The following is a 56,738-nucleotide window of genomic DNA, read 5'->3' as shown; positions in this document are numbered from 1 at the left end:
AATTTATTGATGTGGTCACACTATGCTGATCAGCATAAAGGTGTTGTTGTTGAGTTTGATTATAGGAAGCTGGAGGCATATTTTAATAATCGTTTCTCAATGGAGAGCTCCATTGCACGAGTCTTATATAATAGAGAACGTTGTTCCTCATTACTCGAGGATGTTTGTTTAAAGGATTTTCTTTTGACGAAAAGTGATGACTGGCTTTATGAGAAAGAGCATAGGGTGTTAGCGCACCTTATCCATGCGGACAAGCTGGTTGTCAATGCAATGCTATATAAATCTCTGCATGAGTTTTATTCTGGTGATTATAAGAGGTTATTTACGAAGGAATGTGCTTGCGTTGAAAAAGGGACGGTCACTATCAGGTTAAATGCAAAATATATCAAATTACTTGATGATTGTTTTGCTGATGGCTCGTCCACTGATGATTGTGAAGAGAAGGAATTAACTGAAAGCCAGGCTGTTATTTATGACTTTTATTATGGCTTTTTAAAAGACCCATCGACAATGCTTTTGTTTAAGATGCCAGAGGATTCTGTAACGGCTGTTTATTTGGGCTGCCGATTCATTGAGCAGGATGTAACATCATTAATGACAAAAATAAACAACAAGAACATTAAAGTGTTTCGTGCAAAACCAAGTGAGACACTCTTTAGTCTTGATTTTTGTAAAATATAGCGAGCAGGTTGGGCTTCATGTTGTTCATTCCAACCTAGGTGCTATTAGGGAGACAATATGGAATTGGTGGTGCCATCACTGGCGTATGCGGCGGCATTTGCGCGTTTTTATGCCGATTTTGCCCAGCACGATGCCGAGAATGCTGAATATTATCGGCCGGGGATAATGGATTTTCCGGCCTATGTGCAGCAGTTAAATGATGAGGCGTTGGGAATAAACTTACCCGCAGGTTATGTGCCCTGTTCGCATTTCTGGTTGCGGGATACTGAACAGTCTCTAATTGGTGCAATTCGCGTGCGGCACCATATTGATAATCCGTTTCTGGCGCGCGAGGCGGGGCACATTGGCTATGACATTGCGCCTGCATGGCGGCGGCTTGGTTACGGCACAGTCATGCTGCGTCTGGTTCTGCCGCTGGCGGCAGAATTGGGCATCGCCCGAGCCTTGCTGGTGGCGGATGAGGATAATGTCGCGTCACGGCGCGTCATTGAAGCCAACGGCGGCGAGTTTGAATCCATTGTCATCGGCCAGGTCTATCCCAATCCGTTGGCGCGCTATTGGATTGACTGCCGCCCGTAGCTGGGCCGCCAAGCTCGGCAAATCGTATTTCTGCAGCGTCAGGGTGGTGTGTGATGCACAAAAAGAGGAGGGCGCACGGATGACCAGCGCTGTAACCCCAAGCCGAGGGCGTCGGCCGATGAGGGCGCAAGGGTATTGTGCCGCAGTGGCGGCGTGGCTGCTGGCGGGCTGTACCAGCAATTACTATCTGGTGGACGAGATGGCCGACCGACCGCCGCAGGCGTATCCGGAGACGGTGCAGCTGGTGCCGTCGGCAGATGCCAAGGCGAGCGCGCTGTTGCAACAGACAACACTGTATCGCACCGCGCCGCAGGCGGCGGTCACGCTGCGCGATGCGAACCTGCAGTTTTCCGGCGGCTGTGGCAATCCGCTGCTGGCGTCGGGGTTGACGCTGGGGCTGCTGCCGGTGTCGATCCCGGAAGGCGTGCGGCTGGTGTACCGGCTGCAGCGCGACGGCCAGAGCGTCATCTATGCCCATGATATTTGGGTCGAGCGCCGTACCTCGGTGTGGGAGTGGTTGTTCACGCCGTTTGCCGACAGCGAGCACGAGGTCTGGCAGCAGGGGCTGCAGCGGGCGCCGCGCCATGTCGTCAACTGTATCGATGGCCGCTGCGTGGATCCCGAGCCGACAGCGGTCAACCAAGCGCAGACGGGGCCATGAGGTTGGCTGGTGTATGGGCGCCGCCGCGTCTGGCCGGTGCCGGTTGCCGCCGCCGTGCAGCGTGTGACGGTGGCTGGCCTGCCGGCGCAGAGATAACGAGGTAAAAAGAGACCGCCATGCTGGCGGTCTCGTGTTTTGGGGTCGGCGGGGCACCGCCAGCGGGCGCCCGGAGCGGAGCGGGTTATTGCTCGTTTTCGCCGCCGAGTGCGGCAATCAGATCGGGGATGAAGCGCGCCAGTTCACCGGTCATCAGTGCGAAGTCGGCATCCAGGCGCGCGTTGCGCTCCTCGGAGACGATGTCGTCGTTCTGCTCGCGCAGCTCTTCACTGAATTTCAGCCGCTTGATGGCCATGTCGTCGCCGAGCACGAAGCTGACGGTCTCGGCCCACTCCAGCGCCAGCTTGGTCACCAGCTTGTCGGCCAGCAGGTGCGCCTTCATCTCTTCGCTCAGCAGATCCTGCTCCTTGGCGCGGATGATGCCGCCGTGCTCCAGCGCACTGCGCAGCTCCACCTCATCACCGAGGGTGAAACCGGCCGGCGGCGTGGTGCCGTTGAGCCATTCGGTCATGGTGATCTCCGGCGGGTTCTTCAGCGCCAGCGGCACCACCGGCAGCGAGCCGATGCTCTTGCGCAGCAGCGCCAGCACATCGTCGGCCTTCTTCACCGAGCCGGCATCCACCGCGACATAGCCATCGGCCGGGTTGATCCACAAAAAGGTCTGGCTGTGGCGGGTGAAGGCGCGCGGCAGCAGGGTGACCAGGATCTCCTCCTTCAGCGCCTCCTTCTCTTTCTTCTTCAACGCCCGGCCCTGTTCGGCCTCCAGCGCCTCGACCTTCTCGTCGAGCATGTCCTTGACCACGCTGCTCGGCAGCATCTTTTCTTCCTTGCGCGCGCACAGCAGCAGCTGGCCGGCGGCTTCATGCACCAGGGCCTGGGTGCCGCGACCCAGCGGTGCAACCCATCCGAATTTGCTGATGTCCTGGCTGCCACACGGCGTGAACGCCATGCCGTCGAGCAGCTTTTCCAGCGCGTCGGCATCTTGTTCAAACGGGCGGGTGAATCGGTAGATTTGCAGGTTCTTAAACCACATGCTGTCCTCGGCAACCGGAGAAAAAGTCGCGCTAGTCTACCAGAGATGTGATGCTGACGGCATTTCGGTGGAAAAAAACGGAGATGGCTCACAGGCTCCCCGCGGTGTCACTTTGTGGCGATATGCGCCTCTTACACTCGAAACAAGAAGAGGAGAGAGGCCATGCTGATCCGTCGCTGTGTTGCCGAAGACATGCCCCAACTGCTGGAGATCTGGCTGCAGGCCACGCTGCATGCCCATGATTTTCTGCCGGCGGCAGCCTGGTGGCCGCGCCAGGAGGCGATGCGCCTGCAACTGCAACAGTGTCAGGATATCTGGGTGGTGGAGTCGCAGAACGAGGCCGTGCTGGCCTGCACACTCAAGGGGGCTGCCAGCCAGCCACAGCAGGTGGTGGGCTTCATGGCTATCGACGGCGACGAGCTGCTGGCGCTGTATGTGCACCCGGAGTGGCAGCAGCAGGGGCTCGGCGCCACGCTGATCGGACTGGCCCAGCAATACCATGCCCATCTGACGCTGCGGGTCTGCGCCTTGAATACCGAGGCGGTGCAGTTTTATCGCCGGCATGGCTTTCGGGTCAGCCGTGAGTTCCGGCAGGCGGATTCGCCGTGTGACGAGTATCTGATGGAATACCACCAACCTTGAAAAATCCGTTATAAACCGCCATCTTGGCTGCTGGATGAGGCAATGCCGCCCCTCCTGTCGATGCGGAATCCCTATGAGACTGTTACATACCGCCGACTGGCATCTGGGCCATCAGTTGCATGGTCATGATCGCAGTTATGAGCATCACTGTTTCCTCGACTGGCTGAGCCAGCTGATTCGTGAACGCGAGATCGATGGCCTGCTGATTGCCGGCGATCTGTTTGATACCGCCAACCCCTCCGCGGCCAGCTGGCAGCGCTTCTATTCGTTCCTGGCACAACTGCTGCGGGCATTTCCGCACCTGAATGTGGTGGCCATCGGTGGCAACCACGATTCGCCATCGCGGCTGGATGCGCCGCACGAGCTGCTCAAGGCGTTCGAGCTGCACCTGGTGGGGGCTGTCAGCCGGGATGCCGACGGGGCGCTGGAGGTGGAACGGTTGATCGTGCCGCTGACTGACCGGCAGGGACAAGTGGCGGCCTGGTGCGCCGCCGTGCCCTATCTGCGCAGCGCCGATCTGCGTCTGGATGAGTGTGCAGAGGGCGACGAGGACCGGCTGGTGGCCGGGGTGCGCGCCATCTACCGTCAGGTGCTGGCCGCCATCGAAGCGCGACGCCAGCCGTCGCAGCCGATCATCGCCCTCGGCCATGCCTATCTGGCGCGCGGCGAGCTGTCGGCGCTGTCGGAGCGCAAGATCCTCGGCGGCAACCAGCATGCGCTACCGGCGGATCTGTTTGCCGGGGCCGATTACGTGGCGCTGGGGCACCTGCACCTGGCGCAGAGCCTGGGCGAGCAGATTCATTACAGCGGTTCGCCATTGCCGTTGTCGCTGGCCGAGGCCCACTACCGGCATCAGGTACTGGAGCTGGAGGTGGATGGCGACGGTGTGCGCATCAGCCAGCGGCATAAGGTGCCAAGGGCGGTGGAGATGTTGCGTCTGCCGAGTCAGGCACAGCCGTTGCCCGAGGTGGAGCGGCTGCTGCGCGAGCTGGAGCTGCCGGCGTGCGATCCGCAGGCGCGGCCGTTTGTCGAGGTGCGGGTGGCGCTGGAGCAACCGGAGCCGCGGTTGCGCGAACGCATCATCGCCGCCCTGGCGGGTAAACCGGTGCGGCTGGCGCGTATCAGCACCGAATACCCGGGGCGTGGCGAGAGCCTCGCCGAGCAGGCCCGCGGACGGCAGCTGGAAGAGCTGACACCGGAACAGGTCTTCACCCTCTGTTATCAACGCCAGTTTGCGGCCGAGCCCCCGGTGCCGCTGCAACAGGCGTTCGATGCACTGTTACACCAGATTCAGGAAGCCGAACAATGAGAATTCTGGCCCTGCGTGGCGAAAACCTTGCCAGCCTGACCCAGGCGTTCGAGATTGATTTTTCCTCTGGCCGGCTCGGCCAGAGCGGGCTGTTTGCCATTACCGGCAACACAGGAGCGGGCAAGAGCACCTTGCTGGATGCCATCTGCCTGGCCTTGTATGACCAGATGGCGCGCTTTACGCCGAACCGCAAATTCCAGCCGGAGATCGGCCGCGCCGAGGACGCCGACCGCCTGAAGGCCAACGATGTGCGCCACATTCTCAGCCGCGGTCAGGCTGCCGGTTATGCCGAGGTGGATTTTCGTGCCAGCGATGGCCAGTTGTGGCGGGCGCGCTGGCAGTTGCGTCGTGCCCGCAACCGCACCGATGGTCGTTACCAGAAACAGGAGCGCAGTCTGGAGTGCCTGTCGGCGCCCGAGCTGCACGCCGGTAACAAACGCGATCTGCAAGAGCGCATCGACCAGCTGGTGGGGCTGAACTGGGAACAGTTCCGGCGCGCCGTGATCCTGCCGCAGGGCGACTTTGCCGCCTTCTTGAAGGCCGGCAGCGATGAGCGCTCGGCGTTGTTGGAACGCATGACCGGCACGGCACTCTACTCCGAGCTGTCGGTGGCGGCGTTCGAACGCGCCCGTGACGAGAAGCAGGCGTTGGCCCAGCTGGCGGCCCAGTTGGCGGAGTTGCAGCCCGAAGGCGAAGCCGGCCAGAGCGTGCTGGAGCAACAACTGCAGCAGCTGACCAGCCAGTTGAGCGAGTTCAAGGGCTGGCAGCAGGCGATCACCCAGTGGCAGCACTGGCAACAACAGGGGCATGAGCTGGCGCGCCATCTGCACGATGCGCGAGCGGCCTTCGAGGCCGAGGAGGCACGCTATCAGGCGGCGGCGCCGGATCGGCTGCAACTGCAACAGATTGAACGTGCCCAGGTGGCCAGGCCGGTGTTTGATGAACTGGCGCGCACCCAGCTGGAGCTGCAGGAGCTGGAGCAGTCCAGCGGTGCTGCGTTACAGCGCCTGGAGACGGCACAGGGCTCGGAGCAACAGAGCCAGCAGCAATTGACGCTGCTGGAGCAGCAGTCGCGCCAGCTGGAAGGCGAGATGCGGACCTTGCAGCCCGAACTCAATGAGGCGCGTGAGCTGGATGCCTTGCTGCAGGCGTGGGAGCGTCAGTGGCGGGAACAGCTGCCACGGCAACAGGAGCTGGAGGCACAGCGGCAGCGCCTCGGCAGCCAGGTGCAGGCCGGGCAGCAACAGCAACAACAACGCCAACGCGAGGCCACCGAGCTCGGCCAATGGCTGGAGCGCCATCAGCAGGGCGCCGCGGCAGCCAGACAATGGCAACCGCTGCTGGCCAGCCTGCGTGAAGCCTGGCAGGGGCAGGCGCGGCTCCGTACCTGGCGCCGGCAGCAACATGAATTGCAGACGCTGCTGCAGGACAAGCAACTGCTGCAGCAGCAGATGAATGCCGGTCATGTCGCGGCACGGGAAGAGTGGCAGCAACTGCAACAATTGCAGGTGCAACTGGAGCAGGAGTGCCCGCCCGAGCGTCTGGATGAGGCCCAGCAGCAGCTGGCGCACTGCCAGCGACGCGCAGAGCGGGGGCAGATGCTGCGCGATCTGGCCGAGCAGGCCAGCCTGCTGGAGCGGCAGAGTCAGGAGCTGAGGCTGCGTCACGAGGGGTTGGCGTTGCGCGAGCATGAGCTCGACAGCCAGCTGCAGCAGTTAGCGCCTGAGCTGGAGACGCTGCGCGCCCAGCTGGTGGCCTCCACCGAGGCATGGCAGCAGGCCCATGTGCGCCAGAGCCTGCAGCAGCACCGGGCCCAGCTCAAACCCGAGCACCCCTGTCCGCTGTGCGGTTCACTGGACCATCCGTGGCAGGAACAGGGGCCTGAAGTGATCGAGCTGCTGGCGCGGCTCGGTGAACAGCACCGCTTCTTGCAGCAGCACCTGCAACAGCGCGAACAGACTTGGGGTCAACTGCAGGCACACCGTCAGCAACTGGCGGACAACGCTGTGCAGTTGCAGCACCAGCTGGTGCAGTGCCATCAACAACGGGCGCAGCTGACAGCGCGCTGGCAGCAGCTGAGTGACGGTGACAGCCACTGGCCGGCATGGCCGGAGCAGCCGGATGGCTGGCTGGCGGTGATGGCCGAGCTGACGCTGGCGTTGCAGCAGACGCAACAGGCCTGGGCGCTGGCGGCAGAGGCGTGGGATCGAGCGCGTGCCGCTCAGGTCCGGTTACAGCAACTGCGGCAGCAGGTGGCGGCCGCCCAGCAACAGGCCTTGACGCTGGAGCGGCACCTGCAGGAGTTGCTGCGCCAGCTGACCGAGTTGCAGACCCAGGAGCAGTCGCTGCAGCAGCAGATGGGCCATTTGCAGGAGCGACTGCAGATGACGGCACAACTGCTGGATGAACGCCTCGGCGACAGCCAATGGCGTGTCTGGCTGGAGCGGGCGGACGGCGAACAGGCGATCACGCTGTGGCAGCAGGAGTGCGAGTTCTTCTTGCAGCAGGAGGAGCAGTGGCAGCGCTTGCGCCAGCAGATCCTGCAGGCCGAGCCGGAGCTGGCGGCGCAACAGGCGCAACTGCAGCAGCTGGAGCGCGAGTGGCAGCAACTGACGGTCCTGCGCCAGAATTTGCAGACGCAAAAAGCCGATCTGCAACACCGGCGCGAGTCCTGCCTTGGCGGGCGCCAGGTCGCCGATGTCGAACGTGACTGGCGGCTGCGCCAGGAGCAGTTGCGCGATCTGCTGGCCCAGCAGCAGCGCCAGCTGCAGACCCTGGCCGAGCAGAAGGCCGCCGCGCAGGCGGCGCTGGAGGGGCTGCGCCAGCGGCAGCAACAGGTGCAGCAGCAGCGGCGCGAGGCGCTGCGCAGCTGGTTGCGGCATGAGCAGCAGCTGGAGATCCCCGAGTACGAACTCCACCGTCTGTTGAGCTACAGCAGCGACTGGATTCAGCAGGAGCGTCAACGCCTGCACGCCCTGGCGGCGGAGCGCGAACAGGCGCGCGTCCGTCTGGCCGAGCGGCAACAGGCGCTGGCGCTGCATGAGAGTCAGGGACAGCAGCAACTGGCGCGGCTGCCGGCCGAGGCGCACACCGCAGATGGGCTGGTCAGCAGCTGGGTAGAGCAGGTGCAGGCCCAGTCACAGCAGCTGGAAAGCCAACTGTTCGAGACTCGACACCGTCTAAAGCAGGGCGAGGAGCGGCAGGCGCAGTATCAGAGCCTGCAGCAGCGCTATCTCGAACAGCAGCAGAGCAGTGAGCGCTGGGAGCAGCTTGGTGAGCTGATTGGCTCGGCCAGCGGGGCCAAGTTCCGCAGCTTCGCCCAGGGGCTGACACTCGAGCGCCTGTTGCTGGAGGCCAACGCGCACCTGCGCGAGCTGGCGCCGCGTTACCAGCTGCTGCGGGTACCAGGCAGCGATCTGGCGCTGCAGGTGCTGGATCGTGACATGGGCGATGAGATCCGTGCCGTTGAATCCCTCTCCGGGGGCGAGAGTTTTCTGGTCTCGCTGGCGCTGGCGTTGGGGTTGGCCTCGCTGTCGGGGCGCGAGACCCGTATCGAATCGCTGTTTATCGACGAAGGGTTCGGCACCCTGGATCCGGAGAGCCTGGATGTGGCCATTGCCTGCCTGGACTCGCTGCAAGCCGAGGGGCGGCAGATCGGGATCATCTCCCACGTGCCGGCGCTGGTGGAGCGCATCGGCGTGCAGGTTCAGGTTGAGGCGCGGGGGGGCGGCGAGTCACGGATTCGGTTACCCGATTAAGGTGTGCCGTCATTGATGGAGCGATTATCATAAAAGTGTCATAAAAAGTTCTAATAATGACGCTAGCGAAAACAAGGAGCGTCTTTTAGAAGGCTTTTACCATGTCAAGAAGAGTGTTGGTTGTAGAAGATGAAACCCCGATCCGCGAAATGTTGTGTTTCGTGCTGGAGCAGAAGGGGTTCGAGCCTGTCGAGGCGGCCGATTTCGAACAGGGACTGGCCAAGGTGGCCGAGCCGTTTCCGGATCTGATCCTGCTGGACTGGATGTTGCCCGGGGGCACCGGCATTCAGTTCATCAAGCAGCTCAAGCAGGATGAGATGACGCGGCAGATCCCGGTGATCATGCTGACGGCGCGGGGCGAGGAGGAGGACAAGGTCCGCGGCCTGGAGGCCGGTGCCGATGACTACATCACAAAGCCGTTCTCGCCCAAGGAGCTGACGGCGCGGTTGAAGGCGGTGATCCGTCGTGCCGTGCCGACCTCTACCGAGGAGATGATCGAGGTGCAGGGCTTGCGTCTGGATCCGGTGTCACACCGGGTTACGGCCAACGAGCAGGCACTGGATATGGGACCCACCGAGTTCCGCTTGCTACATTTCTTCATGACGCACCCGGAACGGGTTTACAGCCGCGAACAGCTGCTGAACAATGTCTGGGGTACAAACGTCTATGTCGAAGACAGAACGGTGGATGTGCACATCCGGCGCCTGCGCAAGGCTATCGCCGAGTCGGGCCATGATGCGCTGATCCAGACGGTGCGTGGCTCAGGCTACCGCTTCTCGACCCGACTCTAAAGGAGCGTCATGCTGGAACCCTACTCCTGGGGGAAGATGATCAGACGTAGTCTGTATCTGATTTATTCCCCTGCACTGCTGGTTGGTCTGCTGACCGGTTTCTGGGCCGAGGCGCTGCTGGCGTCGGCGGTTTTCCATCTGTTGTGGCTCTATTACTACCAGAAAAAACTGGCCGACTGGTTGTGGAAGGATCGCAGCCTGGTGCCGCCGCAAGGGCCGGGCACCTGGGAGCTGATCTTCAATGGCATCTACCGCCTGCAGCAACGGCACCGCGCCCGGCGCCGCGAGCTGGCGGGTGTGATCCGGCGTTTCCGCGAAGGGGCCGAGGCACTGCCGGACGCCGCCGTTGTCTGCCGTAATGACGGCAGCATCGTCTGGTGTAACCGGCTCGCCGGGCAACTGCTCGGTTTTCGTTGGCCGGAGGATGCCGGGCAGAACATCAGTAACCTGATCCGGAATCCGGCGTTTGTCGGTTATCTCAAGCAGGCGGACTTCAGCCAGCCGCTGGAGATTGTCTCGCCGGTCAACGAAGAGCGGATCCTCGAGTTTCGCATCATGCCCTACACCGAGGATCAGACCATGATAGTGGTGCGCGATGTGACCCATCTGCGCAGCCTGGATGCGATGCGCAAAAACTTCGTGGCGAATGTCTCTCACGAGTTGCGCACGCCGCTGACGGTGCTCAAGGGCTATCTGGAGATGGCCGAAGATCTGCCGCCGGCGCCGATGTGGCACAAGATGCACGGGGTCATGCTCGAACAGACGCTGCGCATGGATACCTTGGTCAATCAGTTGCTGACGCTGTCGCGCATCGAGGCGGCGACCGACATCGATCGCAATCAGGTGGTGGATGTGCCGGCGATGCTGAACCTGCTGGAGCACGAGGCGCGGGCACTCAGTGGCAGTGCGGCGCACCGCATCGAGTTCAGTGTCGATACCGGGCTGCGGATCTACGGTGACCGCGAGCAGTTACGCAGCGCCTTGACCAATCTGGTGAACAACGCCATCAAGTACACACCACCTGGCAAACGGATTCAGGTGCGGTGGCAGCGCGAGGGGGCCAGGGCCCGCTTCTCGGTGCAGGATGAGGGCGAGGGGATTGCCAAGGAGCATCTGGACAAGCTGACCGAGCGCTTCTACCGCGTTGACAAGGCGCGCTCACGGCAGACGGGCGGTGCCGGTCTTGGCCTGGCCATCGTCAAGCATGCCCTGAGCCACCATGATTGTCAGCTGGAGGTCGAGAGCCAGCCCGGCAAGGGCAGTTGCTTCAGCTTCACCATTCCGGCATCCCTGTTGGTGCGTGAGGCCGTGGCAGCCGGCTAGCTAGCTTGTGGTGATTCGTCCGCTGAGCACCGACGTGCTCCCGCGGCATGCGAGCGCAACGACAAGGTTGCACGCCGGATCCAGCGTCAACAGAAGAGGGGGCCAACGCGCCCTCTTCTGTTTTTATTCTGCTTACTTCGCTTACTTCGCTTACTTCGCTTACTTCGCTTACTTCGCTTACTTCGCTTACTTCGCTTACTTCGCTTATTCCACTTATTCCACTTATTCCGCTTATTCCGCTTATTCCGCTTATTCCGCTTATTCCACTTACTTCGTTTATTCCGCTCACCTTATCTCGCTTGCGTCGTGAAACAGCGAGCGCTAGCGCTGGGTGGCGGCCTCGGCGCAGATCGTCTGTGTGTCAGAACAGGCTCTCAGAACAGGATGTGGCAGGGCCGGACACGGGGTCCCGAACCAGGTGGTAAACAAATCAAAGTGATGCCCTTGCTGTCACATAACTGTCATCTAAGTTTATTAAATTCGTCATGTCAGCCGGCAATACTGGCTCCCGTCTGAGAGACACAATCCGTTCTAAGTGGAGAAAGTGGATGAAATTCAACAAGCTGGTAAGCGTAATGGGTCTGGCCGCGGCCGTCCTGTCAGCTAATACCTGGGCAGCAGTGGATGCTGACCTGCACGAGTACGAAAAAGTCGCCGGCATCTCCGGCAACCTGTCTTCTGTTGGTTCCGACACCCTGGCCAACATGATGACCCTGTGGGCCGAAGAGTTCAAACGTGTCTACCCGAACGTCAACATCCAGATCCAGGCTGCCGGCTCCTCAACTGCGCCACCCGCTCTGACCGAAGGCACTGCCCAACTCGGCCCGATGAGCCGCAAGATGAAGGAAGGTGAAATCGAAGCGTTCGAGAAGCGCTACGGTTACAAGCCGACCGCTATTCCGGTGGCTATCGATGCCCTGGCTGTCTTCGTGCACAAGGACAACCCGATCAAGGGTCTGACCATGCTGCAACTGGATACCGTTTTCTCCAGCACCATGAAGTGCGGTGGCACCATCAACGTCAGCACCTGGGGTGATCTGGGCCTGACCGGTGATTGGGAGTCCAAGGACATCCAGCTGTTTGGCCGTAACTCCGTCTCCGGCACCTACGGTTACTTCAAGGAGCATGCCCTGTGTAAGGGTGACTTCAAGAACACCGTCAACGAACAACCGGGTTCTGCCTCTGTAGTGCAGTCGGTTTCTGCCTCCCTGAACGGCATCGGCTACTCCGGTATCGGCTATGTGACCTCTGGCGTCAAGGCGCTGCCGCTGTCCAAGGATGGTGGTAAGACCTTCGTCGAGCCGACCCATGACAACGCCATCAAGGGCACGTATCCGCTGTCACGTTACCTGTACATCTACGTCAACAAGCAGCCGAACAAGCCGCTGGACCCGATGACCATGGAATTCGTCAAGCTGGTTCTGTCCAAGTCTGGTCAGGAAATTGCCGAGAAGGATGGCTACATTCCGTTGCCGTCTGCCGTGGTGAAGAAGGATCTGGAGCTGCTGGCCAAGTAATCAGGCGCAGCTGAACAGCATAAAAAGCCAGTCGTCAGGACTGGCTTTTTGCTTTGCACATCGCGGTGACTGCGGCGCGTCAGGCGCCAAAAGCCTGCTGCCAGTCGAGGCGGAACTTCGCCAGGGCTGCATCGACGGCCGGGGAGTGGATCAACTGATCGGTCACGTCCACCGGCAGGGTAATGGCACTGGCGCCGGTCAGCAGGCAGTCGAGCGCCTGACGCGGCGTCTTGAAGCTGGCGGCCAGCACCTGGCAGTGGGGCGCATGCAGTGTCAACAGTTGCTGCAGCTCGCGGACGGCAACGAGGCCACTGCCTCCTTGCGCATCGATGCGATTGACATACGGGGCGACATAGGACGCCCCGGCCAGTGCCGCCAGCAAGCCCTGCATCGGGGTATAGACAGCGGTGCCGAGGCTCGGGATCTCCAGCAGGCTCAGGCGCTTGATCGCCGCCAGCCCTTCACCACAGACCGGCACTTTGATGACCAGATCCGGGTCCAGCTGACGTAGTGCCTGGGCCTCGGCCACCATCTCGTCGGCACGTTCGGCCAGCACTTGTGCAAACAGACGGGCGCGGGGGCCGACCAGCTCGCGGATCGCCGGCAGTAATTGCGCCAGCGGTTTGCCTGCCGCCGCGACTATGCTTGGGTTGGTGGTCACCCCTTGCAGCGGGAATTGTCGGGACAAGCGCTCGATCGCAGTCAGGTTGGCGGTGTCCAGATAGAGTTCCATTATGCATTCCTCGTCATGTGGCTGATATCCCCACTATAGCGCGCTCAAATTTGCATCAGGTTGATTTAGATCAATGATGCTTTCGCATGAAAGTTTCATTATCAAATTCGAAGCCCGTATTACCGATAGCAGGTGCGATGATGCAGACAGGTATGACGTTCAATCTGCAACGTTACTCCACCCATGATGGCCCCGGGATACGCACTGTGGTGTTCCTCAAGGGGTGCAGCCTGGCGTGCCGTTGGTGTCAAAACCCCGAAAGCCGGCGCCGCCAGCCGGATCTGCTGTTTGACTCCCGCTTGTGTCTGACTGGATGCCAGCTCTGCCAGCAGGCCGGTTTGTGTCTGGTTAGCGATGCCGCCGGGCAACGCTGTCTATCTCGTTGCGAGCAGGACCGCCCGGCACTGGAGACGCTGCGCTCCCTGTGTCCCAGCGGCGCGCTCAGTGTCGTCGGCGAAACGCAGAGCCTCGCGACGGTGCTGGCGCAGGTCAAGCGCGATCTGCCGTTTTACCAGCGCTCCGGTGGTGGCCTGACACTCTCCGGCGGTGAGCCGTTCATGCAGCCGGAGTTTACCGCTGCCCTGCTGCAGGCGGCGCAGGCAGAGTCGATTTCAACCGCGGTCGAGAGTTGCCTGCATGTGCCCTGGCACTATATCGCCCCGGCATTGCCGCATCTCGACCTGTTGCTGGCCGACTTGAAGCATCTGGATGCCGAGCCGTTCCTGCACTGGACCGGCGGCCGGGTGGAACAGGTACTGGATAACTTTCGTCGCCTGAAGCACTGCGCCGTACCGCTGATCATCCGCATCCCGCTGATTCCGGGCTTCAATGCCGATCTGGCCACCCTGTGCCGGCTGTTTGATTTCATCGTCGAACAGACCTCGGCCCGCGAGGTGCACCTGCTGCCGTATCACACCTTGGGACAGCACAAGTACCAGCTGCTGGGCGAGGAGTACCGGGCACCGGGGCAGCCGCTGGACGATGAGGCACTGCTGAGCCAGGCCCAACTGCAGGCGCGCGCGCGCGGCTTGCACGCCGTATTAAGAGGACAAGCATGATGACGACACTCGATCTGACCACGTTGACCCCCCGCATCCGCGCCCATAAGGAGGCGTTGATCCACCTGACCAAACCCCCGGTCTGTACCGAACGTGCCCGTGCCTATACCGACATCTACCGTCAGCATGCGGACAAACCCGTGGTGGTGCGCCGTGCGCTGGCGCTGGCCCATCACTTGCGCAGCAAACAGATCTGGATCAAGCACGATGAGCTGCTGGTGGGCAACCTGGCCTCGGCAGTACGGGCGGCACCGATCTTCCCCGAATACACGGTCGGCTGGATTGAGAAGGAGCTGCATGAGCTGGGCGAGCGGCCCGGTGCCGGCTTTGAGGTCAGCGAGCAGGACAAGCAGGTGATCGCCGAGATCTGCCCGTTCTGGCATGGACAGACGGTGCAGGAGCACTGTTACGGCCTGTTCACCGCTGAACAGCAGGCTCTGCTGGCCTCCGGCATCATCAAGGCCGAGGGCAACATGACCTCGGGCGATGGTCATCTGGCGGTGGATTTTCACACTGTCCTGACCTTGGGGCTGGATGGTCTGCGCGACAAGGTTGCCGCCCGCCGTGCACGTCTGGATCTGGCTGACTGGGCCGACCTGAAGCGGGAGCAGTTCCTCAAGGGCGTGGCGCTGGTGCTGGAAGCCACCTCGGACTACATACTGCGCTATGCCCGGCTGGCCGAGCAGATGGCGGCACAGGAGGCGCGCCCCTGGCGGGCTGACGAGCTGCGGCAGATCGCCAGCAACTGCCGCTGTATCGCCAGTCAGCCACCCCATAGTTTCTGGCAGGCGCTGCAACTGTGTTACTTCATCCAGCTGATTTTGCAGATAGAGTCGAACGGCCATTCGGTGTCATTCGGACGCCTGGATCAGTATCTCTACCCCTGGTATCAACGTGATGTCGAGCAGGGTGCGCTGCCGCGTGAACAGGCGCTGGAGCTGCTGCAGTGCTGCTGGTTAAAGTTGCTGGAGGTGAGCAAGATCCGCTCTGGCAGCCACTCCAAGGCCTCGGCCGGCAGTCCGCTGTATCAGAATGTGACCATTGGCGGCCAGAGGCTGGAGGCGGGCAGAGCGGTGGATGCTACCAATGGCCTGTCCTATGCCATTCTCGAGTCCTGTGGCCGGCTCAAATCGACCCAGCCCAATTTGTCGGTGCGTTACCATGCCGGCCTCAGCGAGGCGTTCCTCGATGCTTGTGTACAGGTGATTCGCTGTGGTTTTGGCATGCCGGCCTTCAACAATGACGAGATTGTGATCCCCGAGTTTATTCGCCTCGGGGTCAAGACCGAGGACGCTTACGACTATGCGGCCATCGGTTGTATCGAGACCGCAGTGCCGGGGAAATGGGGCTACCGTTGTACCGGCATGAGCTTCATCAACTTCGCCCGCATCTTGCTGGCCGCACTGGAGCAGGGACGGGATGCCAGCACAGGCCAGGTCTTTCTGCCGCAGGCGCAAGGGTTGTCGCTGGGGAACTTTGCCTCGTTTGATGAAGTGCTGGCGGCGTGGGATCGGCAGGTGCGCTATTTCACGCGTAAATCCATCGAGATCGACTGCGTGGTGGATTCAGTGCTTGAAGAGCGGGCCCAGGATCTGCTGTGTTCGGCGTTGGTGGATGACTGTATCGAACGCGGCAAGACGGTGAAGGAGGGGGGTGCCGTTTACGATTGGGTCTCCGGGTTGCAGGTGGGCATCGCCAATCTGGGGAATAGCCTGGCCGCGGTACGTGAGCTGGTGTTTGCGCAGTCGCGGGTCAGCCAGCCTGAGCTGGCAGCGGCACTGGCCAATGACTTTGCCGGTATCGAGGGCGAGCAGTTACGTCAGCGTCTGCTGAATGCGGTCCCCAAATACGGCAATGATGATGATGAGGTGGATGCCCTGCTGGTGCGGGCGTATCAGAGTTATATCGATGAGCTGGCACACTTTCACAATACACGTTTTGGCCGCGGCCCGATCGGCGGAGGCTATTACGCGGGCACGTCGTCCATCTCGGCGAATGTACCGTTTGGCGCCGCTACCATGGCCACGCCGGATGGTCGCAGGGCCACGACCCCGCTGGCCGAAGGGGCCAGTCCCGCTTCTGGTACCGACGCCCTCGGGCCCACTGCAGTGTTTAACTCCCTCGGCAAGTTGCCGACGGCGCAGATCCTCGGTGGCGTGCTGTTGAATCAGAAGCTCAACCCGGCGGCACTGGAGAATAGCGCCGATCGTGGCAAGCTGATGCTGCTGTTGCGCACCTTCTTCGAGGTTCATCGGGGCTGGCACGTACAGTACAACATCGTCTCGCGGCAGACGTTGCTGGCAGCCAAGGCCCATCCGGAGCAGTATCGCGATCTGGTGGTGCGGGTGGCGGGCTATTCGGCCTTCTTCACCGCGCTGTCGCCCGAGGCGCAGGATGACATCATCAACCGCACCGAGCATCAGTTGTGATGGGCTAGCGTACGCGGTTCAAGGTCGCCGTCAGGGGAAAGCTCGGGCATAATAGCGCCCCTGACGGAGGAGATATGCAGCCAGAAACAGCCGATTTGCAACACCCGGCACAGCCAGAGGACGAGCGTTGGATGCGTCACGCCCTGGCGTTGGCCGCCCGAGCCGAAGCTGCCGGCGAAGTCCCGGTAGGTGCCGTGCTGGTGGCGGACGGCGAGGTCCTGGCCGAAGGCTGGAACCTGTCGATCTGTCAGCATGATGCCACGGCTCATGCCGAAGTCATGGCGTTACGTCAGGCTGGTATTCGCCGCCAGAATTACCGCCTGCTGGAGACCACCCTGTATGTGACGCTGGAGCCCTGCGTCATGTGTGCCGGTGCCCTGGTGCATGCCCGTATTGGCCGGCTGGTGTACGGAGCCTCCGATCTGAAGACGGGGGCCGTGCGCTCTGTGTTCGCGTTGCTCAACGATCCGCGCCACAACCATCAGGTCGCCGTAACAGCGGGTGTGCTGGCCGATGCATGCAGCCAACAGCTCAGTGCCTTTTTTGCCCGGCGTCGGGCCGAAAAAAAGGCTGCCAGATTGGCAGCCCGTAGTCAGTCGGCGTCGGAATGAGCCGTCTGTAGCAGCAGTTGCCAGCCCATATTCTGTCCATAGCCCTGTTCACGTTCCAGGTTCTGCATCAACAGCCGATTCTGTTCGCACCAGGCTGCGGGTAACGTCAGGGTGAGGGTCTCGTCACTGGCCTGCAGTGACAGTTCGGGCAACAGGTGGTCAAGGCGACGGTGATGCAGGGCCACGGCCAGGCGCAGGATGCGGATCAGTCTCCACAGTTGCCAGTCCGGATAGTTCAGCACACTGTTGAACTCGCCTTTCTTGATTGCCTTGCGATGAAAGCGCACCAGGGTCGCCAGCACCTGCTGCTCTTCCTGGTTGAAGCCGGGCAGATCCGAGTTTTCCAGAATGTAGGCCGAATGGCGTTGTACCGAGGTGTAGTTAATGGCCAGTCCGGTCTCATGCAGCATGGCTGCCCAGCACAACAGTGGCCGGTATCCCTCTTCCAGCAATTGCCAGTCTGCGGCGACCTGATCAAACAGCTGGCCGGCCGTTGCCTCGACCCGCGCGGCCTGCGCCTTGTCGATGTGGTACAGCTCGGCGACGCCAAAGGCGGTGCGGGCGCGGATATCCTGCCCGGAGTCCCGTTGTTCAAACGAGTAGAGCAGCCCTTCGCGCAGTGCGCCGTCCGAGTACTCCATGCGTTCGATACCGAGCCCCTGGAACAGCGCCAGCAGCACCGCCAGCCCGGATGCGATCAATGGACGCCGGTCGTCGGTGAGCCCCGGCAGCGCCAGCGCGTCAATCCGTTTTTGTGCGATCATCTGCTGTTTGAGCTGCTCCAGGCGGGGCAGGGTGAGTTCACCGTCCAGCCCCTGCGCCAGCAGCAGTTCGCGCATCGACTTGATGGTGCCGGAGCTGCCGAGGCAGGTATCCCAACCCAGCGACTGATACTGGGTCAGAATCGGTTCCAGCTGGTGCAAGCCTTCGAGCACGGCGGCGGCGAAGTTTTTCTCGTTCAGCTTGCCATTGGCAAAGAATTGCTTATTGAAGGTGACACAGCCCATCTTGCGGCTGGTCAGTACCTGGGGCGTAAATTGCTCGCCGATGATCAGCTCAGTGCTGCCACCGCCGATGTCGATCACCAGTATGCGCCCTTCAGTGTGTTGGGTATGGGCCACGCCCTGATAGATCAGGCGAGCCTCTTCCTGTCCGGAGATGATCTCGATCGGATGGTGCAGAATCTCGCGGGCACGGCGCAGGAACTCCGGTGCATTGCTGGCAACGCGCAACGTATAGGTACCACTGATGCGGATCGCATCCGGCTGCAGGCCACTGAGGCGCTCGGCAAACAGCGACAGGCAGTCCAGGCCGCGTCGCATTGCCTCTTCACTCAGGCAGCGGTTGTCATCCATGCCTTCGGCCAGACGTACCCGATCCTTGAGTCGATCAACAATCTGCAAGCGCCCGTCGAGGATACGGGCGATGACCAGATGGAAACTGTTGGAGCCAAGGTCGATGGCGGCCAGCAGATTATTCGGCATGGTTTTTCTGTTCCAGTTGCTTGAGATAGTCGTGAATGGCGATCTGCGAGCGCAGCTTGCGGCGATTGCCGCGCGCCACGTAGCGATTGCTCTGCTCGGCATCGATCACCCGCGCCTTGGTGGTGTCGCTAAATTGCATTTCGATGATGTCGAGGATGCGTTGTCGCAGCGTCTCGTCATAGATAGGCGTGCCAACTTCGATGCGGAAATCGAGGTTGCGGGTCATCCAGTCGGCCGATGAAATATAGACCTTCTGCTGGCCACCGTTGTGGAACACCATGACGCGCGGATGCTCCAGATAGCGGTCGACAATGCTGATCACCTCGATGTTATCGCTGATGCCGGGCAGACCCGGAATCAGCGAACACATGCCGCGGATGATCATGCGGATCTTGACCCCGGCCTGGCTGGCGGCATACAGGCGGCTGACCATGCCCTTATCGACCAGATTGTTGATTTTCAGCGTGATGCGCGCATCGCCACCGGCTTTGGCAGTATTGATTTCATTGTCGATCAGGCTGTAGAGGTTACGCCGCGAGTTGATGGGCGACACCAGCAGGTGATTGAACTTGAAGCGCTGGTAGGGATGCTCGATGAACTCGAAGACGTTATCGACTTCGGAGGTGATCTCCTGATTGCGGGTAAACAGCGCGAAGTCGGTGTAGATCTTGGCGGTTTTTTCGTTGAAGTTACCGGTACCGATATGGGCGTAACGCACCGTCTCGCCTTGCTCATGCCGGGTAATCAGGCACAACTTGGAGTGAATCTTCAGGCTGGGCACACCGAACAGGACCTTGACCCCGGCCTCGGTCAGACGGTTGGCCCACTGAATATTGGCGGCTTCATCGAAGCGCGCCTGCAGTTCAACCACCACGGTGACACGTTTGCCGTTGTTGGCCGCATCGATCAATGAGTCGATTACCCGGCTCTGGCTGGCGACGCGGTAGATGTTGATCTTGATCGAGGTGACGGCCGGATCAAACGACGCCTGGCGCAGCAGCTCGGTGAAGTATTGGAACTTGTGATACGGGTAATAGAGCAGGATGTCGCGTTCGGCGATGGCCTGGAACAGCGTCTGGTGCCGATCAAAGTCGCTGCAGTTAAGGGCGGAGATCTTGGGGTTTTCCAGATAGCTGCGACCGACGTTCGGGAAACCGATGAAGTCCTTGAAGTTGTGGTAACGGCCACCGGGCATGATGGAGTCATAGAAACTCATCTTCAGCTTCGAGGTCAGAAAGGTCACCATGCTCTGCGGCGTTTCGCGGTCATAGGCAAACCGTACCGGCATCGCCTTCAGGCGCTGCTTGAGCCCCTCACTCATGTTCTCCAGCAGACTGCGGTTGAACTGGGCCGACAGGTCGTATTCGGCATCGCGGGTCATCTTCACCGAGTAGGCGGCGATCTCGTCGTAATCGAAGAAACCGCTGAAGATGTCATCCAGGCAGAAGCGGATAATGTTGTCCAAAATAATCAGTGCCTTGCGACGCTTGTTGCCTTCATCTGGTGGCATGGGGACGAAGCGTGGCAGGTAATCGGTTGGCACTTCGATCAACGCGTACTGGATCGGCCGCCCGTGTTTCTTCATCTTGACGGCCAGATAGGTGTACTGGTCTTTGAGGAAGGCGATAGGGTCGCTGTTTTCGGTCAGCAGGATCGGACTGATATGACGCAGCACCTTGTCTTTGAAGTACTTCTTGATCCAGGCCTGATGGCCGGCGGAAATCTGGTTTTCATTGATTAGAAAGATGTTGTGGCGCGCCAGCGACAGCATCAGCTCGCGGTAGGTGGCATCGAAGGTCTCGCCGAGCAGTTTGACCTTCTCCTGAATGGCGTGCAGCAGCTCTTCGGCTTCCGGATCGCCGCCATGCTCCTTATGAATCAGCACCCGGCGTTTGACGTCGGCGACGCGGACCTTGAAGAATTCATCCTGGTTGTTGGAGAAGATCCCCAGAAACCGCACCCGTTCAATCAGCGGGACGCTCTTGTCCATCGCCTCTTGCAACACACGCTCGTTGAACGAGAGCCAGCTCAGCTCTTTTTCAACCCACAGATTGTCACTACTCATTCATACCTCGGGAATACACTGCAGGGCGGCTAACATGGTTGCAGCGTGACCAGCCGATGTGACGCTGCGTAGGCCCTTATATGTCAATAACATGACATATTTATGGCATCGCTGCCAACGTGAATGGCCGTCAATTTTGCGCTGGCGCAATTGGGGTTGGTGCGGCACTTTTCCCGCAGCGTGGTTTAACGCCCGGCGTGTAACAAAACTGTCATCTAATCGACATACAATGCGCAGCATGCCCGAAACCAATGAGGTTTTTTGATGTCAACCGAAACCGTCAGTGTGACGATGTCCGGCAGCCGCAAGCGGCGGCTGAAGGACAAACTAGCCAGATACGGTGTCACCGCCGGGGGGATCCTCGTGCTGGTGGCACTGTTGCTTATTTTCTTTTACCTGCTGTATGTCGTAAAACCGATCTTCGAATCGGCCCGCATCACGCAGGAGGCCGAGATCAGTTTGCCGGTGAGTGGCAAGACAGCGCTGCTCGGCATCGATGATCAAAACCAGATTGGCTACCGCGTCAATGCTCAGGGGGTCATCGACTTCTTTGCACTCAGCGACAAGACCGGTGTGCCGGTCGGTACGGCACTCAAGCAGTTCCAGATCCCCGGGCAGGTCACCAGTGTGACGACGACCTCGATGGGCAAGCGTCAGGTGGCGTACGGCCTGGCGGATGGGACTGCGTTGGTCATTCAGCCGGAATTTGAAACCAGCTATCCGGATGGCAAGCGCGTCACCCAGCCGATCCTCAAGTACCCGCAGGGCGAACAGCCGTTAGTGCTGGATCAGCAGGGACGGGCGATTGAACAACTGGCGTATGAGGCCAGCAGTTCGCGTGTGGTGTTTGCCGTCACCACCAGTGATGGTCACACCCAGCTGACGGTGCGCGAGGGCGAGGAGAACTTCCTCTCCGGCGAGGTGGAGTGGCAGGACAAGAGCTATGGTATCCCGTCGCTGACCGGTCACGTCGACCAGCTGCTGCTGACACCGGATCTGCGCTACCTGCTGGCGCGGGTCGGTAACCTGCTGTCGATCTACAACATCCAGAATCTGGATGACATCCAGTTGCGTTCGGCGCTGCAGATCAATGCCAAGGGCGGCAATGTCACCGAACTGGCACTGCTCAGCGGTGCCTCCTCGCTGCTGGTGGCCAACGACAACGGCGTCATTTCGCAATGGTTTGAAGTTGTGCGTGATGGTCAGCGCGAGTTCAGCCACATTCGCGACTTCAAGGCCAGCGGCCCGGTACGCCAACTGGCGGTCGAGCACAGCCGCAAGGGCTTCATCGCGTTGTCCGGGCAAAATCAGGTTGACCTGTTCCATGCCACCGGTGAGACGCGTCTGCTCTCCGAGACCATTGGTCAGGGCGAGCTGGATGAGCTGGTGCTGTCACCGCGCAACAATGCCTTGCTGGTCGAGCGTGGCGATCGCTTCTACTTCTTCGACGTCAAGAACGAACATCCGGAAGTGACCTGGTCTGCACTGTGGCACAAGGTCTGGTACGAAGGTTACCCGGAGCCCCAGTTTGTCTGGCAATCCACCTCGGCCTCCGATGACTTTGAGGCCAAGCTGAGCCTGGTGCCGCTGGCATTCGGTACCCTGAAAGCGGCCGCTTACGCCATGCTGTTCGCGGTTCCCATCGCGGTTGCAGGCGCCATTTTTGCCGGCTACTTCATGTCGCCCGGTATGCGCAAGGTGGTCAAGCCGACAGTGGAAATCATGGCGGCACTGCCAACCGTTATCCTCGGCTTCCTCGCCGGTCTGTGGCTGGCGCCGATGATCGAGCAACACCTGCCCGGTGTGTTCCTGATGTTGCTGGCGTTGCCGTTGTCGATGCTGGTGGCCGCATTTGGCTGGCACCTGCTGCCGGCACGCATCAAGGAGCGGGTGCCGGAAGGGTGGCAGGCGCTGCTGCTGGTGCCGGTGTTGCTGCTGGTCTCCTGGATCTGCCTGAGCAGCAGCCCGCTGCTGGAAGGCTGGTTATTTGGCGGCAATGCCCGCGGTTACATCACCAATGTGCTCGGCATGCGTTTTGACCAGCGCAACTCCCTGGTGGTGGGCATCGCGATGGGCTTTGCGGTGATTCCGACCATCTTCTCGATTGCCGAAGACGCCGTGTTCTCGGTGCCCAAGCACCTGACCCAGGGCTCGCTGGCACTGGGTGCCACGCCGTGGCAGACCCTGAGCCGGGTGGTGATTCTGACCGCCAGCCCGGGGATCTTCTCGGCGGTGATGATGGGCCTGGGTCGTGCCGTGGGCGAAACCATGATCGTACTGATGGCTACCGGCAACACGCCTGTGATGGACATGAGTATCTTCCAGGGCTTGCGAACACTGGCTGCGAACATTGCGGTGGAGATGCCGGAGTCGGAAGTGGGCAGTTCCCACTACCGCGTGCTGTTCCTTGCCGCGTTCGTGCTGTTCGTCTTCACCTTTGTCTTCAACAGCCTGGCCGAATTTGTCCGTCAGCGTCTGCGTGAGAAGTACAGCTCCCTGTAACGGGTCTCAAGGAATTCAATGACGATGAAAAAGTGGTTTAAATCAGGCAACCCCTGGATCTGGATGACAGGGGGCGCCGTCAGTCTCAGTCTGATCGCCGTGGTCGGTCTGCTGGCGCTGATCGGCTGGCGCGGTCTGGTCTACTTCTGGCCGCATACCATTTACCAATGGCAGGTCACTGCCGCCGACGGTCAGGTACAGACCCTGATTGGCGAGATGCACGACACCGAGCTGGTGCCGACCGATCGCCTGCGCGCCACCGGCCTCAAGCTGGAAGGCGAAGAGCGTGAGGTGCTGGAGCGTTATCTGGTGAAAACCGGTAACCGCGAGTTCGTACCGCTCGACTTCCGCTGGGTGCTGGAAACGGACATCCGCGAGCGGACGACGCCCAAGGAGTTGGCGGTGCTGGAGCGCACCACCAATGGTAACTTCTACGGCTATGTCGAGCAGGTGCTGGAGTCTGGCAAGCCGGTGAGCGGTGATCTGCACAGCGAGCTGATGCAGCGCATCAAGCGGGTCGCCGACATCAACAGCCAGGTCCGCAAGCTGCAGCAATCCGACATCGGTGCCATCAACTATCAGCTGGAAAAACTGCGTCTGAAAGAGCGTCGTCTGCAGATGGACGACGCGCTGACCGAGGCGGCCAAGCAGGAGATCGAAGCCGAGCGCAAGGCACTGAACGACAGCTACAGCAAGCTGGAAACCGAACTGTTTAGCCTGCGCGAGCAGACTCAGCGCGACAGCATCAAGGTGCGTGACATGCGCGGCGAGCTGGTGACGATTCCGCTGGGCAATGTGCTGGACGTCAACTGGCCGAACGACATGAGCCTGATCGGTAAGATTGGCTTCTGGTTCCACCAGATTGGCAAGTTCGTCTCGGATGACCCGCGTGAAGCCAATACCGAGGGCGGGGTGTTCCCGGCCATCTTCGGTACCGTGTTCATGGTGCTGTTGATGACGGTGATCGTCACACCGCTGGGGGTGGTGGCGGCGGTCTACCTGCACGAATATGCCGGCAAGAACGCCCTGACCAAGTTCATCCGCATCGCGGTGATCAACCTGGCCGGTGTACCGTCCATTGTCTACGGTGTTTTTGGCCTGGGCTTCTTCGTCTACGTACTGGGTGGCTCGCTGGACAAGCTGTTCTACCCCGAGGCGCTGCCGTCACCGACCTTTGGTTCACCCGGGGTGATCTGGTCGGCCATTACGCTGGCGATCCTGACGCTGCCGGTGGTGATCGTTTCGACCGAGGAAGGTCTGGCGCGGATCCCGAGTGCTGTGCGCCATGGTTCGCTGGCACTGGGGGCCACCAAGGCCGAGACGCTGTGGCGTATCGTGCTGCCGATGGCCAGCCCGGCGATCATGACCGGTCTGATCCTGGCGATTGCCCGCGCGGCCGGTGAAGTCGCTCCGTTGATGCTGGTGGGCGCGGTCAAGCTGGCGCCGACACTGCCGGTGGATGGCAACTTCCCGTACCTGCATGTGGAACGCAAGTTCATGCATCTGGGTTTCCATATCTTTGACGTCGGCTTCCAGAGCCCGAACGTCGAGGCGGCACGCCCGCTGGTGTATGCCACCTCATTCCTGCTGGTTACCGTGATCGTCGGTCTGAACCTGACCGCCATCAGCATCCGTAACCACTTGCGTGAAAAATACCGGGCGCTGGATAACTAATCGCCGCCTTTTGCCGAATTCGAATCGAGGTAACAGATGATTAACGTAACACCGACTATCACCCCGAGCGAGAGCATCGATCTGGTGAACCTGCCAGCGGACAAGACGGCGCTGGAGATCAAGAACCTGGAGCTGTTTTATGGCAGCAAGCAGGCGCTGTTTGATGTCAACATGAAGATCCCCAAGGGGCAGGTTACCGCTTTTATCGGTCCGTCAGGCTGCGGTAAGTCGACGCTGCTGCGCTGCATTAACCGCATGAACGATCTGGTCGAGATCTGCCATATCAAGGGCGCCATCACGCTGCATGGCCAGAACATCTATGACAAGAGTGTGGATGTTGCCGCGCTGCGCCGCCGCGTCGGCATGGTGTTCCAGCGCCCGAATCCGTTCCCGAAGTCGATCTATGAGAACGTGGTCTATGGCCTGCGCCTGCAGGGTATCAGTGATCGCCGCCAGCTGGATGAGGCGGTAGAGCGCTCGCTGCGCGGCGCCGCGCTGTGGGAAGAGGTCAAGGACCGTCTGCACGAGAACGCCTTCGGCCTGTCCGGTGGTCAGCAGCAACGTCTGGTGATTGCCCGTGCCATCGCCATCGAGCCGGAAGTGCTGCTGCTGGATGAACCGACCTCCGCGCTGGACCCAATCTCGACACTGACCATCGAGGAGCTGATCAACGAGCTCAAGAGCCAGTACACTGTCGTCATCGTGACGCACAACATGCAACAGGCGGCCCGGGTCTCTGATCAGACGGCGTTCATGTACATGGGCGAGCTGATCGAGTACTCCGATACCAATACCATCTTCACCAAGCCGAAGATGAAGAAGACCGAAGACTACATTACCGGCCGCTACGGCTAATGCTGGACTGACAGGGGATCCGAACCATGGATAACATGAATCTGAACAAACACATTTCCGGTCAGTTCAACACTGAGCTGGAAGCGGTGCGCAACAATGTGCTGGCGATGGGCGGTCTGGTGGAGCAGCAGCTCTCCGATGCGCTGGTGGCCATTCACGATCAGGACCACGATCTGGCCCGCCGCATCGTCGAGACCGATCTGCAGGTCAACAACATGGAGATCAGCATCGACGAGGAGTGCACGCGCATCATTGCCAAGCGGCAGCCAACGGCGTCCGACCTGCGTCTGATCCTGATGATCTCCAAGACGGTCACCGACCTGGAGCGCATGGGCGATGTCGCCGACAAGCTGGCGCGCATGGTGCTGAACAACAAGGGCTCGCAGGCACCGTTGGTCTCTATCGAGAACATGGGACGCCAGGCGATCAAGATGCTGCACGACGCGCTGGACGCGTTCGCGCGCATGGATGTCGAAGCGGCGATCCAGCTCTACCACGATGACGACAAGATTGACCGCCAGTATGAGTCGATCATCCGTGAGCTGATGACCTACATGATGGAAGATCCGCGCACCATTCCGCAGGTGCTGGAAGTGCTGTGGGCGGCCCGCTCCATCGAGCGCATTGGCGACCGTTGCCAGCATATCAGCGACTACATCATCTACTGCGTCAAGGGCAAGGATGTGCGTCACACCAAGATCTCCGACGTCGACTCGCTGTAAGCCGCAGCTTCGCTGCAGACAAACCGGAACCCTCAGGGTTCCGGTTTTTTTATGCCTGCGCCATCGCGTCAGTATGCTGGCAGCAGTGCGCTTTCATGCCGGTCTCAATACGCTCTCCCTGTAGGCTATCCCTGGGGCATCGCCATCAGGGGAGCTGTCAGGTATTGCCGGACCGCGACGACTGGCTTAGCCGAGGCGCCAGCCGGCCAGTGACCAGCGGCAGGTAAAGCCAGCGGCATTGGCAATCGGATGGGCCAGATCGAAGCGACGAAAGGCGCGCATCTGTTCGGCTTCGAGGCGCTCGGGCTGCCAGTGCTCGGCATGCAGTGGCACGGCATTGTGCAGGTGCCAGCGCAGCGCCTGCATAAACTGACCATGGCCAAACAACGCCACTTCGCTGGCATCGCTCTGCTGCAGCTCCAGCAACAGCTGACGCACCCGGTTTAGCAAGTCGACAAAACTCTCGGCGCCATCGCCATCGACATGCCGCGGATCGGCGCGTTGCCAGTAGGCGTCGACCAGGGGGCGGCGCGTGGCGGCATCGGTCGCGGCGCAGCGCGCCGGGGCCAGGTACGTGAACTCCTGAATCGGCAGGGTCAGCAGCGGTACGGTCGGGAAGCGAGCGCAGCAGGGGGCGGCAGTCTGGCGGGCACGTAAAAAAGGGGAACAGAGGATCAAGTCCGGATGAAAGGTCAGCTGATGGGCCAATGCCATCGCCTGCTGCTCGCCGCGTGGCGTCAGCGGTATCTCCGCGGGCTGACTGGTGACGAGGCCGGCATTGGCGGCGCTTTCGCCATGGCGGAACAGATGCAGTTGCAGCATGGGAAACTCCCTGTAAGGCATGGGGTTAGCATACGGTGTTCCGGACTGGCGGCCAACCTCGAGGCAGTCAGTCTGTGGTCGCTAGCACAGCGCCGGCTTGACCGGTGACCGCCAGCACCGCCGGATGGGTGAGGCGCCGCTCCAGCGAGATGGCGTAATAGCTGACCTGCACCTCATCCAGGCGAGCGACCGCTTCGACACCGAAGTGGCGGCACACTTCGTCCAGCACGACTTCCGGCACCGGAAACAGACCGACGCCGGCCTCGCCAAACGACTTCATCAACGCCGAGTCGTCGAATTCACCCACCACGCGGGGAGTGAGCTTCTGCTCGCTGAGCCAGCGCGCCAGCGGTGCACTCTGGGCGGCATTGGCTCCCGGCAGCAGCAGCGGCAACTGCTGCAAACTGGCCGGGAAGTGCTGGCGCGCCTGGGCGGCCAGCGCCGGTGTGCCGACCCAGACCAGTGGCGAGTGGCCGAGGCGGTGGCTGTAGCCCTTGACCCCGACAGACGGTGGCAGCGGTCGATCGGAGATCACCAGCTCCAGATGGTGCAGCGCCAGTTCGGCGAACAACTTTTCCGGCTTCTCTTCATGGCAGACCAGTCGAACCGGCTGCGACAGCGTCAGGGCCGGCGCCAGCAGGCGATAAGCCAGCGATTTGGGTACCGCATCGGTGAGGCCGACGCGCAACGTCAGCTCGCCCCGGCGCGTCGGCTGGTGCAGCAGCGCCTCGAGCTCCTTGCCGAGCAGGAAGATCTGTTCGGCGTGGGGCAGGGCCAGCTCACCGGCCGGTGATAGTTCCAGCCGTCGGCCGCGGCGGCGGAACAGTTCGGTGCCGAGCGCGCGTTCCAGCTCGGCGATCTGGCCGCTCAGGGTCTGCGGCGTCAGGTGCAATGCCTCGGCGGCTCGCGTGATGCCACCCTGGCGCGCGACCTGCCAAAAATAGTACAGCTGCTTGTAGTTCAACATTTCTTATCAGTCTGAGGCGAATGATTCACTAATAATATTCGATTATTTTTGATGTTTCAGCTTGGTTAGACTGCCGGCAAGCGGTCAGAGTGTGATGCAGACCGCATTGCAAGTGACCGCATGGCAAGTTGGAGAGGATAACGATGCTGGATCCCGTGGTGCTGTTTTTCCTGCTCGGATTGGTGGCCGGACTACTACGTGCCGAGCTGCGTCTGCCGGCCGCCATCTACGATTTTCTCAGCGTGCTCTTGTTGCTGACCATCGGCCTCAAGGGCGGTGTTGAACTGGCTGAAGTCTCGGCCTGGCAGTTACTGCCACAACTGCTCGGCGTCCTGTTGATGGGCCTCGTGCTGCCGCTGCTGCTGTTTCCGCTGTTACGGCTTTTTGGCCGCCTCAAACGTGCCGACGCCGCTTCGCTGGCGGCGCACTATGGCTCGGTCAGCGTCGGCACCTTTGCCGTCGCCGTTGCCTTCTTGAGCCACCAAAACGTGGCGTACGAATCCTACATGCCGGTGTTTGTCGTCATGCTGGAGATGCCGGCCATCCTGGTGGGCATCCTGCTGGCACGGGGGCTTTCGGCCCAGACCCGCTGGTGCGCACTGGGTCATGAACTGTTCTGTGGCAAGGGCATCATGCTGTTGCTGGGTGGCTTGCTGATTGGCTGGGCCTGCGGCCGCGAGGCGCTGCAACCGGTCACGCCGCTGTTCTTCGATCTGTACAAAGGGGTGCTGGCGCTATTCCTGCTGGAGATGGGGCTGATTACGGCCAGCCAGATGGGCATGTTGCGTCGTCACGGCCTGTTCCTGCTGGCCTTTGGTCTGCTGACGCCGCTGGTTGCGGCGCTGATCGGGGGCCAGCTTGCTGTGCTGCTTGGCTTCTCGGTGGGCGGCACCATGCTGCTGGCCACCCTCGCGGCCAGCGCTTCCTATATAGCGGTGCCGGCGGCGATGCGCATGGCGGTACCGGAGGCCAATCCCGGCTTGTCGCTGGCGGCATCGCTGGGCGTCACTTTTCCGTTCAACGTGCTGGTGGGCATACCGCTGTATCTGCAGCTGGCGCACTGGTTACATGCCCAAGGAGGCTGAGCAGGATGAGCAAAACGACGACACGTCAACTGGTTACCATCATCACCGAGGCCGCATTGGAGAGCGAGCTGACCAGGCAGGTTGAGCGCCTGGGGGCCCGTGGTTACACCATTACCGAGGCGCGTGGCAAGGGGAGCCATGGTCTGCGAGATGCCGGTTGGGACGAGATGCGCAACCTGCGTCTGGAGGTGATTTGTGAGGAACATGTGGCCGAACGCATCATGGATTACCTGCAGGAACACTATTACGACAACTTTGCCATGGTGGTGTTTTGCAGCGAGATCCGCGTACACCGCCACGATAAATTTTGAGTCTATGGCTTAATCGCCATCCTGGAGAGAAACACTATGCAACCAAAAGTGGGCATCATCATGGGCTCGCGCTCGGATTGGGAGACGCTGCGTGCCGCGGCCGAGGTACTGGAACAGCTGGGCGTGGCGCATGAGGTCAAGGTGGTGTCGGCGCACCGTACGCCGGATCGGCTGTTCGAGTATGCCGCCACGGCGGCCGAGCGCGGTTTACAGCTGATTATCGCTGGCGCCGGCGGTGCGGCGCACCTGCCCGGCATGGTGGCAGCCAAGACCTGGTTGCCGGTATTGGGCGTGCCGGTCCAGTCCCAGGCGTTGAACGGCATGGACTCCCTGCTGTCGATTGTGCAGATGCCCAAGGGCATACCGGTCGGCACGCTTGCCATCGGCAAGGCCGGTGCCGCCAATGCCGCTCTGCTGGCCGCCAGCATGCTGGCGCTGCAGGATGCGGCCGTCCGCGACGCCTTGCAGGCGTTTCGCCGGCAACAGAGCGAGGCGGTTCTTGAGGCGGACGATCCGCGGGTGCCAGCATGAATGTCCTGATCCTGGGGGGCGGCCAATTGGCCCGCATGTTGATACTGGCTGCGGCGCCGTTGGGGATCCGCTGTCAGGTGGTGGATCCGGCCGCGGAAAGCTGTGCTGCCGATCTGGCGCCCTGGCATCGTATGGCGTGGGACGAGGTACTGGTACGCCGCGATCTGCTCGACTGGGCCGATGTCATCACCTATGAGTCGGAATCGGTGCCCTGCGCACTGCTGACGGCGTTGGCGACACAGCACAAGGTGGCGCCCTCGGCGGAGGCCTTGCAGCTGAGCGGTGACCGCTGGCATGAGAAGCAGTGGTTGAGCCGTCTCGGCGTACCGGTAGCACCTCACCGATGTATCGATTCGCTGGCCGATCTGCAGGCCGCTACGGCGGAGTTGGGGTTCCCCTGTTTCCTTAAATGGCGCCAGCAGGGCTACGATGGCAAGGGGCAATGGCGGCTGAATGCGCATAGCGACCTGGCGTCAATCTGGCAGGCGGCGCAGCAAAGGCCCTCGATCCTGGAGGCCGGGATCGCCTTTACACGCGAGGTTTCGCTGATAGCCAGCCGGCGCGCCGGGGGAGAGCTGGTGTGTTATCCGCTGACCGAAAACCGGCACCAGCAGGGCATCCTGATCCACTCCCGCCCGCTGGCAGATGATCCGTTGCAGGCAGCAGCGGAGGCGCATGCCCGCCGGCTGATGCAGGCCGTCGACTATGTGGGTACCCTGGCCATCGAGTTTTTTGTCGTCGACGAGCAGTTGATGGCCAATGAAGTGGCGCCACGGGTTCACAACTCGGGGCACTGGACCATTGAAGGTGCTGAAACCAGTCAGTTTGCCAACCATTTGCGTGCCATCTGCGACTGGCCGCTGGGATCTACGCGGCTGCTGGCGCCCACGCTGATGCTAAATCTGATTGGTCAGTGGCCGAGTGAGGCCTTGACCCTGGCCGAGCGAGGTGCGCACCTGCATCTGTACGGCAAGGCGCCGCGGCCAGGGCGCAAGGTGGGGCATCTGACGTTGCGCGCCCGCAGTGAAGGAGAGCTGATGAGCCATTGGCTACGCTTGCAGCCGTTGTTACCACGCAGCGAGCAGCCGTCATCGTCTGAATGACTGAATGACTGAATGACTGAATGACTGAATGACTGAATGACTGAATGACTGAATGACTGAATGACTGAATGACTGAGAGGGAAGGGCTAATTGCAGCCCTTCCCCGGGTAACCAGGTAACTTGGCGGCATCCGGCAGGCAGGCGAAAATCTCGCTGGCCTTGAGCAGGGTGGGCAGGCTGTCGCGGGTCACGGGTCGCCATTTGAGTTTCTCGCCCAGATATTGGGCCCAGGCGAATTCGACAAAGAAGCGTTGCTCCTCTTTGCGGAACAGGCCGGCGTCCTCGGCAAAGCCGGCCAGCGAGCGGTAAGGGTAATCCGGCAGCAGCGCAATATGACGCGGCAGTTGCTGTGGTGACACGGCATGGCCATGTTCATCTTGCAGCCAGGCCCAGTGATGTTGTTGCATCTGTTGCCAGAATGTCCCGGCATCGTCGAGCCGGCCTTCGATCTCGACCGGCACTTCGCGCACGCCCAGTGCCCACAGCGCCCGCGTCAAGTGGTGCCGATCGACCAGCCAGAATTGGCCATCCGGCCCGATAACCACCGGAATGCGCTTCTTCCGGGCGTATTCCATCAGTTTGTTCGGACTTTTGCTTTTGAGCTTTTTAGTCTCTTCCTCCACTTGCAGCAAGCCTACGCCCGGTTGGGTCGGATGCAGCATATGCATCGGCAAGCGGCAGCGACTACCCACATCCAGGTCGGCATTGCATTCGTGCAGATGACTCTTGGCTGCCAGCAGCGGTGAAAACAGGGTCAGAAGGCAAAACACCACACAACGGCGCGGCAAATCAATCAGGCGCAGCCAACGTTGTCTCAAAGGGCTCATGGAGAAGGTTCCTGTGGCGATGTGTTCGCGTGCTATCCGTGCAGGACGGGCTCACCCTACGCCTGTAGCCGACAATTGCAAGAATGTCAGATAAAAAAAGTCCCGCCGGGGCGGGACAAAAGCTCCAATAACGGAGAACACATCCGGTTGTCCGGTTAGCTGGTCCGCTTCAGGGATTCCAGCTGACCATTTCTGCTGAAGGTGCAGGTAAAGGTATGAATGTCGTCTTGCTCCCACTGGCCATATACCACGTAGTTGTGGCCTTGCTTTTCCATCGGCAGGGTCGTGATGTCGCGGGGGCTGACATGAAACTTGCTTGCGGCCTCACCGGAACAGTAGCGCGGCATCAAGTTTGGATCGATGCGCTCATCGTTACTGGCCGCGGCGGCCTGATAAGAGGGTTGATAGTCGTGACGGTTACGCAAGGTACATTTTTTGCTCTTGGCATTATCGACCTGGGCGATGATGTCGTCATTGATGACCAGCTTGGCACAGCTGTCATTGTCCGCGTTGTACCAGAATTCAGCACGGTGCGAGCCGCTGCCGACTTGTGCGGACCATTGGTAGCCGCGCTCGTTCAGCTCGCTACGATCGTAATTGCCGCGCACCATGGTATCCAGATCTTCGCGTGGATCGGCGAAGCTGTGGGTGGCAGTCAGGCACAGAGCAGTCATCAGGGTGGCTTGGAGCATCTTGTTGAACATAAAATGGCCTCAATTAGCGCTACAGTTTAATGGTCTATCAGTTCTCAATGGGTGTGGAACTGGTTTGCTTGTCCGCAGTCTGGTTGTTTGATCCCGGCTCTTTTGCGCGGCAGTCAGCGTATCGGGTCTGGCGAACGGTCATCGCTTGCCGTGACTGCACTTTGCGTATCCCGAGGCCGGGAGTAAACTCATAAAAAAATATAAAAAATTATAAGAAATTGATTTATATATGGTTTATCGCTGGTGCTTTGACTGGTGCAAAACGAGGCATGCCGAGATGTGTCATCCGGAGAAAGTAATCTGATAAACTCGGCGCCCAGATCGACACCTAAATATCTGCTTTTATGGACACAGACCATTCAGGTTCCAGACAGAGGATGCGTTGCCGAGCATGAGCCAACATCAATCCATGCCCATTCTGCTATTCGGACTCTTCACGCTTGAAGGGGACCGACGTATTTTGCAGCGCCCGAATGCCGAGGGGCTGCCTGCAGAAACCCGTTTGTCGGAAGCGGAGTGCCAGATCCTCACGCATCTGCTATTGCATGCCGGCAAGGTGTGCAGCAAGGAGACCCTGTTGCAGATGGGGTGGGGCGGGCGGCCTATCAGCCCCAACTCATTGACGGTTGCAATTGCCAACCTGCGACGTTATCTCGTCTCTCAACCCGCGGAGGTTGAAATTCGCAGTCTGCCGCGACGCGGATACATGCTGACCCTGTTTGTCCCGCTCAAGGAGCGCATGCCGGGCGGTAACCGCACGGACACACTGCTGCCTCCGGCAACGGACGAGGCGGCGGGACAGTCAGATGTGCTAGCGAGTGTTGAGCCGATGAGCGCCCCGGCCGAAGCCGAGCCGCCGGCCCCGTCCGTCACCGGCAGCGGACACTGGCTGTTGTGGATCAACCTGTTGGCACTGACCATCTTGCTGTTCCTGGCCATGCTGATCCGGTTTGAATGGCTGACGGTCCAATGCCGGCAGGAGTCCGGGGCAACCTTGTGCATTCTGGATGAGAAACACCCGTTCAAGGCAGGTGCCAGCAGCTTGTTACCGGAGGACACCTTATGGCTGGTGGCCGGCAAGCAGGCGATCCCCGTCAGCAAGCAGGCCTTGCTGAAGGCGCAGGAGGAGCAAGATGATGAAGAATGATATTCGCTGGCGCCGCTGGTTGCTCTGTTCTCCCTTGTTGCTGTTATTCGGTGCCGTGTTGCTGCTGCTGATCAATAATTTCGGCTGTAATTATGAGCTTGAGGCCGCCACGCCCAAGGTACATTTTCAAGGGGTCTGCCGCTGGGGCCACGTCAGCTTTGTTGAAGAGGAGCTGGCCACCGGCGAAAAATGGCTGGTGACCGGCTGGCAGTTGGCATTTCGCGAACAGCTGGCTTTCGTGATCACCCAGCGCAAGCAGGTTGAGGCCGGAACACAGGGCGAGTCGGCGCTGAATGATTACAACCGCCTGCAGTCGTCGTTTTCCATCGTCAATTATGTCTGGTTGCCACTGACGGAAAATCGGATTGCCATTTTTCAGCGCGCCCCGCACCACGAGGTACTGATTGCCCGCCGCGAGGGCTGGATTGATCTGTACCGATGGTTGATTCCGCCCAAGCCGTTGTTGACCGCGCAGCAGGCTGCCGACACCGTCGGCGCCGGTAAGCCATGACGCCATAACCCCGTAGCCATAGGCACATGCCAGCGTTGTCGTGCGGTGTGACCGCGCGGCAACGCTGGGTTGTCACTGTCCTGGCGCTCGCCGGGCTTTTACTCCGTTTTATCAATCCCCAGATACTTGAGCATCAGTTTTTCATACAGGGGTTCGGTATCGCCAACCTGCATCTTGTGTATGAAATACTTTTCGAAGGCGATCTTCGCCAGATGAACCCACTTGCCCTTCTTGAACCAGGCGACGTTGCGCGGCGGGATCTGCGGCATGGCGACAAAAGCGGCGCCGGTATCGCCCATGTCGGCCAGACAGATGGCATTCCATACCGCCTTGGTGGTCGGCGTCACGCCGTTGACCTCGGCCTTGATGTTGTGGGCGATGGCCCGCACCATGGCTTCAATCATGTAGCCGGTTTTCGGGACGCCGGTGGGAACCGGGGTCTTGTGCTGCGGGGCGATGGCGATACAGACCCCTGCGGCGTAGATGCGCTGGTACGTCGGATTGCGTTGCAGCTCATCGACAAACACGAAGCCCCGTGGATTGACCAGCCCGTCAATGCCGCGCAGGGGCGGGATGCCCATGAACGCGGGCAGCATCATGGCATGTTTATAGGGTAATTCGTGCGTGCGTTTGACATGACTCTCGTCATCAAGCTCTTCGACCTTCATCTTGCCATCTTCGGTGCTTACGGTGCGGGCATTGCATATCCAGTGGATGTCGCGCATGCGCAACTCACTCTCGAGCATGCCTTTGGAGTCACCCACGCCGTTCAGCCCCAGGTGGCCAATGTAGGGCTCGCTGGTTACGAAAGTCATCGGAACATGTTTGCGAACCTTCTTGTCCTTGAGGTGGCGGTCCAAAATGAAGGCATATTCATACGCCGGTCCAAAGCAGGACGCACCGGGCATGGCGCCAACGATCACCGGACCGGGCTCGTCAATCAACGCCCGTACATTCTGCCGGCACTCCTCGGCATGACTCAGGGTGCAGACGCTACTGGAGCCTCCGGCATGGGGGCCGGCGCCAGGGATCTCCTCAAAGGCCAGGGCCGGTCCGGTGCACAACACCAGATAGTCATAGTCGATACGCTGACCATCCTGGAGTACAAGGCGGTTGTCATTCGGCTCGAGCTTCTCGAGGCCTGAGGCGATGAAGCGGATCCCTTTCTTGCTGACATAGGGTTCAATCGGCATCGAAGTGTCGTTGCGTTCTCGCCATTCGACGGCGATCCAGGGATTGGACGGTGTGAATTCGAAGTGAGGCTTGTCATTGACCAGTATCACTTCATGTTGTTTACCCAGCTCGGCCTTGAGCTCATATGCGGCGGACATGCCTCCCAGTCCCGCCCCGACGACGACCACGGTTGCCATAACCTGTCTCCTGTCTCGCTACACGCCCGATACGCGGGCCGGTTGTCCAGATAGCACTGGACGCTATTTGAGTCCCAGCCGCCTGAGTATAGACGCCGCCGGGCAAATACCGGTGAAGGCACTCTGGATCAGGTTGACGCCGACAAACACACTCAACCACACGAATCCGGGATGAACCCAGTAAGTCAGCAGCAGCGACAACAGCAACATGCTGCCAGCCATGACGCGAACCCCGTTATCTACCGTCATACCAGACCTCCTCTTAACCTGCCGTTTATGTACTCACATGGCGAAAATGACCGTTGCTATATACACTAGAACTCAATATAAGAAATTGCTAATTTAACTTATGAACGAATTCGACACGGTTAATCAACCTGCGATGGCGGCGGCGGCCCTGCTCAAGGCACTGGCCCACCCTGAGCGTCTGGTGGTGATGTGCCAGTTGATCGAAGGCGAGAAAGGGGTCAATGAGCTGATGGCTCACAGTCAACTGGGACAGTCCGCTTTTTCACAGCAACTAGCCGTACTCAGGCAGCATCAACTGGTACGGACGCGCAAAGTGGCGAAGCAGATTTACTATTCGCTGGCCAATGCCGTGGTCATTGAACTGTTACAGGTGTTACAGCAGCACTACTGCACAGCCAGGCTGGCGAGCAATGGGTGTGATGACGCGCTAAATTCGCGATCCGAACCTCGGCAGCCTGAGAGGGATAGCGCCATGCTGGCATCAGGACGTGTTTCGGTTGAGCCTGTTGGCGCAGCATGGCCGCACCAGGATCCGGAAGCGCTAGCTGAAAAAGGGGCCGGTCACGGCCGGCACCACAGGAGGAAATCATGAGAGCAAAGGGCATGCTGATGTTGGGGATCGTGGCCGGTCTGGTCACCGTCCTGGCTCCCGTCCAAGCGCAGGAGAAGACGGTCGCACCGTTGACGCTGCACACCGAAGCCGTCGCCAACTGGCTTACTCTGGATGGCAAGGTGGAGCCGGTGCACCAGGGGACTGTGGCTGCCCAGACCAGCGGGCGCGTGGTGCGCATGCTGGTGGATGTCAATGATCAGGTCAAGGAGGGGCAGCCGTTGCTGGAAATCAGCGGCAATGAACAATCTGCCTCTGTCGCGGCGGCCCAGGCGGCGCTGGCCCGTGCCGAAGCCCAGCAAATCGAGGCCGATCGGCAACTGGTACGGATCCAGGCGCTGACGGCCAAGGGCGTGGCCTCCAAGGCACAGCTGGATAATGCCTCGGCGACCGCGCGCGCCGCGCAGGCCAGTGTCAAGGCGGCAGAGGCAGAATTGGCCAAGGCGCGGGAAGCCTATGGTTACACGCAGATCCTGGCGCCTTATGCCGGTGTGGTCACCGAGCGGCATGTCGAGCTCGGTGAGACAGTCGCCCCCGGTACCCCGTTATTGTCCGGTCTGTCGCTGGATGCGCTGCGTGTCGTCAGCGAACTGCCGCAATCGGCTTTGCGCCTTGGCGAGCTGACGCCGGAGCGCATCGAAGTCGTGCTGCCTTCCGGGCGCATCGTCGCGCCGATTCGCGTCATGCGTTTCAACTATGCCGATGCCACCACACACACGTTCCAGTTGCGGCTGGATCTGCCAGCTCAGACAGGCGATGCGCTGCCGGGCACCTGGGTCAAGGTGCGCATCAAGCAGGGAGAACGCCCGGCCTTGTTGATCCCGCGGCAGGCCTTGCTGCGACAGGGAGAGCTCAGCGCCGTCTATCTGCAGGGCAAGTCAGGCTGGGCCTTGACGCCGGTGCGGGTCGGCCGCGAGCAGGGTGAACGGGTTGAAATCCTCGCCGGCTTGCAACCCGGGGATCAGATAGCCTCCGTCGCCTGGGATCTGTTGCGGGAGGTGCAGCATGAGTAAGGATCCCGCGCCACGCTTTGGACTGGCGGGCCGGCTGGCGGCCAGCTTTCAGACATCGGCCATCACGCCGCTGCTGGCACTGGTCGCCGTGCTGCTGGGGTTATTTGCCGTCCTCGTGACGCCCAAGGAGGAGGAGCCGCAGATCGACGTCACCTTTGCCGATGTGTACATTCCATTCCCCGGTGCCTCGCCACAGGAGGTGGAAAACCTGGTGACGACCCCGGCCGAGCAGGTGATATCCCAACTGCCGGGCATCGATACCCTCTACTCCTTTTCGCGTCCCGATGGCGCCATGCTGGTGGTGGTATTCAAGGTCGGGGTCAAACGTCAGCAGGCCATCGTCGATCTCTACAACCAGCTGTATTCGAACCAGGATTGGTTACCACAGGGATTGGGCGTCGGTGAGCCGCTGATCAAACCCAGGGGGATAGACGATGTGCCGATTGTCGCCCTGACACTGTGGAGCAAGACACTGGGGGCCGCTGCACTGACACGCACCGCGCATGAGCTGGAGACCGAGCTCAAGCGGCTGCCTGGTACCCGCGACATTCACAGCTACGGTGCCCATGACCAGGCTCAGCTGGTCACCCTCGATCCGGCCGCCTTGGCGGCCCACGATTTGACGCTGACCGAGGTGGCGGCCCGCTTGCAAGCGGCCAACCGCAGCTCAAGCCAGTTGGCTATCACCCAGCAGAACCGTGAAATCAGGGTCAAGGCCGGGCTGTTCCTGCAGGAGCAGGATGACTTGGGACAACTGGTGGTCGGTGTCAGTCAGGGCAAGCCGGTTTATCTGGCCGAGGTGGCACGCATCGAGCTGCAAGCCGATCTGCCCAGTGCCGCAACCTGGTTCGGTCAGGGCGCTGCCGCGGCCGAACAGGCTGAGGTGGGGGCGATTGCTCCTGCCGTGACCATCGCCATTGGCAAGCAGCCCGGACAGAATGCCGTCGCAGTGGCCAAGCGTATCGAACAGCGGGTCGCCGAGCTGAAGAACCGCTTGTTGCCCGCCGAGGTTGAGGTCACCGTGACCCGGGATTACGGCGTGACGGCAGCCGACAAGTCGAACACGCTGATCGGTAAGCTGATCTTTGCCACCCTGGCCGTGGTGTTGCTGGTGCTGGTGAGCATGGGCTGGCGCGAGGCGGTGGTCGTGGGCGTGGCGATCATGATCACCCTGCTGCTGACATTGTTTGCCTCCTGGGCATGGGGATTCACCCTCAACCGGGTGTCGCTGTTCGCGCTGATCTTCTCGATTGGCATCCTGGTGGATGATGCGATTGTCGTGGTCGAGAATATCCATCGGCACATGGCGATGGGGACGCGCTCGTTGCGCGAACTGATCCCGGTGGCGGTCGACGAGGTGGGGGGGCCGACCATACTGGCGACGCTGACCGTCATCGCCGCCCTGCTGCCGATGGCGTTTGTCAGCGGTCTGATGGGCCCCTACATGAGCCCGATCCCGATCAATGCCAGCATGGGCATGTTGCTGTCGTTGCTGGTGGCGTTTGTCTTCTCGCCCTGGCTGGCAGGTCACCTGTTGCATCGCCATGCCCAACCGGCAGCACAGGGTACAGGGGATACGTCGGCTGACGAGGCGACCAGTCGCAGTGCCCGCTTCTTCTCGCGACTCATGACGCCGTTCCTGGTCGGCCCGGGCGCCCGCCGGGCACGCGGACGCCTGTGGTTGGCGGTGCTGGGGTTGGTGATCGCCGCCGCGGCGTTGCCGGCGCTGGAGTGGGTCGTCATGAAGATGCTGCCGTTTGACAACAAGTCCGAGTTCCAGCTGGTGCTGGATATGCCAGAAGGCAGTTCGCTGGAGCAGACGCAACGCACGCTGATTCAGATCGGCCAGCAACTGGCCAGGGTGCCCGAGGTCCGCGATTACCAGATCTATGCCGGCACGGCGGCACCGATTAATTTCAACGGCCTGGTGCGCCACTACTTCGAGCGAAGCGGGGCCAATGTCGGCGATATCCAGGTCAACCTGGTCGACAAGCATCACCGCGACCGCAGCAGTCACCAGATCGCGCTCTCGGTGCGTGCGCCGCTGCAAGAGATTGCCCAAGCGCAGGGCGGCAACCTGAAGGTGGTTGAAGTGCCGCCCGGGCCGCCGGTCTGGTCGCCACTGGTGGCGGAGGTGTATGGCCCGACGCCGGAGCTGCGCCAGCATGGCGCCGATCAGGTGTTGGCGGCGCTGCGTGCGACGCCGGATCTGGTGGATATCGATATCTATCAGGTTGCGCCGCAGCCGCTGTGGCAGTTGGCGGTGGATCGCAGCAAGGCAAGCCAGATGGGGGTCGATCCGGCCGATGTGGTGGCCGTGCTGGCCGCCGCCGTTGGCGATCAGGATGTCAGCTGGCTGCACAGCTCGCATAGCAAGTACCCGTTGCCGATCCGCCTGCGTCTGGATCCCGCCGACAAGGTCGAGCTGTCCGGGGTGCTGGCATTGCGGGTTCGCAGCCAGAGTGGACAGCTGATTCCGCTCTCCGAGCTGGTGATACGCCACGATACGCTGGCGCCGGAGTACATCACCCACAAGAACATGCTGCCGATGCTGATGGTGGTGGCCGATATGGCCGGGCCGCTGGATAGCCCGCTGTATGGCATGGTCGAGGCGGGAGGCCGGCTTGCGCTGCCGCAGTATTACATTCATCAGCCTAGCGAACCGGGTGAAGTCGCGCTGTTGTGGGATGGCGAGTGGAAGATCACCTACGAGACATTCCGCGATATGGGGCTGGCCTATGCCGTCGGCATGGTGCTCATCTATCTGCTGGTGGTGGCGGAGTTCCGTTCCTATCTGGTACCGCTGATCATCATGGCGCCGATACCGCTGACGCTGATCGGTGTCATGCCGGGGCACGCCTTGCTCGGGGCCCAGTTCACGGCCACCTCGATGATCGGCATGATAGCCCTGGCCGGCATCATAGTGCGCAACTCGATCCTGCTGGTGGACTTCATCGAACTGGCACGGCGTCAGGGCATGGCCTTCGAGCAAGCGGTGATCACCGCGGCGCAAGTGCGTGCCAAACCGATCTTGCTCACGGCGCTGGCGGCAATGATTGGGGCGCTGTTCATTCTGGATGACCCCATCTTCAACGGGCTGGCCATCTCGCTGATCTTCGGCATCCTGGTCTCCACCCTGTTGACGCTGCTGGTGATCCCGCTGCTCTATTTCGCCTGGTTCTCCCGGCATCCGGCTCCGCCAGCAGCAGAGTCGACGGACTAAGCGCCGTCTTCCGCCCCGCCAACCAAGCCCGGAGCGATCCGGGCTGGTTGCGGTGGCTTGTCCCGTATCCCCCCTCAGCACGAGTCGCGCTGGCGCGCAGCCGGGCCTCGCCGGCGTCACCTGGCGGCATGAGTGTGCTAGCATAGCCTGGCCACTGGCTGGAATGGCCAGACTTATCAAGGAGATCCCATGCCGGCACTGTATATGTTTTCCCTCGGCGGTAACGCCGGCCGCTCGAATATCGAAGTGCATGATATCCAGTTTGTGGTTGCCGACTCGGTCGAGGCAGCGATCCCCCACCTGCAGGCGGCCTGGTTTGGTGATGCGGACAAGCTGCACCTGGATGGCTACCAGATCATCAATTGGGTCGCAGGTTACGACGTGGTGTTGCAGGCTGAGCCCGCCCGCAGCGGCCCGCAGCTGTTTTTCGTCAACGTGGGGGGATATGCCGACCACACCCTGGCTGAGCTGCATGATTTCGGGCTGTTTGTGGCTGCCGATGCGGCCGACGCCAAGCGTCAGGCGCTGGCTACGCTGCTGGTCGGCGTGGCGCAGCAGCACAAGGACAATCTCAAGGAGGTCGATAACCATCTGCTGCTCGATGCGTTGCAGGGCTATCACATCCAGCTGCGCCCGAACCCGGATGGCCAAGCTTTACCGATCGCCTGGCAAGGCTATCGACCGATCGGCCGCGGTGCCAGCGCCTGAGTGTCTGAGCGGGCAGATTGTGCCTGAATTGACCCCGAATCGAGGCCCTTTGGGCGTTGTCATTTGCCGGTAAGCTGACTCTGCTAGACTCAAGGCATCATACTGGAAAGCGTTTGCAGACGCTTTCGTTGCCGGAGTCGAGGAATGTTCCGAATGATACGCCGCCCGCTAGTATGGGGGCTTTTGATCTGGTGTTCAGCTGCTGCTGCGCTGCAGGCACAACTGGACGACAGCCGGTTGCGGGCCAGTTTTCAGGCGCAAAGCTCGCCGGCCTGGTGCTGGGCCGCCAGCGTGCAGATGGCGCTGCGATATTACGGTATCGATATCGATCAGCCGACGCTACTCAAGCACACTTTTGGTGCCCTGCCGCCAGCCGGCGGCAACCTGCTCGCCGACAGCCAGCGCCTGAACCAGGTGTTCTACTGGAAAGGGCGGCGTTACATCATCTCGGTCTCGGCTTCGCCGATGAGTGGCCATCCGTTACTGCCCAGCCCGTGGGCCACCACACCGGAAGCGATCGTCAATCACCTCAAACGCGGGCGGCCAATCCTCGTCGGTTATGCTTCGGCGCACTATGGTCTGCATACGGTGTTGCTGACGGGCGTGGACTATAGCCTGACGGCCAGCGGCAAGGTGCAGCTGCATCGGCTGCGGGTCATGGATCCGTACCCCTATGATCAGGCCCACATCGACCGTGGCGGGGTGATTGACTATCCAGACGGCAAGCTGCCAGGCCCGATTGCGGCACTCTGGCAACTGGATATCACGGCGGAATAATGCCGCATCGGCTCTGCGGATATAAGGCACTATGCCGCGCAGCGGCCTGCCTTGCCCCCTGACCCGCGCCTGTTGGCAGGGGCAGGGGCCGGCTCTGGGCTGCGATGAACCAAAAAAAAGCAGGCCCGCAGGCCTGCTCTGGTCGTAGCGTGATGCGCGCACTCAATAACTCAGACCGTAACCATACTCGTAGAGCGGATTGGCCGAGTCGTGGGCCACGTCTTCGTCTTGTGCCAGCACGGCACTCCAGCTGGAGGGCAGTTCGAACGGCAGCTTGCCCTTGGGAGCGGTGGCACCGGTCAACACGTCAAAGAATGCCGTATCCAGGGCTCCGAAGTTGGCGACCAAGGCATCGATATCGCCGATGACGTCGGTCAGGATCGCCGGACGGTCCAGATACAGGGAGGCGATGACCGGAATACCGGCGGCCTTGGCGGCCTTGATGGCGGCATAGTCATCACTGCCGGTGTAGACGCCAGCATGATCGGTATCCTGAATCAGACTGCTGTCATCGGCAAAACCCAGTTGACCGAAGTGTACTGTGCCGAACGGATAGTGCGGGTCGCTCTCATACGGCGTGCTGATGCGCAGGATCGCCAGGTCGGCCTCGGCCGGGTCATCCACCACCGTAAAGCCATACTGGGCGGCCACGGTCGCATTGACGTTATACAGGTAGACCTTCTTGTAGGTGCTGGCGATGGTCTCGCTGCTCAACGGCAGCAGGCTGTTGCTGTTCTTCAGCAGGATGTGGGCCTGGCTTTGCGCCTTCAGACCCTTGGCCTGGAAGTCGCTGTTGCCGACCAGCGCGACCGCCGCAGTTTCGTCGACATAGGGGTTTTCGAACAACCCGAGGTCGAACTTCTGCTTCAGGATGCGCAATACCGAGGCATTGATCTGGGTTTCGGTCACCAGGCCGCTGTCGATGGCGGTCAGCAGATAGGCCGGCTCATCGACCCCGCCAAACTGATCGACGCCGGCATCGATGGCCTTGGCGTAGCGTTCGGCCACCGTCATGCTCTCGACGCCCCAGGACATGCCGAATGACATGCTCCACGGACTGACCCCTGCGGCCACCTCCTCATCCGAGAGACCGGAGACGCACTTGTCGACACAGTCGTTGACGATGCCCCAGTCACTGAGCACTACGCCGGTGAAGGCAAAGTGACCGCGCAGCAGATCGGTGAGAATTTGCTTGTTAAAGCCAAAGCCGACTTCCTCGATCTCCTGCCCATCGTAGCTCAGGCCCACCGGCTTGCCGTAGTAAGGCATGACAGAGGCCACCTTGGCATCGAAAGCGCCTTCAAACGGCACCAGATGGTAGGCAAAGTTGTTGCCCGGATAGACCTGCTCCTTGCCGTAGGAGTTGTGCGGATCCAGGCCGTTCAGCTGCGGGCCGCCGCCGGCAAAGTGCTTGACCACGGTGATGACGCTCTTGTTGTTCAAGCCGGTGCTGCCGCTCTGGAAGCCTTCGATGTAGGCGCCAACCAGATCCTTGGCGACGGTGTTGCTCTCGCCGAAGGTGCCGCTGATGCGGCCCCAGCGCGGCTCCGTGGCCAAATCCGCCTGCGGTGACAGCGCCTCGTGGATACCGACGGCGCGGTACTCCTGACGGGCAATGTCGCCGAACTCGCGTACCAGATCGGCATCCTTGATGGCGGCAAAACCGAGCAGTTCTGGCCATTGCGAGAAGGCCCCGGCGCTGACGCTGGTGGCGTTCGGATCATTGGTGAAGTGGTTGCGCGGATCGGTACTGATGGTGACCGGGATCCCCAGGCCGATGGCTTCGGCGCTCTGTTGCAGGGCGTTGTTGTCGGCGGCAATGGTGGCCGGATCGCCGGACATGCGGGTGATGAAGGTATTGACGTAGTTATTGTTCAGCACCGAGGACATGGCATCGAAATCGACCCGGCCGGCGCTGTTGAGGGAGAGGGTGCCGTGCATCATCAGGCCGGCCTTCTGGGCCAGGCTCATGCGCGAGAGCAGATCTTCGGCGCGGGTGGCGCTGTCCAGCCGCCAGTCTTCGTAAGGGTTGAGTGAACCGTCACGGTTCAAATCCTTGAAGCTGTACCCCCCTTTGCTCAGCAGGCTAACGCTGCGGTAACCCAGGGTGGGTTGGGTATAGCTGGTATCGCTGCCGGTGTCCGAGTCGCTACCGCAACCCCCCAACAGGGCGGCCGACAGGGCGGAAAGGGCAAAAATCCTTGTGATGTTGTGCATAGTGCGCTCCGTGTGAGTCATAACGCGGAATACTGGCCATTCCGCCGCCGCACTATAGGCAACGACACCGAGATCTGTTTTTACCAAATCGAGCGCTTTTTTAGCCTTTGACAGGGGATGTAAGGAAGTGTGAAAGCGGTTGCAGAGTTACATCACGTTACATTTTGCTAACATGCTTTGCCGTGTCGATCACGGTTCAGCCCGGGAGAGCTCACGAAGATAGGCGCCCCACCCATACGCCGGAGCCGCACGTGATCAAGACGGTATCGACCAAAATAGCCTTTAACTGCCTGCGCAGTGGTCTGCTCGATCATCTGGATGACGAACAGCTGTTCCGCGCCTGTGGCATCTCCCGTTATGAGCTGCTGGATCCGAACGGACGCATCGATGCGCGCCGCCATTTTCGCTTTCTCACCTTGCTGATGCAGCAACAGCGGGATTTGCATCTTCCCGAGCCGCCGACACTGCAGCATCTGTTTGATGACTTTTTGCCGCTGGCCTCCGTCTGTACCAATGCACCGACGCTGCGCGAAGCGTTGCAGCGGTTTGCCCGCTATCGTCCGTTGATCGGCGAGTGTGATGAACTGCTGTTGCAGCCGGAGGCCAGGGGATTGCGGCTGCGCTACCGTTCCGACAGTGCAGACCAGGCGGTCGCTTTCACCAGCAGTTGTTTTAACTTCATGAATTTCAATGCCTTGGTGCAACTGTACGCTGGAGATATGCAAGCCGGCCTGGCACTAAACTTGCCGCAGCGGCTGGCTCCGGCCCTGCGCCGGCGTCTGGCCGAGCTGTTTGACTGTCCGGTGGAACAGGGGGGAGAGAACGGATACCTGATTGCCAATGCGGCGCTGGATCGGCCGTTTGCCGGATTCAGTAGCGCAGTACAGCGCTACCAGCTGGCCCAGGCCGAGCGCGCGCTGTTCAGCCTGCACCCGATCACCAATCTGGTCACCGAAGTCAGGCAGCTGCTACGCCAGCGGGTATGGCAAGGTGATGCCCCGCTGCTGGAGGCGGAATCGGTGCAGGCATGGCTGTGTGAGCGGCTGCGGATGTCGCGCTGGAGCCTGGTGCGGCGCTTGCAGCAGGAGGGCATGACCTTCTCGGCGCTGTATGCCCAGGTGCGCGGTGAGGAAGCGTGTCGCCTGCTGCGTGACACTCAGGCATCGATGCTGGACATCAGCCATCAACTGGGGTTTGCCAACCAGAGCAGTTTCACCCGCTTCTTCAAGGAGCAGCAGCACTGCACCCCGATGCAGTATCGCCAGCAACGCCTGGCGTTCAACTGAAGGCGCGCTGGCAGAAGGTGATGGGCGGCGTCCGCCACCCACAGCGGCTGAACTCTTGGGCGTGCGACGGCTGACCACCCGGCACTTAATCGGGCCGATAACACATCTCGAGGTGGGGGATCCCATCCTCGTCATAGGGCTCGCCATCGGCCTGAAAACCGAGCGAGGCGTAGAAGTCACGCAAGTGGTGTTGGGCGCCGATGCGGATCGCCTGTTGCGGATAGTGTAGCGCCGCAAAGTCGAGACCCTCCTGCATCAGGGTGCGACCCAGCTGCAGGCCACGAAACGGCGGCAGCACCAAGACACGCCCGATGGCGGGCTCGGCATAACCGGCGCCTGGATCCAGCAACCGCAGGTAGGCGGCCAGTTCGCCGCCATGCCGGACTTGCAGATGCCAGGCCTGGTGATCACGACCATCGATATCGGCATAGGCACACTGCTGCTCGACGACAAACACCGCTGCGCGGGCCTGCAGGATCTGGTACAGGGTACCGGTATCGAGCTGCTCCAGACGTGACCATTGCAGTTGCCAGCCATGGAGCGGGCCGGCGTGGGGAGCTGGGGCGGGAAAAGGCATATTGACTCCAGATAAGGCAACGTGACTCCGGATAAGGCAAGGCCAGGTTGCCACGCCAGATGGGCGCCAGCAGGGCCTGTCGAGCCGTGCCGGCGTGACACGGGCAGCCAGTATGCCATGGCTTTTCGTGCCGCGGCATGCGGTTATCCCGGCAGGTGGCAAACCGCTTCGACGTTATTACCATCCGGGTCGAAGGCAAAGGCGCCGTAGTAGTCGGCGTGGTAGTGGGGGCGTAGCCCTGGCGGGCCGTTATCCCGGCCGCCGTGCGCCAGCGCGGCCTGATGGAAGGCGTCGACCGCGGCGCGCTGGCTGGCACTGAAGGCGATATGTCGTGGCGTCGCCGGGCTGCGGCACTCGATGACCCAGAACGTGAAGTGGCCTGGCGGACCGAAGGCACACATCCGTTGGCTCGGGAAGTCGGCATTCCACTCGGCCACCATCTCGATCTGCATCGTCACGCCCAGCGGGGCGAATACGGCATGGTAAAAGTCGCGGGTGGCCAGATAGTCGCTGGCATAGGTGCTCAAGTGATCGATCATGCTAGGTCTCCATCGCAAGGGGCTGCCCCCGCTACTGACGCGCCGGGTTTGGCCGCGCTATAACCAACGCTGCAAAAAGGCCGCGACCCGCTGTTCGTAACCGGCTGGATCGAACCGGTACAAGTCGACATGACCGGCGCCAGCCAGCAGCCACAGCTGTTTGGGGCTGTGGATCGCCTGATACAGGGCGCGGGTCTCGTCCGGTTTGGTACTGGCATCCTGCAGCCCGCCGATGACCAGCACGGGGGCGGTCACGTGGCGTATGGATTCAATCGGTTGCAGTTTTGCCAGCGGGATACCGGTGCGCAGCGGGATCTGCAGATAGAGCAAGGGGGCCAGCAGGCGACCCGGGGCGCCCAGCCGGGCTTCGATCCGATCGGCGACCGCATCCTGGATGCGCGGAAACACCGACTCCAGCACCAGGGCATCCGCCTGTCGCGCGGCCTGGCCGAGCAGTGCCGAGGCGCCACCCAGCGAGGTGCCGATCACCGCCACCTTCTGGCAGCGCTGTTCACCCTTCAGATAACGCAGGCCGTTGTCCGCATCCTCGGACTCCAGATAGCCAAAGGTGATGATCTGGCCAGGTGTTTCGCCATGGGCCTGCAAATCGACCAGCAACGACGTGATCCCCTGCTGCTGTAAAAACCGGGCCCGTGCCACCATGCTGCTGCGGTCGGCATGCAGGCCGTGCAGCAGCAGCGCGCAGAGCCGGTTTCCGTCCGCCTCGAGCAGGGAGCCCCGGGTGCGGCCATAATGCACCGCCTGAAACGCCGGGTCGGGCATGCTGACCGGATGATTGGCTGGCCGCGAGAGCAGCTCGCCGATCATGCCAAGCAGCAGAAGGGAAGCCATCAGGCCGGCCGATAACAGCAACAGCGCGCGTTTCATGCCGACGCCAGCGACGACTGGCTGAGGATGTAGAACAGCTCCTGGCTCGGTGTTTCTGCGGCCACCATCGGCGGGAACTGGCGCTCGAACGCGGCGACCTGTTCGCTATCCAGGTCGAACACCGGGCTTGCGACAAAGGTCCAGTCACCCGCGGGCAGGGTGCCGTTTAATTCCAGTACCAGCATGGCACTGGAGAATTTGCCGTCGCCGGTGCGCAGTCCGAACCGCTTGCAGCTTTTAAAGCCGAAGCGGCAATAAAAGCTCGGGTCACCAAAGATGATGATGGCGCTGTGGCCTGCCAGCCGCGCCTGTTCAATGGCGTGACGGATCAGCTGGCCACCGTAGCCGCGGTGCTGAAATGCCGGATCTATGCTCACCGGGCCGAACGTAATGGTCGCGATGGCCCGCTGCTGGGCATCCACCATCTGCGAGCGCGAAAACAGGATGCTGCCGATCAGCTGGCCATCCTGCTCAAGCACAAAATCCAGCTCGGGGATAAAGTCGGCATGCTGGCGCAGACAGTGCACCAGATAGTGGTCGCGGCAGCCGGGGGTATGCACATTCCAGAACGCGCGGCGGGTCAGCGCCTCGACGGCGTGCCAGTCGGCTGGGGTTTCATGACGGATTTGGATCATCGATACCACCTTGTTTAGGGGAGGGGCTCGCCGTCACGGCCAGCGCAAGGCCGTGCGGGCGCAAATCAGACGGCCAGGCCGCAGCTTAGCCGGATTTAAAGCACAAGCCGAAGAACCGGCGGCAACAGTAAAGCATGCCGGCACCACAGGCGGTAAACCAGATGCCGGTTGTCAGCCAGTAGGCCAGTGCGCCATCGGCTTTTTTGATCATCGTCGGGCCGACCCGGCTCAGGGATAAGGTTTCGCCACTGAGTAGCCCCTGCAGATTGAGCCCCAGGCAAAAACAGCCCAAGGCAAAGAGACCGAGCAGGGTGAGTAGCAAGACTGCCCGGGAGCGGTAGCGCAGCCCCACCAGGCAGAGCAACGACAACAGCAGGGCCGGCACGCCGATCCAGAAGAAAAACTGGATCAACGCTGCAGCCAGCATGGAAATAGTCTCGGACATGGTCGCATCCAGCGGTGAGGAGGCCGCCCTATGGGCAGCAATAGGCGGTGCCTTCGATCATCAGCAGGCAATCGCGGTCAAAGAATTCGGTGGTGGCGGTCATCCGCGCCGGGCAACGCTGCGCGGGGAAATAGTCGAGGAACAACGTTTCCATCGTCGGCAGATCCTGCACCGCCTTGAGCCAGACATGCACCTTGACCATGGCGGTTAACGGCAGCTCCAGCCTGGCCAGCGTCTCATTGAGGCCGGCCATGGCGCTGTGAAACTGGCTGGCAAAGTCGTCGCCAAAGCCGCGATGCAGCCCGATAAACGCATACTCTCCGGCCACCACCGCCGAGGAGTAACTATAGGGTGTGGGCAGATACCTGATATTCGACATGGCTGGTCTCCAGCGGGGAAATAAGTTGATGCATCGGTTACGACATAATAGCCTTGCTACGGAATAGTCTTTTGCCGCAGGAGACGCAAAAATGTTTATAGCGTGGATCTTCGAGACAGGTTAAGGGTTGAAAAATCACCTTGTCGGAGCCACAGGAAAAACAACGTGCATTCTCGTTATCCTCGGTTTGGCATTCCGGGTGTTGCGACAAATATTCCGGCAAAGTCGGTAAGGTTTCCCAATCCTTTTGCTGCTGCGGTGAGTAAAATGCGAAGTAATAGATTAACCCATTGATCGCCAAAACGATGAAGCCGAGTAAATAATACATAATGCAATCTTCAGTCTCATGATTAAATGGGGTGGGGGAAGCGTTATAGGGTTAGCCGTTGTATTTATGGTGGTTTATTAATGCTGTGCTGCCAGCAAAATCATGGGTGCTTGTTATCATGACGAGCTGGTGTGTTATTTAAACATGGTTTGGCTGTTATGTAACCGGTAATGCAGCAGCGTTTTAATTCTGCGTCAGTCACATTGGTTAGGCTTCATAGCCTGACGCCTAACGTTTGCCGCGATTGGTTAATATCAACCCATGTTGCGCTGTTTATGCTTGATAAACGTTGGTCTTCGCCAGCTCAGCCCTGCCTAATCTAAGTGCTGGATATTCGAGGCGGCATTTGTAGAATTACATGTCTGAAACTTGAATGGCATAATGGCAGACAATGTTTCCACGTTATTGGTTGGCTTGCTTCTGCCATTGTTCCCGGATAAAAGCGATTAAGACTTCAGGCTCCTGGTACGCCCAGGGGGCAAGCACGATTTTTGTATTGGCAGCATAAATATGAATGCCATAACCAATGGTCGCAATCTGGGTGACGCTGTGCCATGGGATCTGTTTTCTGCCGGCGCTGATACCGCACCTCGTCACCCGAATCTGCGCTGCGGAATAAACGGAATAGATCGAACCCGCGATAGCGAGGATGGCAAAAGCCACTATCAGCAGCGCCGTCGGTGTATCGGTTGAGGGTTTTGCCGCAAAATAGAGAAATAAGCCACCCGCAGCAAACCCCGCCAGCAGGATAAAGCTGACGTAGATTTTATTGAGTGATGGGGTCTTGTCAGTAGTCACTTTTAAGTTTCTATCATTAATAGATGGTTGTTTTTGGATATCTGTGTTGGATAGTGAATGCGTTAGACGTTTTATGCATGATATAGCGCGACCCGGAGGCCTAATTCGGCGAAAATAGCAAACTCAGACCACAAATGAACAATAAGAACCATCTGCTCCAATTTTTAATGCTGCAAACGTAAAAGAGGACAGACACCCATTGAGCAAGCGCCAATGGCATAATCATTAAGAATAGCTGTCGATAATCTGCTGATGATGCTTGCGAGATAAACCCTACATACAGGCATAGTAATGTCGTGAGGGTAAGCCATGACACCCGGGTGACATGATTTATTCTGGTACGCAATGTATGTTGCATGGGGTTTAATTCACCATGATGGCCATTTTGTTCAATGACATTTCTCGTAGATTGGGCTGAATAACATGAAGCCCAACGTTTACCGCGGCTTTTAAATATTACACGCATATTGCGCCCTACGGGCTATTTGTTGGCAGATTTGGCACCTGAATGCTATTTCACATGATTAATGAAAAATTCGAGATATATCCTTAATAATTTCACTGCCTTTGATGTTAGGGTATCTACTGATTAGAAACGGTAGGTCTCTTTCTGATTTATCCGCTACTTCTAATTTATAGATAGAAGTCGACTCATCAATATTAACGAAGAGGTTGCCAATGTAAGTGGCTTTGCCACCAACAACGGTGAAAGGAATTGAAAATATTTTTGAGGTATATGTCACGTTTATACCTTCTGAGCGCCACTGATAAAGTTCATACTTCCCAGCTGGGAGTTCCGCTACAACCAGGCGTCCTTTTGGGTGGTCCCAATCCATTGGGTCTTGCATATTCCCGGTCATAAATGCTCCATCCCCTTGCTTCCCATTTTCCACCGGTCGGTAGTCAACAATCACGCTACTTAGGGAATGTGCTAAGGACATAACAATCAGCCCTTTGTCATTTTTGTGTGCCAGAGAGTAATCGCTTGGAACGTTAAAATTTGCGCAGCCTGCTAGAAATAGGGCGACGAGAAGAGTAAGGGTTCTTATCATTGCTGACACATATTTCTCCAATTTTTAACTAGGGTGCAATAGCGAAGCGTATTGCGTCAGATTTAATCATTATCGTGCCATGCTGAAATAATTGAATTTTTCAGTTTGTGAGAAACTATTATTTTTTCATCGAGATTTAACGCTAAAACAGGTGACGTTAACAGTGACACCGGTAGTCAATGGTCTTTTATTGTTGGTTATCGGTGTTGCCATTATGTGTTATTCGGCGCAATACGCTATGTTATTGCGCCCTACAGGCTTGGTGGTAGGCATACCACATTTTCCTTCACGATATACTTTGCGCCAACGAGACAACATGAAGGGGTGAATGTCCAGAGCTTGCGCGACTTCTTTCACGGAACGAGCTGGATCATGGCTACACCGCACGGCCTTAACCTTGAACTCGATAGTGTATTTGTGAGTCCGTTTCCCAGTGATGTAAGCAGGCATCATTGACCTCAATGTCGGTTAGTGATGCGTGTCCACTAAAGCGGGGCAAGACCAGAACAAGGTTGAATTATTTATTAGTTTCTTTTTGAAAATCTATTTTTTTGGTTTATTCACCAAATCTAGCATTTTGACCATATAAGATCGAACTTGTTCCGACGCACACAATTGAACAAGATCCTCCCAAAACAACACTCCGGCTTCATTTGAATGGTATTTTATATATTTTGAATAATTGCTGAATTTATGGTTCTTCATTTTTTCTGCTGAAGCCCATTTCGTTTTGCTTACTAATATGTAGAAATGAATTTCATAATTTAGTTTTTCCCTGATTGCATTTATTCTTTCTAAGTTTGATTCGATGTCTTTATTTACACTCCAATTGGTGAGATATTTTGCCTCAATCGCAACCATTGTGTTCGATTTTGGATCGTGTAGTAATATGTCAGCGAATTCACCTTTGTCACTACCAATCCCTAGTTGATAGCTATGATTATCAAAACTAACAGCAGGGTTAACAAGATGGATAGGATTATTAGATTTCATAGATAAATGTTCATTCATTAATGACACTCTATCTGAGTACCCATCTATCAATTCATTAAAAAAGTATCCGGCAAAAAACTTATAGTAAAGATTTCTTTCTTTTTCTGATTCAAAAGCATTAATGTTTACTGAAAAAATCATGGGAATTCAACTTTAGAAACTAACATTTTAGTTATGGGCGCGCGGCTTTATGCGCGTCCATGAACGCGGGGCAAATCCACTTCAGGTTTCGGCTCTTTCTTGGCGGTTGGCATACCAAATTTTCCTTCACGATATTTTTTGCGCCAACGAGACAACATGAAGGGGTGAATGTCCAGAGCTTGCGCGACTTCTTTCACGGAGCGAGCCGGATCATGGCTCCACCGCACGGCCTTAACCTTGAACTCGATAGTGTATTTGTGAGTCCGTTTCCCAGTGATGTAAGCAGGCATCATTGACCTCAATTTCGGTTAGTGATGCGTGTCCACTAAAGCGGGGCAAGTCCAGCGCGTAGTTGATAACCTGGTTATACATTTACGAGACTGCACCTTTGTCTATTGCGAACTTTTTACCTTTAGTCGTAAGAGTAGTGGAGATCCCACCTTTTGCACCAACATAGCCTCTAGTTACGTAACCTTTTGCCTCTAGGTCCTCTAGGTAATACTCGGTTTTCACTGTGTCAAATTTAGACTTTGATACAAACTGGTCATCAGTGACCCACCCTCCAGATTTTGCTATATCAGCGAGAATAGACTCTTGATCTTCATTGATTCTGTCGTCTACCTTTGGCTTAGTTTGCTGCTTTGGCGAGGGCGATTTCTCCGGGGCTGGTTCCGGCGAGGATGCTTGTGCCTGCTTCTCCAAGGTAGAAATAATGTCTTTTAGACGATCGATTTCATTATTCTTCTTCGTGATCTCATCGTCGTAATAACTTTCAAAACGAAGAAGCTCTCTACGTATCTGGCGTGACTCATCTAGAGTTAGAGGCGTATCGTCCTCAATCCTCTGCTTAATTTCTTTTAACTTCTTCTGCTGGTTATTCCAGTATTTGTAAATCCATTTGGCTGGGTGCGGATAAATAAGTATAAAGAACACCGCTGAAATTAGAGGATATATTGCCCCTCCCAGTAGCAAAGACCAATCTTCACTATATATTTCAGACTCAATATAAGAAATTTTGTCATTCACCTTCATGGATGAAAGAATGACAAGTATTGTTTTGTAATTCCATAAAGACCAAGATATTGCAAAAGCCCCAAACAATGGGCTTGTTGCTCTTTCATACATGCTTGCTTTTATAGACTTGTAAATATCGTCAATCATGGTGATATCTTCTTTTTATGTATAACGATCTGTTTAACCGGCTGTCCAGCAGCCGATGCTGAAAAAATGAATCGGCGGCTTACTGGCCAGTCCGGTGTTGAAACTTTTGTTGTATGACGCACAGAGCTGGATTGAAACGCCGCTTCTGTGGCAACTGAAATTTGGTTGTTGCTACAGGGCTGAGAGCTGAAAAAAGAAACACCCTTTGGCCCTGACGTGATTGCTGTGCTGATTGGGCACGAAGAAACAACCCCAGTTGTAGCCGTTCATCTCGAACTCAAAACACCAGGCAGGTTGGCCAGAGTGGGGAGTAGAGGGTATGGACCCGAAACCTGTTACAGCAGAGCTCTAATGCTCACCGTGCCAGATGACGCCAATTATTCCCGCCGCTGTTCACCGCTATAACTTTTGAACTTGGATTACATACAACTTCGACTTAATTGGCGGCACGTAGTGCCGTCCAAATTTAAGTTTTTGTTGGGTGTGATGCCTAAAATAATTTATTTATCTCTGTAAATATTTTCTCAAATCTATCAATGGTTTCATTAGAGAAATCAGAAAGACATGGGCTTGTTTGGTTCATTTTATTGGCAGGTCTATAGTGATTGAAACGGTCTCGTGAAATAAATTTATTTATTTGTTTTAAAACGGTTTCAATTTTGTCATCAAGCTCGGATGCTTTTATCTCTGGATAATCATTCACAAATGCTAAATTGAAGTATTTTAAGTATTCTTCTTTTGTGAAGAGATCTTCTATGTCAGCTGTTTTTTTGCCATTATTGGTAAATTCATCAAAAAATCTGATGTTTTTTTCTTTTATAATTTTTTGAGATATTAAGTCATCTACTTTCTGCTTGCCTTTTTGATCTGTAAACGTATCTAATAAACAAGCAACATTTAATTTTGAACCGCGTAAGAGAGAAATAAAAGTAGTTACTTTATCTAAACCACCTACAGGGACGATTGTAATGTCATCTCTCAGATGAGTTCTTTTTGCTTCCTCTAGGAGAGAAGAAAAAATAGTTAAATAAATTAAATCTGCTGGTCCTTCGACTAAAAGATTATTTTTGGATATAAATAGATTTTGAGCTATATCGTAACCTAAAGCAGCTTGTAATGGAAATAAAGTATTTGGGTCTTTTTCTTGAATTGAGTCAGAAATCATCGTTCCATCTGATGTCTCAAGGCAAGTTCTAACTCTGTCTAAATGTTGTGACTCAACCATAAATGGTGAGTGCGTTGTAAAAATAATTTGATATTTCTTTGATAAGTCACTTATGAATTTTAATAAATCAGCTTGCGCAGCTGCATGCAAACTTAAACCTGGTTCATCTAGGAGAAGAATGAAGCTTGTATTTTTATCGGATTGAATTTTTGAAAACCATATTATGAACGAGAAGAACCAATTAAAACCTTTACTTCTTCTATCTAAAGGAAGTGTTATTTTGTGACGTTGACTTTTTACTCGGATATCTAAGTGTTTTTCAGGGTGTCCCTGAGGATTGTTAATTGTTTGAATCTTAAACTCAATATCAAGGTTGGTATTTGTAGTCCAATATTTAAATATTTCATTTGTTATTTTGTTTGCTGATGCCTCAAGTAGTGCTATATATCTTTCATATTGACTATCTGAAGAGTTCAAGATGTCATTTGGTTTTATTCTGGCCAACTCAAATAAGGCTTTTGCTGTTTTTTCTGTTTCGGTTGTAATATTATTGGTATTAAGTTTGTTTATGTTTATCTTTCCTTGCAAGGGGTAATAGTCATCAAAATACCAAAATTTTGGTATTTTATTTTTAATGTGGTTGCTGTATATGTATCCCGCTAGAGGGTTTTGCCAATTTTTGTGATTTTTAATTATATTGTCTATTTCAGCTTTTATGTCAGGTAAATCAGTATCACCATCTAAAGCATCAATTTTTGAAATATCTGCAATGCATTGCAGAGCTATTAATTTCTCTTTAGTCTCTTGTGATAATTCACGTTTATCTGTCATTGACTTTAGATAATTATTTTCACTGCAAGTCATCCCACCAATAGTAGATATCGGATCTCTGAAATTTGAATTTTTTGTGAAATGTTTTGCACTAAACACACCATCACCAAGCTCGCTGTTTATCTCTTCTATTAGGTTGTCTGGAATGCTATACGTGCATGATAATATTTTTCCATCGTCATCACTATCTTCTTCAAAATCTATTAATTCATTCCTTGGGTAATCATGTGTTACATCAAAAACAAAGTCTTTATCTTCTTCAAAATAATTTGTTTTGGCTAATCCTGTTAGGAAAGATGTTTTTCCTGACTCATTCATACCTACAATAGTCGTAATGTCATTATTGATTTTGATGGATTGATGTTTTTGGAAGCTTTTATATTTAAAAATTTCAACATTAATTAACTTCATTAAGAAACTCCTTTTTGTATAAGCTAAAATATCTAATCCACCCAACATTTTAGTTATGGGGCGCGCGGCTTTATGCGCGTCCCAGTGAGCGAAGCGAACGACTTAAACTATTTGTTATGAATTAACGCCAGCTACAGAAAGTAACCTTCTCATTTCTTTTAGTGCTGATTCCTTTGTTGCGCGGAGATCTTGGGATAGATTTTTACAAAATGGATCACTAGTTGATTTCCCCATGATATCTATGCCGATTTTAATTATGTTTAAAATCAATTCATCCAGCTCATTTGGAATAAAAATTCTTGATTTGTGGTATTTTGATCGAAGAAGCTCTAATTGGCGTCTATAATCATTCCAATTTTCCAAATAGATCCCGCCGTTAACCATGCTTTCAAGCTCTAAGAACAAGTCATATAACTCAGAAACAGCTAAAGCTTGCTTCTCATAAACCCA

53 protein-coding genes and 1 pseudogene (2 of these 54 cut by a window edge) are annotated in these 56,738 nt (G+C 58.2%); 28 read left to right on the top strand and 26 right to left on the bottom strand.

What is annotated here, in order from left to right; all coding sequences use genetic code 11:
• The 3 genes from ACFOSS_RS14325 to ACFOSS_RS14315 all read left to right on the top strand — a co-directional run.
• Positions 1-681 carry the 3' portion of a DUF2971 domain-containing protein gene (locus ACFOSS_RS14325; protein WP_377153707.1) on the top strand. 237 nt of this gene lie to the left of the window's left edge, so only the last 681 of its 918 coding nucleotides appear in the window; the start codon falls outside the window, past its left edge; its stop codon occupies positions 679-681.
• Positions 682-738: 57 nt separating this feature from the next.
• Positions 739-1,260 (top strand): GNAT family N-acetyltransferase, encoded by a 522-nt coding sequence (locus ACFOSS_RS14320; RefSeq protein ID WP_377153704.1) that lies wholly within the window; start codon positions 739-741, stop codon positions 1,258-1,260.
• Between the two features lie 79 nt (positions 1,261-1,339).
• Positions 1,340-1,921 (top strand): hypothetical protein, encoded by a 582-nt coding sequence (locus ACFOSS_RS14315; protein WP_377153701.1) that lies wholly within the window; start codon positions 1,340-1,342, stop codon positions 1,919-1,921.
• 181 nt (positions 1,922-2,102) lie between these two features.
• Here the strand turns inward: ACFOSS_RS14315 and rdgC are convergent, their stop codons facing one another.
• A complete protein-coding gene (gene rdgC / locus ACFOSS_RS14310; protein WP_377153698.1) occupies positions 2,103-3,011 on the bottom strand; it encodes a recombination-associated protein RdgC in 909 nt (302 codons plus the stop codon).
• A gap of 162 nt (positions 3,012-3,173) precedes the next feature.
• On the opposite strand from rdgC, the gene ACFOSS_RS14305 reads away from it, so the two are divergent.
• From ACFOSS_RS14305 to ACFOSS_RS14280, 6 genes are all read left to right on the top strand, one after another.
• On the top strand, positions 3,174-3,653 hold the full coding sequence (locus tag ACFOSS_RS14305; RefSeq protein ID WP_377153695.1) for a GNAT family N-acetyltransferase: 480 nt from the start codon (positions 3,174-3,176) through the stop codon (positions 3,651-3,653).
• A gap of 73 nt (positions 3,654-3,726) precedes the next feature.
• Complete coding sequence (locus tag ACFOSS_RS14300; protein WP_377153692.1) at positions 3,727-4,962, top strand: exonuclease SbcCD subunit D; 1,236 nt, start codon at positions 3,727-3,729, stop codon at positions 4,960-4,962.
• A complete protein-coding gene (locus ACFOSS_RS14295) occupies positions 4,959-8,720 on the top strand; it encodes an AAA family ATPase (RefSeq protein ID WP_377153689.1) in 3,762 nt (1,253 codons plus the stop codon). The genes ACFOSS_RS14300 and ACFOSS_RS14295 overlap by 4 nt, the downstream gene beginning before the upstream one ends.
• A 101-nt stretch (positions 8,721-8,821) precedes the next feature.
• Positions 8,822-9,511 carry a phosphate regulon transcriptional regulator PhoB gene (gene phoB / locus ACFOSS_RS14290; RefSeq protein WP_377153686.1) on the top strand — a complete coding sequence of 230 codons (690 nt, stop codon included), beginning with the start codon at positions 8,822-8,824 and terminating at the stop codon, positions 9,509-9,511.
• Between the two features lie 9 nt (positions 9,512-9,520).
• A complete protein-coding gene (gene phoR / locus ACFOSS_RS14285; RefSeq protein ID WP_377153683.1) occupies positions 9,521-10,834 on the top strand; it encodes a phosphate regulon sensor histidine kinase PhoR in 1,314 nt (437 codons plus the stop codon).
• Between the two features lie 548 nt (positions 10,835-11,382).
• Positions 11,383-12,351, top strand: a complete 969-nt coding sequence (locus ACFOSS_RS14280) for a PstS family phosphate ABC transporter substrate-binding protein (RefSeq protein ID WP_377153680.1) — start codon at positions 11,383-11,385, stop codon at positions 12,349-12,351.
• Positions 12,352-12,430: 79 nt separating this feature from the next.
• Here the strand turns inward: ACFOSS_RS14280 and fsa are convergent, their stop codons facing one another.
• Positions 12,431-13,084: a fructose-6-phosphate aldolase gene (fsa, locus tag ACFOSS_RS14275; protein ID WP_377153677.1), complete on the bottom strand. Its 654-nt coding sequence runs from the start codon at positions 13,082-13,084 to the stop codon at positions 12,431-12,433.
• A gap of 137 nt (positions 13,085-13,221) precedes the next feature.
• Between fsa and ACFOSS_RS14270 the strand changes: the two genes are divergently transcribed.
• The 3 genes from ACFOSS_RS14270 (at position 13,222) to tadA (ending at position 17,182) form a co-directional block, all read left to right on the top strand.
• Positions 13,222-14,142, top strand: coding sequence for a glycyl-radical enzyme activating protein (locus tag ACFOSS_RS14270; RefSeq protein ID WP_377153674.1), 921 nt, complete (start codon positions 13,222-13,224; stop codon positions 14,140-14,142).
• On the top strand, positions 14,142-16,571 hold the full coding sequence (locus ACFOSS_RS14265) for a formate C-acetyltransferase/glycerol dehydratase family glycyl radical enzyme (protein WP_377153954.1): 2,430 nt from the start codon (positions 14,142-14,144) through the stop codon (positions 16,569-16,571). Before ACFOSS_RS14270 ends, ACFOSS_RS14265 begins: the two co-directional genes overlap by 1 nt.
• Before the next feature lie 74 nt (positions 16,572-16,645).
• The gene (gene tadA / locus ACFOSS_RS14260; RefSeq protein WP_377153671.1) at positions 16,646-17,182 is read left to right on the top strand and encodes a tRNA adenosine(34) deaminase TadA; all 537 of its coding nucleotides are present in this window, start codon (positions 16,646-16,648) and stop codon (positions 17,180-17,182) included.
• On the opposite strand, the gene ppx is transcribed toward tadA, so the two are convergent.
• Together ppx and ppk1 are read right to left on the bottom strand one after the other, a co-directional pair.
• Positions 17,164-18,666 carry an exopolyphosphatase gene (ppx, locus tag ACFOSS_RS14255; RefSeq protein WP_377153669.1) on the bottom strand — a complete coding sequence of 501 codons (1,503 nt, stop codon included), beginning with the start codon at positions 18,664-18,666 and terminating at the stop codon, positions 17,164-17,166. The genes tadA and ppx overlap by 19 nt on opposite strands.
• Positions 18,656-20,731 (bottom strand): polyphosphate kinase 1, encoded by a 2,076-nt coding sequence (ppk1, locus tag ACFOSS_RS14250; RefSeq protein WP_377153666.1) that lies wholly within the window; start codon positions 20,729-20,731, stop codon positions 18,656-18,658. Before ppk1 ends, ppx begins: the two co-directional genes overlap by 11 nt.
• Positions 20,732-20,995: 264 nt before the next feature.
• On the opposite strand from ppk1, the gene ACFOSS_RS14245 reads away from it, so the two are divergent.
• The 4 genes from ACFOSS_RS14245 to phoU are packed head-to-tail and all read left to right on the top strand — an operon-like array spanning position 20,996 to position 26,484.
• Positions 20,996-23,233 carry an ABC transporter permease subunit gene (locus ACFOSS_RS14245; RefSeq protein WP_377153663.1) on the top strand — a complete coding sequence of 746 codons (2,238 nt, stop codon included), beginning with the start codon at positions 20,996-20,998 and terminating at the stop codon, positions 23,231-23,233.
• Between the two features lie 24 nt (positions 23,234-23,257).
• Positions 23,258-24,907, top strand: coding sequence for a phosphate ABC transporter permease PstA (gene pstA / locus ACFOSS_RS14240; protein WP_377153660.1), 1,650 nt, complete (start codon positions 23,258-23,260; stop codon positions 24,905-24,907).
• A gap of 36 nt (positions 24,908-24,943) precedes the next feature.
• A complete protein-coding gene (gene pstB / locus ACFOSS_RS14235; RefSeq protein WP_377153658.1) occupies positions 24,944-25,762 on the top strand; it encodes a phosphate ABC transporter ATP-binding protein PstB in 819 nt (272 codons plus the stop codon).
• 26 nt (positions 25,763-25,788) lie between these two features.
• A complete protein-coding gene (phoU, locus tag ACFOSS_RS14230; RefSeq protein ID WP_377153656.1) occupies positions 25,789-26,484 on the top strand; it encodes a phosphate signaling complex protein PhoU in 696 nt (231 codons plus the stop codon).
• 186 nt (positions 26,485-26,670) lie between these two features.
• On the opposite strand, the gene ACFOSS_RS14225 is transcribed toward phoU, so the two are convergent.
• Together ACFOSS_RS14225 and nhaR are read right to left on the bottom strand one after the other, a co-directional pair.
• Entirely contained in the window at positions 26,671-27,306 is a 636-nt protein-coding gene (locus ACFOSS_RS14225; RefSeq protein WP_377153654.1) for a histidine phosphatase family protein, read from the bottom strand.
• A gap of 67 nt (positions 27,307-27,373) precedes the next feature.
• Positions 27,374-28,273, bottom strand: coding sequence for a transcriptional activator NhaR (gene nhaR, locus ACFOSS_RS14220; protein ID WP_377153651.1), 900 nt, complete (start codon positions 28,271-28,273; stop codon positions 27,374-27,376).
• Between the two features lie 143 nt (positions 28,274-28,416).
• Here nhaR and ACFOSS_RS14215 point away from each other — a divergent pair, with 143 nt between their 5' ends.
• The 4 genes from ACFOSS_RS14215 to ACFOSS_RS14200 are packed head-to-tail and all read left to right on the top strand — an operon-like array spanning position 28,417 to position 31,303.
• Positions 28,417-29,358, top strand: a complete 942-nt coding sequence (locus ACFOSS_RS14215; RefSeq protein ID WP_377153648.1) for a sodium-dependent bicarbonate transport family permease — start codon at positions 28,417-28,419, stop codon at positions 29,356-29,358.
• Positions 29,359-29,363: 5 nt separating this feature from the next.
• Positions 29,364-29,669 (top strand): P-II family nitrogen regulator, encoded by a 306-nt coding sequence (locus ACFOSS_RS14210; RefSeq protein WP_377153646.1) that lies wholly within the window; start codon positions 29,364-29,366, stop codon positions 29,667-29,669.
• A gap of 36 nt (positions 29,670-29,705) precedes the next feature.
• Positions 29,706-30,200: a 5-(carboxyamino)imidazole ribonucleotide mutase gene (gene purE, locus ACFOSS_RS14205; protein ID WP_377153644.1), complete on the top strand. Its 495-nt coding sequence runs from the start codon at positions 29,706-29,708 to the stop codon at positions 30,198-30,200.
• Entirely contained in the window at positions 30,197-31,303 is a 1,107-nt protein-coding gene (locus ACFOSS_RS14200) for a 5-(carboxyamino)imidazole ribonucleotide synthase (protein WP_377153641.1), read from the top strand. Before purE ends, ACFOSS_RS14200 begins: the two co-directional genes overlap by 4 nt.
• An 86-nt stretch (positions 31,304-31,389) precedes the next feature.
• On the opposite strand, the gene ACFOSS_RS14195 is transcribed toward ACFOSS_RS14200, so the two are convergent.
• Positions 31,390-32,130, bottom strand: a complete 741-nt coding sequence (locus ACFOSS_RS14195) for a ParB-like protein (RefSeq protein ID WP_377153639.1) — start codon at positions 32,128-32,130, stop codon at positions 31,390-31,392.
• Between the two features lie 155 nt (positions 32,131-32,285).
• On the bottom strand, positions 32,286-32,834 hold the full coding sequence (locus ACFOSS_RS14190; RefSeq protein ID WP_377153637.1) for a hypothetical protein: 549 nt from the start codon (positions 32,832-32,834) through the stop codon (positions 32,286-32,288).
• Between the two features lie 391 nt (positions 32,835-33,225).
• On the opposite strand from ACFOSS_RS14190, the gene ACFOSS_RS14185 reads away from it, so the two are divergent.
• Complete coding sequence (locus tag ACFOSS_RS14185; protein ID WP_377153635.1) at positions 33,226-33,981, top strand: winged helix-turn-helix domain-containing protein; 756 nt, start codon at positions 33,226-33,228, stop codon at positions 33,979-33,981.
• A complete protein-coding gene (locus tag ACFOSS_RS14180; protein WP_377153633.1) occupies positions 33,968-34,492 on the top strand; it encodes a hypothetical protein in 525 nt (174 codons plus the stop codon). Before ACFOSS_RS14185 ends, ACFOSS_RS14180 begins: the two co-directional genes overlap by 14 nt.
• A gap of 98 nt (positions 34,493-34,590) precedes the next feature.
• Here ACFOSS_RS14180 and ACFOSS_RS14175 read toward each other — a convergent pair whose 3' ends face one another.
• Entirely contained in the window at positions 34,591-35,862 is a 1,272-nt protein-coding gene (locus ACFOSS_RS14175; protein WP_377153631.1) for an NAD(P)/FAD-dependent oxidoreductase, read from the bottom strand.
• 63 nt (positions 35,863-35,925) lie between these two features.
• A complete protein-coding gene (locus tag ACFOSS_RS14170) occupies positions 35,926-36,111 on the bottom strand; it encodes a YgaP family membrane protein (RefSeq protein ID WP_377153629.1) in 186 nt (61 codons plus the stop codon).
• Between the two features lie 100 nt (positions 36,112-36,211).
• On the opposite strand from ACFOSS_RS14170, the pseudogene ACFOSS_RS14165 reads away from it, so the two are divergent.
• From ACFOSS_RS14165 to ACFOSS_RS14145, 5 genes and pseudogenes are all read left to right on the top strand, one after another.
• Positions 36,212-36,502 (top strand): annotated as a pseudogene (locus tag ACFOSS_RS14165) (ArsR/SmtB family transcription factor); the annotation flags it as partial.
• A gap of 197 nt (positions 36,503-36,699) precedes the next feature.
• The gene (locus ACFOSS_RS14160; RefSeq protein ID WP_377153627.1) at positions 36,700-37,734 is read left to right on the top strand and encodes an efflux RND transporter periplasmic adaptor subunit; all 1,035 of its coding nucleotides are present in this window, start codon (positions 36,700-36,702) and stop codon (positions 37,732-37,734) included.
• Complete coding sequence (locus ACFOSS_RS14155) at positions 37,727-40,957, top strand: efflux RND transporter permease subunit (RefSeq protein ID WP_377153625.1); 3,231 nt, start codon at positions 37,727-37,729, stop codon at positions 40,955-40,957. Before ACFOSS_RS14160 ends, ACFOSS_RS14155 begins: the two co-directional genes overlap by 8 nt.
• Before the next feature lie 189 nt (positions 40,958-41,146).
• Positions 41,147-41,665, top strand: a complete 519-nt coding sequence (locus ACFOSS_RS14150) for a DUF1543 domain-containing protein (protein ID WP_377153623.1) — start codon at positions 41,147-41,149, stop codon at positions 41,663-41,665.
• A 144-nt stretch (positions 41,666-41,809) separates the two neighbouring features.
• On the top strand, positions 41,810-42,442 hold the full coding sequence (locus tag ACFOSS_RS14145) for a C39 family peptidase (protein ID WP_377153621.1): 633 nt from the start codon (positions 41,810-41,812) through the stop codon (positions 42,440-42,442).
• A 162-nt stretch (positions 42,443-42,604) separates the two neighbouring features.
• On the opposite strand, the gene ACFOSS_RS14140 is transcribed toward ACFOSS_RS14145, so the two are convergent.
• Complete coding sequence (locus ACFOSS_RS14140; RefSeq protein WP_377153616.1) at positions 42,605-44,659, bottom strand: glycoside hydrolase family 3 protein; 2,055 nt, start codon at positions 44,657-44,659, stop codon at positions 42,605-42,607.
• 251 nt (positions 44,660-44,910) lie between these two features.
• Between ACFOSS_RS14140 and ACFOSS_RS14135 the strand changes: the two genes are divergently transcribed.
• A complete protein-coding gene (locus tag ACFOSS_RS14135; RefSeq protein WP_377153614.1) occupies positions 44,911-45,945 on the top strand; it encodes an AraC family transcriptional regulator in 1,035 nt (344 codons plus the stop codon).
• A gap of 85 nt (positions 45,946-46,030) precedes the next feature.
• Here the strand turns inward: ACFOSS_RS14135 and ACFOSS_RS14130 are convergent, their stop codons facing one another.
• The 15 genes from ACFOSS_RS14130 to ACFOSS_RS14060 all read right to left on the bottom strand — a co-directional run.
• Positions 46,031-46,522 carry a GNAT family N-acetyltransferase gene (locus ACFOSS_RS14130; protein WP_377153612.1) on the bottom strand — a complete coding sequence of 164 codons (492 nt, stop codon included), beginning with the start codon at positions 46,520-46,522 and terminating at the stop codon, positions 46,031-46,033.
• A gap of 143 nt (positions 46,523-46,665) precedes the next feature.
• Positions 46,666-47,061: a VOC family protein gene (locus tag ACFOSS_RS14125; protein ID WP_377153610.1), complete on the bottom strand. Its 396-nt coding sequence runs from the start codon at positions 47,059-47,061 to the stop codon at positions 46,666-46,668.
• Positions 47,062-47,118: 57 nt separating this feature from the next.
• A complete protein-coding gene (locus ACFOSS_RS14120) occupies positions 47,119-47,949 on the bottom strand; it encodes an alpha/beta hydrolase (protein ID WP_377153608.1) in 831 nt (276 codons plus the stop codon).
• On the bottom strand, positions 47,946-48,584 hold the full coding sequence (locus tag ACFOSS_RS14115; RefSeq protein ID WP_377153605.1) for a GNAT family N-acetyltransferase: 639 nt from the start codon (positions 48,582-48,584) through the stop codon (positions 47,946-47,948). The genes ACFOSS_RS14120 and ACFOSS_RS14115 overlap by 4 nt, the downstream gene beginning before the upstream one ends.
• Before the next feature lie 85 nt (positions 48,585-48,669).
• On the bottom strand, positions 48,670-49,029 hold the full coding sequence (locus ACFOSS_RS14110) for a hypothetical protein (protein ID WP_377153603.1): 360 nt from the start codon (positions 49,027-49,029) through the stop codon (positions 48,670-48,672).
• A 28-nt stretch (positions 49,030-49,057) separates the two neighbouring features.
• Positions 49,058-49,408 (bottom strand): RidA family protein, encoded by a 351-nt coding sequence (locus tag ACFOSS_RS14105; RefSeq protein WP_377153601.1) that lies wholly within the window; start codon positions 49,406-49,408, stop codon positions 49,058-49,060.
• Positions 49,409-49,445: 37 nt separating this feature from the next.
• Entirely contained in the window at positions 49,446-49,736 is a 291-nt protein-coding gene (locus ACFOSS_RS14100) for a hypothetical protein (RefSeq protein ID WP_377153599.1), read from the bottom strand.
• Between the two features lie 402 nt (positions 49,737-50,138).
• Entirely contained in the window at positions 50,139-50,534 is a 396-nt protein-coding gene (locus ACFOSS_RS14095; protein ID WP_377153597.1) for a hypothetical protein, read from the bottom strand.
• A 524-nt stretch (positions 50,535-51,058) separates the two neighbouring features.
• Positions 51,059-51,595 (bottom strand): hypothetical protein, encoded by a 537-nt coding sequence (locus ACFOSS_RS14090; RefSeq protein WP_377153595.1) that lies wholly within the window; start codon positions 51,593-51,595, stop codon positions 51,059-51,061.
• 210 nt (positions 51,596-51,805) lie between these two features.
• On the bottom strand, positions 51,806-52,036 hold the full coding sequence (locus ACFOSS_RS14085; RefSeq protein WP_377153593.1) for a transposase: 231 nt from the start codon (positions 52,034-52,036) through the stop codon (positions 51,806-51,808).
• A 93-nt stretch (positions 52,037-52,129) separates the two neighbouring features.
• Positions 52,130-52,720: a hypothetical protein gene (locus ACFOSS_RS14080; protein ID WP_377153592.1), complete on the bottom strand. Its 591-nt coding sequence runs from the start codon at positions 52,718-52,720 to the stop codon at positions 52,130-52,132.
• 47 nt (positions 52,721-52,767) lie between these two features.
• Positions 52,768-53,010 (bottom strand): transposase, encoded by a 243-nt coding sequence (locus ACFOSS_RS14075; RefSeq protein ID WP_377153590.1) that lies wholly within the window; start codon positions 53,008-53,010, stop codon positions 52,768-52,770.
• Positions 53,011-53,092: 82 nt separating this feature from the next.
• On the bottom strand, positions 53,093-53,881 hold the full coding sequence (locus ACFOSS_RS14070; protein ID WP_377153588.1) for a hypothetical protein: 789 nt from the start codon (positions 53,879-53,881) through the stop codon (positions 53,093-53,095).
• A 490-nt stretch (positions 53,882-54,371) separates the two neighbouring features.
• Entirely contained in the window at positions 54,372-56,288 is a 1,917-nt protein-coding gene (locus tag ACFOSS_RS14065) for an AAA family ATPase (RefSeq protein ID WP_377153586.1), read from the bottom strand.
• Between the two features lie 114 nt (positions 56,289-56,402).
• Positions 56,403-56,738: the 3' portion of a hypothetical protein gene (locus tag ACFOSS_RS14060; RefSeq protein WP_377153583.1), read on the bottom strand. It continues 162 nt past the right edge of the window; 336 of the gene's 498 nt are visible here — the last part of the coding sequence; its start codon lies off the right edge, out of view — the gene reads right to left on this strand; the stop codon is at positions 56,403-56,405.

It is taken from the genome of Pseudaeromonas sharmana, from assembly GCF_042649925.1.
In the GTDB taxonomy this organism is placed as follows: Bacteria; Pseudomonadota; Gammaproteobacteria; order Enterobacterales; family Aeromonadaceae; genus Pseudaeromonas; species Pseudaeromonas sharmana.
The sequence above is the reverse complement of the archived record's forward strand: the minus strand, read 5'-3'. Positions and strand labels throughout refer to the sequence as shown.

Coding starts and splice junctions, on each gene's coding strand:
- ACFOSS_RS14320 (WP_377153704.1), top strand. CDS start 739: ATGGAATTGGTGGTGCCATCACTGGCGTATGCGGCGGCATTTGCGCGT.
- ACFOSS_RS14315 (WP_377153701.1), top strand. CDS start 1,340: ATGACCAGCGCTGTAACCCCAAGCCGAGGGCGTCGGCCGATGAGGGCG.
- rdgC (WP_377153698.1), bottom strand. CDS start 3,011: ATGTGGTTTAAGAACCTGCAAATCTACCGATTCACCCGCCCGTTTGAA.
- ACFOSS_RS14305 (WP_377153695.1), top strand. CDS start 3,174: ATGCTGATCCGTCGCTGTGTTGCCGAAGACATGCCCCAACTGCTGGAG.
- ACFOSS_RS14300 (WP_377153692.1), top strand. CDS start 3,727: ATGAGACTGTTACATACCGCCGACTGGCATCTGGGCCATCAGTTGCAT.
- ACFOSS_RS14295 (WP_377153689.1), top strand. CDS start 4,959: ATGAGAATTCTGGCCCTGCGTGGCGAAAACCTTGCCAGCCTGACCCAG.
- phoB (WP_377153686.1), top strand. CDS start 8,822: ATGTCAAGAAGAGTGTTGGTTGTAGAAGATGAAACCCCGATCCGCGAA.
- phoR (WP_377153683.1), top strand. CDS start 9,521: ATGCTGGAACCCTACTCCTGGGGGAAGATGATCAGACGTAGTCTGTAT.
- ACFOSS_RS14280 (WP_377153680.1), top strand. CDS start 11,383: ATGAAATTCAACAAGCTGGTAAGCGTAATGGGTCTGGCCGCGGCCGTC.
- fsa (WP_377153677.1), bottom strand. CDS start 13,084: ATGGAACTCTATCTGGACACCGCCAACCTGACTGCGATCGAGCGCTTG.
- ACFOSS_RS14270 (WP_377153674.1), top strand. CDS start 13,222: ATGATGCAGACAGGTATGACGTTCAATCTGCAACGTTACTCCACCCAT.
- ACFOSS_RS14265 (WP_377153954.1), top strand. CDS start 14,142: ATGACGACACTCGATCTGACCACGTTGACCCCCCGCATCCGCGCCCAT.
- tadA (WP_377153671.1), top strand. CDS start 16,646: ATGCAGCCAGAAACAGCCGATTTGCAACACCCGGCACAGCCAGAGGAC.
- ppx (WP_377153669.1), bottom strand. CDS start 18,666: ATGCCGAATAATCTGCTGGCCGCCATCGACCTTGGCTCCAACAGTTTC.
- ppk1 (WP_377153666.1), bottom strand. CDS start 20,731: ATGAGTAGTGACAATCTGTGGGTTGAAAAAGAGCTGAGCTGGCTCTCG.
- ACFOSS_RS14245 (WP_377153663.1), top strand. CDS start 20,996: ATGTCAACCGAAACCGTCAGTGTGACGATGTCCGGCAGCCGCAAGCGG.
- pstA (WP_377153660.1), top strand. CDS start 23,258: ATGAAAAAGTGGTTTAAATCAGGCAACCCCTGGATCTGGATGACAGGG.
- pstB (WP_377153658.1), top strand. CDS start 24,944: ATGATTAACGTAACACCGACTATCACCCCGAGCGAGAGCATCGATCTG.
- phoU (WP_377153656.1), top strand. CDS start 25,789: ATGGATAACATGAATCTGAACAAACACATTTCCGGTCAGTTCAACACT.
- ACFOSS_RS14225 (WP_377153654.1), bottom strand. CDS start 27,306: ATGCTGCAACTGCATCTGTTCCGCCATGGCGAAAGCGCCGCCAATGCC.
- nhaR (WP_377153651.1), bottom strand. CDS start 28,273: ATGTTGAACTACAAGCAGCTGTACTATTTTTGGCAGGTCGCGCGCCAG.
- ACFOSS_RS14215 (WP_377153648.1), top strand. CDS start 28,417: ATGCTGGATCCCGTGGTGCTGTTTTTCCTGCTCGGATTGGTGGCCGGA.
- ACFOSS_RS14210 (WP_377153646.1), top strand. CDS start 29,364: ATGAGCAAAACGACGACACGTCAACTGGTTACCATCATCACCGAGGCC.
- purE (WP_377153644.1), top strand. CDS start 29,706: ATGCAACCAAAAGTGGGCATCATCATGGGCTCGCGCTCGGATTGGGAG.
- ACFOSS_RS14200 (WP_377153641.1), top strand. CDS start 30,197: ATGAATGTCCTGATCCTGGGGGGCGGCCAATTGGCCCGCATGTTGATA.
- ACFOSS_RS14195 (WP_377153639.1), bottom strand. CDS start 32,130: ATGAGCCCTTTGAGACAACGTTGGCTGCGCCTGATTGATTTGCCGCGC.
- ACFOSS_RS14190 (WP_377153637.1), bottom strand. CDS start 32,834: ATGTTCAACAAGATGCTCCAAGCCACCCTGATGACTGCTCTGTGCCTG.
- ACFOSS_RS14185 (WP_377153635.1), top strand. CDS start 33,226: ATGAGCCAACATCAATCCATGCCCATTCTGCTATTCGGACTCTTCACG.
- ACFOSS_RS14180 (WP_377153633.1), top strand. CDS start 33,968: ATGATGAAGAATGATATTCGCTGGCGCCGCTGGTTGCTCTGTTCTCCC.
- ACFOSS_RS14175 (WP_377153631.1), bottom strand. CDS start 35,862: ATGGCAACCGTGGTCGTCGTCGGGGCGGGACTGGGAGGCATGTCCGCC.
- ACFOSS_RS14170 (WP_377153629.1), bottom strand. CDS start 36,111: ATGACGGTAGATAACGGGGTTCGCGTCATGGCTGGCAGCATGTTGCTG.
- ACFOSS_RS14160 (WP_377153627.1), top strand. CDS start 36,700: ATGAGAGCAAAGGGCATGCTGATGTTGGGGATCGTGGCCGGTCTGGTC.
- ACFOSS_RS14155 (WP_377153625.1), top strand. CDS start 37,727: ATGAGTAAGGATCCCGCGCCACGCTTTGGACTGGCGGGCCGGCTGGCG.
- ACFOSS_RS14150 (WP_377153623.1), top strand. CDS start 41,147: ATGCCGGCACTGTATATGTTTTCCCTCGGCGGTAACGCCGGCCGCTCG.
- ACFOSS_RS14145 (WP_377153621.1), top strand. CDS start 41,810: ATGTTCCGAATGATACGCCGCCCGCTAGTATGGGGGCTTTTGATCTGG.
- ACFOSS_RS14140 (WP_377153616.1), bottom strand. CDS start 44,659: ATGCACAACATCACAAGGATTTTTGCCCTTTCCGCCCTGTCGGCCGCC.
- ACFOSS_RS14130 (WP_377153612.1), bottom strand. CDS start 46,522: ATGCCTTTTCCCGCCCCAGCTCCCCACGCCGGCCCGCTCCATGGCTGG.
- ACFOSS_RS14125 (WP_377153610.1), bottom strand. CDS start 47,061: ATGATCGATCACTTGAGCACCTATGCCAGCGACTATCTGGCCACCCGC.
- ACFOSS_RS14120 (WP_377153608.1), bottom strand. CDS start 47,949: ATGAAACGCGCGCTGTTGCTGTTATCGGCCGGCCTGATGGCTTCCCTT.
- ACFOSS_RS14115 (WP_377153605.1), bottom strand. CDS start 48,584: ATGATCCAAATCCGTCATGAAACCCCAGCCGACTGGCACGCCGTCGAG.
- ACFOSS_RS14110 (WP_377153603.1), bottom strand. CDS start 49,029: ATGTCCGAGACTATTTCCATGCTGGCTGCAGCGTTGATCCAGTTTTTC.
- ACFOSS_RS14105 (WP_377153601.1), bottom strand. CDS start 49,408: ATGTCGAATATCAGGTATCTGCCCACACCCTATAGTTACTCCTCGGCG.
- ACFOSS_RS14100 (WP_377153599.1), bottom strand. CDS start 49,736: ATGTATTATTTACTCGGCTTCATCGTTTTGGCGATCAATGGGTTAATC.
- ACFOSS_RS14085 (WP_377153593.1), bottom strand. CDS start 52,036: ATGCCTGCTTACATCACTGGGAAACGGACTCACAAATACACTATCGAG.
- ACFOSS_RS14080 (WP_377153592.1), bottom strand. CDS start 52,720: ATGATTTTTTCAGTAAACATTAATGCTTTTGAATCAGAAAAAGAAAGA.
- ACFOSS_RS14075 (WP_377153590.1), bottom strand. CDS start 53,010: ATGCCTGCTTACATCACTGGGAAACGGACTCACAAATACACTATCGAG.
- ACFOSS_RS14070 (WP_377153588.1), bottom strand. CDS start 53,881: ATGATTGACGATATTTACAAGTCTATAAAAGCAAGCATGTATGAAAGA.
- ACFOSS_RS14065 (WP_377153586.1), bottom strand. CDS start 56,288: ATGAAGTTAATTAATGTTGAAATTTTTAAATATAAAAGCTTCCAAAAA.